This is a genomic window from Pseudomonas sp. TMB3-21 (genome assembly GCF_054898145.1).
Genome location: NZ_CM142718.1, coordinates 4175957 through 4233627, shown reverse-complemented (window position 1 = coordinate 4233627; position 57671 = coordinate 4175957). Strand labels below are relative to the sequence as shown.

The following is a 57671-nucleotide window of genomic DNA, read 5'->3' as shown; positions in this document are numbered from 1 at the left end:
CGAAGAACATCACCACCATCACCAGACCATCGATCAGGTCGCCGACCTTCTTGGCGAAACCGACAATATGAATCTGGACGTTAGGGTTCTGCGCTTCGAACTTGTTGCGGATCTTGTCTTCGAGTTCGTGGGAGAACTTGCGGTAATCCAGCGCCAGCAACTTGCCCTGATCCTGCGGGTCCGGGTAGGACTCCAGCAACGGAATGTCGACAATGCTCGACTTGAAGTCGTTGGCCACCAGACGTCCGACCTGACCGGACTTGAGTACGTTGTTGCGCAACAGATCCAGGCTTTCCTGCGAACCGTTGTAGCTCTGCGGAATCACTTCGCCACCGGCAAAGCCCTCCTCCGTCACCTCGGTCCAGCGCACGCTCGGGCTCCATAGCGACTTGAGGCCTGAGCGGTCAACGCCGGAAATGTAGAACACCTCGTCGTTGATCTGACGCAGGGTCTCCATGTATTCCTTGGAGAAGATATCGCCGTCGGTGGCTTCCACCGAAATGCGCACGGTGTTGCCCAGGTTCGCCAGATCGTTGCGATGCTCCATCATCTTCTGAATGAAAGGATGCTCGAGCGGGATCATTTTTTCGAAACTGGTGGACGGCCGGATCAGCGTGGCCTGCCAGAACAGGAAAATGCTGACCAGCAGGCAGATCACGATCACTGCCGGGCGGTTGTTGAAAATCAGGCGTTCGAGGAACGTCGCCTTGTCCTGGTGATGGCTTGTCATGGATGTCATAGCTCCGCCCTTCTTATTATTTGCCCAGCTCGGCGCCGGTTGGCGAAGTGGCGCGAACGCCGCCCTGTCCTGCCAGTATCAGATTGCCGTTGCCCGCCGCAGTGACTGCCGAAACGGAAATGCGATCCGGTCGGTTGAACACGCTGAAGGTCTGGCCGTCGTCGTTGCTGCGCACCACGCTGCCACCGTTGCCTACGATCACGATGGAACCGTCATCAAGCAGCGTAGCCCCGGACAGGCCGAACTCCAGCGCGCCGCGCGTGGCTTTCAACTCGACCGGCTCCCAGGTAGTGCCGAAATCGGTGGACCGGTACAGGTTGCCGCGCAGGCCGTACGCCAGCATCGTGTTGGCCTGGGCGGTGCCGATCACGCCGAAAAGCGAGCCTTCATAGGGGCCTTCCAGCTTTTCCCAGGTCTCGCCCCAATCGGCGGAGCGGAACATGCTGCCTTGTTCGCCGACAATGAACAGCCCGGCATCCTTCACCGCCGCGATGGCGTTGAGGTGAAACTGATCTTCGTTGTCGAGCCGATCGCTGACGTCTTCCCAGTGTTTGCCGCCATCGGTGGTGGCCATCAACGCACCGTAAGCGCCCACGGCAAAGCCGCTGTTGACGTCCTGAAACCAGACGTCGAGCAGCGGCGATTCGCGTGTCAGTTCTTCGAATTGCTTGGTCCAGGTGGTGCCGCCGTCCTCGGTGGCGAGGATCTGGGCATCGTGGCCGACGGCCCAGCCGTGCTTGTCATCGACAAAAAACACCGCTGTCAGCAACTGCCGGGTCGGCACTTTGGCTTGTGTCCAGGTTTTGCCCTGGTCATCGGAATACAGAATGTGCCCACGATCGCCGACAGCGATCAGACGAGCGCCTGCATGCACGACGTCGAGCATCAGGCTTTTGCTGGCTTTGGCAGACTCAATGGAATAAACAACATCAGATGCCGGCGCCGCGGCGGCCAGCACAGGAGCCGACAACACGGCACAGCCCAACAGCGAGAGCGCTGTAGCCAGCAACGCGAATCTGCGTAGCGCCGGCGGGCGGCAGGTACCCACACCCATGACAGGCTCACTCATAGACCTTCCCCCATTATTATTGTTAGGTCGTTCAACCTTTCAGGGCGCCGCAAGGGGTGCTCGCGGTGATCGACAGGTTAAGAGCATAATCCTGAAACCCGCAATCCAGAGCCCCTTCGGAAGCTGGCTTATCCTATCGGGGTTTGGAAAGGTCTGACAATCGACGCCGCGTTATCTTTTGTTAACCTGGGTGTTGGACGGGTTGGCTGAATGTTTGGGTATCAGGTGGGGTGATTGTGACTCGGTTGCGAAGGCGGTGTGTCAGGCAACCATTCAGCTACGGCTGTCCCCGATCAGTTGTAGGAGCAAGCTTGCTCGCGATGGCGGTATGTCAGGCAACCATTCAGCTACGGCTGTCCCCGATCAGTTGTAGGAGCAAGCTTGCTCGCGATGGCGGTATGTCAGGCAACCATTCAGCTACGGCTGTCCCCGATCAGTTGTAGGAGCAAGCTTGCTCGCGATGGCGGTATGTCAGGCAACCATTCAGCTACGGCTGTCCCCGATCAGTTGTAGGAGCAAGCTTGCTCGCGATGGCGGTATGTCAGGCAACCATTCAGCTACGGCTGTCCCCGATCAGTTGTAGGAGCAAGCTTGCTCGCGATGGCGGTATGTCAGGCAACCATTCAGCTACGGCTGTCCCCGATCAGTTGTAGGAGCAAGCTTGCTCGCGATGGCGGTATGTCGGGCGACTTGGATTTTGACGGTGTACATATCCGTTGCTGCGGTTAGGGCTGCTATTGGTTCCGCCCTTACGGCGGGTTACTTGGAAATGCGCCAAGTAACCAAGCGCCTGCGCCCCTGACGTACGGTGGCTCGCTAAGGCTCGCCATGCCCTCGCTCCGGTCCTGCTCCGTGGGCCCGCTGCCATCGGCCATCCATGACCGGCGGCAGCTAACCCGGCATCCTTGCCGGGTTGCCCACTGCGCAGAACCTGCGCTCGGCCTTCCGACGGGGCAGATCAAGATCAAGATCTGAAGCAAAGCAAAGCAAAGCAGATCACAGATTTCGTCTGCAAGACCCATTCAGCCCGACGCGCCACGGGAGCTGTAGCAGCTGGCGCAGCCTGCGTCCGGCTGCGCAGTTGTCGTTGTCGTTGTCGATTCTGAGCAGGCGGCTAACTATCACACCGCACCGCCCGATTTTACGACTGTTGCACAGCCGGACGCAGGCTGCGCCAGCTGCTACAGAGTGTTGTGTTGCTTCGCGGATTTGGTGAACCCCTGGCGAGCCAGCTCGGCTATAAGGCCGCCTCGGCGCGCTGTGGCTGTTAGCGCACCGTCGGGAGGCTGAGCGCAGGTTCTGCGCAGTGGGTAACCCGGCATGGATGCCGGGTTAGGCGCGCACGGCCAAGGATGGCCGATCGCGCCGGGCCCTCGGAGCAGGACCGGAGCGAAGGCATGGCGAGCCTAGGCGAGCTACCGGACGTCAGGGGCAAGAGCCTTTGGTTACTTGGGGCTCTTCCAAGTGACTCGCCGTAAGGGCGAAACAAATAGCAGCCCTCATCGCAGCAATGGATATGTACACCCACAAAAACTATCCGCGCAAGACATCGCTATCGCTGGCAAGCCAGCTCCTACAGGGAGTCGAGTACATCCGAAAGCATCGGGCCGCGCCGCAGACCGCTTTCGCGAGCAAGCTTCGCTCCTACAGGGCCGTACCTGCAGAAGCAAAGCCAGCCTCAAGCCAGGCTCTTGCTGACCACCTCAAACACATCACTCGACAAGTTGCCCGAAGCAAGAATCCGCTCCAGCTCGCCTTTCATCAATGCCTGTCGCTTGTCGTCATATTTGCGCCAGCGAGTCAGCGGCGCCAATTGCCGTGAAGCAATCTGCGGATTGAAGCCGTTCAACTCAATCACCAGATCCGCCAGGAAGCGATACCCCGAACCATCCGGCGCATGGAAGTTGATCAGGTTCTGCCCGGCAAACGCACCAACGAGCGCCCGCACCTTATTCGGGTTTTTCATAGTGAAAGCAGGATGCTGCATCAACTGACGCACCCGCTCCAGCCCACCCGGCAGCGGACTGCCAGCCTGTACGCTGAACCACTGATCCATGACCAGCGGGTTGTCCTTGAAGTGTTCAGCAAAGGTCGCCAATGCCGTAGCCTTCTGCTCTTCAAACGGCGAATTCACCAACACCGCCAACGCCGTCAGGCGCTCGGTCATGTTGTCGCTGGACTCGAACTGTTCAAGCGTCGCCGCCAACACTTCGGCCTTCTCGCTGAGCATCAGGTACGACAGCGCAATGTTCTGCAACGCGCGGCGAGCGAAGTGCTCGGCTTCTGCAACGTACGGCGTCTTCTTCGACAGATCGCGGTTGGCCTGGTAACGCAGCCACAGCGGTTCGAACAGATTGTTCGCCAGTTGCTTGCGAGCAAATTCCCGGGCGATGTGGATAGCCTCAACGTCAGCCACTTCGCTGATTTCTGTCAGATACGCCTCGCCTGGCAGCGATAGCATTTCCGCGACCATCGCCTGATCCAGCGTTTCATCCGTCAGCACGCTGTGTAACGCAGTGATCAGGCGCTGATCCAGCACCAACGCTTCACCGTTCTGATGATCCGCAATCAACTCTTGCAGGACTTGCACCGACAGTTGCTGACCAGCGTCCCAACGGTTGAAACCGTCGCTGTCGTGTTGCATCAGGAACATCAGTTGATCGCGGGTGTACGGGAAACTCAGTTTCACCGGCGCGGAGAAACCGCGCAGCAGCGACGGCAACGGCTGTTGGTCGATGTCGACGAAAGTGAACGTCTGCTCGGCTTCGGTCACCGAAATCACTCGCGACGTGCCTTGCGCGCTGGCCTCACCAACCAAACGCAGTGCAATTTCGTCACCATTACCATTCAGCAGCCCCAATTCCACAGGAATCACGAACGGCAGTTTTTCAACTTTGTCAGGGGTTTCCGGGCAGCTCTGGCGGAACGTCAGGCTGTAGGTTTTCGCGGCAGCGTCGTAGGAATCACTGACCGCCAACCGTGGCGTACCGGCCTGGCTGTACCAGCGCTTGAACTGGGTCAGGTCGACGCCATTGGCATCTTCCATGGCTTTGATGAAATCGTCGCACGTCACGGCCTGGCCATCGTGGCGTTCGAAGTACAGGTCGCTGCCTTTGCGAAAGCCTTCGGCGCCGAGCAAGGTGTGGATCATGCCCACCACTTCCGAACCCTTTTCGTACACGGTGAGGGTGTAGAAGTTGGCGATTTCGATGAAGCTGTCCGGGCGCACTGCGTGGGCCATCGGGCCGGCGTCTTCGGCAAACTGGTGCGTGCGCAGGTACGCCACGTCCTGAATGCGCTTGACCGTCGCCGAGTTCATGTCGGCCGAGAATCCGGAGTCGCGGAACACCGTGAAGCCTTCTTTCAGCGACAACTGAAACCAGTCGCGGCAGGTCACGCGGTTGCCCGACCAGTTGTGAAAGTACTCGTGAGCGACAATCGCCTCGACCCGCTGATGCGCGGCGTCGGTGGCTGTTTCGGCGCGAGCGAGCACGGCGCTGGAGTTGAAGATGTTGAGGCCCTTGTTCTCCATCGCGCCCATGTTGAAGTCATTCACTGCGACGATCATGAAGATGTCCAGATCGTACTCGCGACCGTAGACCTCTTCGTCCCAACGCATGGACTTCTTCAAGCTGTTCATGGCGTGCTGGCATTTGTCGATGTTTTCCGGCTCGACATAAATGCGCAGCGCCACGGTGCGATCGGTCATGGTGGTGAACGTGTCTTCGACGCACCACAAGTCACCGGCCACCAGCGCGAACAGATAAGCGGGTTTCTTGAACGGGTCTTCCCACGTCGCCCAGTGCCGGCCGTCTTCGCCGGGGCCGCTGGCAATCGGGTTGCCGTTGGACAAGAGCACCGGGTAGCTGTGCTGTTCGGCGACCACAGTGGTGGTGAACGTGCTCATCACGTCCGGGCGGTCGAGGTAATAGGTGATCTTGCGGAAGCCTTCGGCCTCGCACTGGGTGCAGAACATCGTGCCGGATTTGTACAGGCCTTCCAGCGCGGTATTGGTTTCCGGATGAATTTTGACGCTGGTGTCGACCGTGAAGGTTTCGCTGGTCGGCTGCAGGGTCAGATGGTTCTCGCTTACCTGGTAGTCGGCTTCGCTCAGCTCACGGTCAGCCAGCGTCACCGACAACAACTCCAGTTGCTGACCATCCAGCACCAGCGGCGGCAGGCCTGGGCCACGTTCGGGGTTGCGGCGCATCACCAGTTGCGCATGGACCAGGCTGTGGTCCTCGTACAACTCGAAGGTCAGGTGCGTCTCGTCGATCAGGTACTCGGGCGCCTGATAGTCCTTCAGGTAAATCATCTTCGGTTGTTCGGTGCGCATGCTGGAGTCCTTACTGATGCACGGCGAGCTGATAAGCCGTGTACTTACGAATATTGATCACGCCGGTGTCGAAAATCAGATATTGCCCTTTGATTCCCAACAGCGTGCCTTCGGCGATCGGATTCTTGTCCAGGTTGAAACTGACGATCTTGGCCGGGTACTGCTCGACCGGGTAGCGGATTTCAATCGGTTCCACGTCGGCAATAGTCTGAATGGCCTGTAGACCGAATCGTTCCTGCAAACCTTGCAAACCTTGCGCGCAGCTTTCGAACAGCTGATCACGCACTTGTGCCAGATCCACCGACACCGCTTCGCCCTTGAGTAAAGCACGCCAGTTGGTTTTGTCGGCTACCTGACTGCGGAACAGGTCTTCGACGAAGCCCGATTGCTGACGGGTCGAGACGCGCATGATCGGCAAAGCCTGGCGCGCGCCCTGATCGATCCAGCGAGTCGGCAGCTGAGTGGCGCGGGTGATGCCGACTTTTACCCCTGAGGAATTCGACAGATAAACCACATGATCGGTCATGCAGAACGTCGTGCCCCACTCCGGATCACGGCAGGTACCGGCCTCGAAGTGGCAGCGTTCGGGGCTCATGATGCACAGATCGCACTGCGCCAGTTTGGTCATGCACGGGTAGCAGTAACCCTGGCTGAAACTGGTTTTGGTCTTGCGTCCACAATGGGAACAATGGATCGCTCCCAGAAACTCGAGACGTATCGTGCTGCCGATCAACGGATTGACCGGCACCTCGGTCTCGCCCAGACGAAACGCGTACTGCACATGCGGCCCGTCAAGGCGCGCCGACATTTTGCTGATTGCACCGCGGCCAATCTCGATCAATGGATGGCATCCGACTTGAACAGAATGTTGGGCACGCTGATCGACTTCGAACTGCATTCCTGCGGGCCCATGTAACCGGTGCGTTCTTCCTCGGGCAGGTTCTGGATTTCCCAGGCGATCATCGCTTGCAGCGAGAGTTCGCGTTGCTCGGCCGTCAGCTTGTTGCCGTCGGACCATTTACCGATCTCCACCGCCAGTTTCAGGCTCTGGTAGATATCGGGTGTGATGTTGTTGATCATTTCGTTGAAAGAGGACATTCGGTCTCCGCGCTCTCTTGTTTCACACGTAACAGTTTTAGACGGCCAGTTTACGGCGGTTGTACAAGCCGCCCAACAAACCGGTCAGGCATCCGACGAGCAACCCGCTCACGTGGGCCGCGTTGGCGATTTCACCGAAGCCGATCAATGAGATCACCCCGGACAGGCACACCAGCAACCACACCAGCATCATCACCAGCACGCCACGCGGCAGGCGATAAGCCGGGTTCGGCGCCAGCACCTGGAAGATCCAGCAATGCCCGAGCAAGCCATACAGCACACCGGACAGGCCGCCGAACAGGGTCGGCCCGCTGAAAACGAACTGGGCATAGTTGGACGCCACGGCGAACAGCAACGTCAGGCCGATCAGGTTGATGCTGCCCTGCCGCGACTCGATGCGCCGCCCCAGCTCCCAGTACCACATGCCGTTCATGGCCAGGTGGAGGATGCCGAAGTGGATCAGCATCGGTGTCACCAGTCGCCACCACTGCCCCGCCGCCAGGCTGTCGGCCAACGGAACGAAGTGGATGTACTCGCCGACAATGCGAAAATCGAGAAAGGTCAGCCAGCGCATGGTTTCGAGGTTTTCGCCGAGCAGCGTCACCGCGCCGACGATCAGGCTGAAGATCAGCACCAGCGCGGTGGCCTTGGCATGGCGTAGTTGCTCGACAAACCCAGGCCGCTTGGCCGTCTGCGCCGCCGGGATGTCCATGTGCTGATCGGGGTCGCCTGCCGGGAACCGTTCATATAATGAACGCACGTCTGCACTGATGTTGGCCGGCACCCACAGCACTTGTTCGCCCTTCTCTTCGCTGACCCGATGCGGCACTTGCATGCGTTGCAGCAATTTGACGAAGCCGCTGAGATCCACATTCAGCGGCAAGCGCAACACGGCGACGGCACTCATTGCAGCATCTCCGGGCGCTCGACGTCGACCCAGACAAATTTGTCCGGTTCGAGCCGGGTTTCCTGATCGAGGCGGTAGGCACACAGCTTGCCGTACAACACTGCGCTGTAATCCAGGCAGGCCAGATTCGGACGGATCGGTGCCGGTTTGCCACTGCGCCAGTAATGGCCGACGAACAGCAACGGCTCATCGGCGCCGTAGCGCAACAGGGTATTTTTTTCGTTGGACGACAGCGGCGTCAGGGCCACCGGTTCGGGCAATGCGTCTGGCTGGAACACGATGTCTCCGTAAGTTTGCGGGTCGTCTTCCCAGAATTTGGTGCGGAAAAACGACCGGGTCAGGCCGTCGCCACTGATCATGGTCAGCCCGTCGGGCAAACGCATGTCGGTACCGCGCAACAGTCGATCGAATACCGTGCAGGCGAAGCTGCCGGGGATTGCCGACGCTTGCAGGAAAGCTTCGTCGACGCAGCCGCTGGGGAACAGCGCACGCAGCGGCTCGATCAGTCCGGCATCCCAACAGGCATGCACCACACGGAATCGCCCGGCATCGACGAACAAAGGCATCTGGTAGAACCATTCCTGAAAGTCATGCCAATCGCCCGGATGGCCTTCGAACTGCTTCAGGGTTTCCCCCAGCAGACGCGCATGACGCGGGGTGTGCTCGCGCACAAACTGCTTGCCACTGCCCGGCGGCGCGGGAGTGCTCCAGCCGAGCGCGTTGAATTCGTGATTGCCCATGATGCACAGGGCCTGCCCGGCCTCGACCATGTCGTGGACGATGTGCAGCGCTTCGCGAATGCGCGGGCCGCGGTCGATGATGTCACCGACGAACACCGCCATGCGCGACGGATGCCGCCAGACGCCACCATGCTTGTGATAACCGAGCCGGTCGAGCAAGTGCTCTAGGGTCAGAGCGCAACCGTGCACGTCACCGATCAGGTCGTAGCTACGCGCGGGATCGAGCATCAGTCGCCTCCACCGCCCAACTTGCTGCCCCAGCCGAGTTTGGTTCGGCAGACTTCATAGTAGTTGTGGTCGAGCGGGTGAATCAGGCGCAGTTTCTGCGCTTTCTTGCTGACAGTAATGGTGTCGCCCGGCGCGCAGGTGAAGTGGTTCTGCCCGTCACAGGAAACTTGCGGATAGATCTGCATATCTTTGGACACGACGATTTTCAGCTCACTGTTGCCATCGACCACGATCGGCCTGCCCGACAAGGTATGGGGGTACATCGGCACAATCACAATAGCGTCGAGCTTGGGATGCATGATCGGGCCACCCGCCGACAAGGCGTAAGCGGTCGACCCGGTGGGCGTCGCGACAATCAGGCCGTCGGCCTTCTGACTGCAGACGAACTGGCCGTCGATGTACAGTTCGAACTCGATCATCCGCGTCGATTTGCCGGGGTGCAGCACCACGTCGTTCAGCGCATCGCCCTGACCGATGGCCTCGGCGTGACGGCGGACTTCGGCCTGCAGCAGGAAGCGATTTTCCACCAGATAATGGCCGTCGAGCACTTCGGCGACTTTGACTTCCAGCTCGTCCGGGCGAATGTCCGTAAGAAAGCCAAGGCTGCCACGGTTGATGCCCAGCACCGGAATATTGTGTCGCGCCAGAGCGCGCGCAGCGCCGAGCAGGCTGCCGTCGCCGCCGACGACAATCACCATGTCACAGACTTCACCGAGCATCTTCCGCGACGAGGTTTGCAAGCCATGGCCCGGCAGGACTTCAGCGATGGTGTCTTCGAGGATCACGTGCAGGTGACGATCGAGCAGAAAGCGTTTCAGTCGGCGGACGGTATCCAGCACCTGCGAACTGCCCAGGCGACCGATGATGCCGATATTACGAAATTGCTCCATGGGGCTCCTAGAGTCAGGGTCTGCGACGGCGAGAAACACGATTATGGGCGAAAGCGCGGGATAGACAAAATCCTTTCAGCCCCGCAGGTCCACTCAGGTTTGAGGCTATGCTCGCAAGATGATCCTATTTCCCGATTTGCTGCAGTTACCCCACCAGTTGCGCCACCCGGAAGTGCGCGACCTGGCGTGGGTCATCCTCGCGCCGCCGATGCTCGCGGTCACGCCGTGGCCGCAGCGCCATCCGCTGGCCGGCAGCGACTGGGTGCAGGCGCCCGAACAGCTTGAGCGATGGCTGCGGCAACTGGATCACGACAGTTACGACTTGCTGCACTGGCTGGCCCAGGCACGAACCCGACGCCTGGGTCTGTATTACGAACGGCTGTGGCAGTATGCGGTGAGGCACGCGCCGGGCATCGAGCTGATCGCCGCCAACCTGCCGATCCGGCGCGCAGGCCACACGCTGGGCGAGCTGGACATGCTGCTGCGTGACCGCGACGGCGTGCATCATCTGGAATTGGCGATCAAGCTTTACCTCGGCCCGCAAGGTGGCGATGGGCAGGACACCGCGCAGTGGCTGGGCCCGGGCTGTCATGATCGGCTGGATCGCAAACTGGCGCACTTGAGCCAGCATCAACTGCCGATCTCTGCGCGCCCGGAAAGCCGCGAAGTGCTGGCGGCGCTGGATATTCAGCAGTTCAGTGCGCATCTGTGGCTGGGTGGCTATTTGTTGTACCCGTGGCCGGGACAGGCGCAAGCCCCGACGGGTGCCCATCCGCAGCATTTGCGCGGCAGTTGGTTGCATCAGAAGGATTGGCCGGACTTTGTCGCGCAACGTCCGCCAGGCCGCTGGCAACCCCTGCCCCGCCACGCCTGGCTGGCACCGGCGCATTATCCGGCGGATCAGACCTGGAGCGCCGAACAGTTGAACGCCTGGCTAACGGCGCTGGAACCACTGGCCCCCGCACAGTTGCTGGTGCGTCTGGTCGAGAATGGTGATGGCGACTGGGAGGAAGCAGAGCGGCTTTTTCTAGTGGCCGATCTCTGGCCGAATGTGCCGGGAAATGGCTGAGTTTTGTGCCGCCAGGACGGGCCTCTTCGCGAGCGAGCCCGCTCCCACACTGGAATTACGGCGTTCCCAATTCCCTGTGGGAGCGGGCTTGCTCGCGAATGAGGCCAACCCGATTTTCAGACAGACAACCGCACCGCCAGCGCCGCCAACGTCAACAGCAATACCGGCACGGTCAGCACGATCCCGACCTTGAAATAATATCCCCAGCCAATCCGGATACCCTTGCGCTGCAACACGTGCAGCCATAACAACGTCGCCAGACTGCCGATCGGGGTAATCTTCGGCCCCAGGTCGCTGCCAATCACGTTGGCGTAAATCATCGCTTCTTTGATCACCCCGGTCGCCTGGCTCGCTTCGATAGACAGCAAGCCGACCAACACCGTCGGCATGTTGTTCATCATCGATGACAGCAACGCCGTCAACACCCCGGTGCCCATTGCAGCGCCCCAAATCCCATACCCGGCGAAAGCATTCAGCCAACCCGCCAGATAATCGGTGAGCCCGGCATTGCGCAAGCCGTAAACCACCAGGTACATGCCCAGCGAGAAAATCACGATTTGCCAGGGCGCTTCCTTTATCACCTTACGGGTGGAAATCTTGTGACCGCGCGCGGCAATCGCCAGCAGCAGCGCCGCGCACACCGCCGAAATTGCGCTGATCGGAATACCCAACGGTTCCAGCGCGAAGCAGCCAATCAGCAAAATCGCCAGCACCGCCCAACCGGCAAAAAACGTCGCCTTGTCATGAATGGCACTGGCCGGATGCTCAAGCTGCTCAGGGTCGTACGCTTTGGGAATATCGCGGCGGAAGAACCACATCAGCATGCCCAGCGTGGCCGCGACGCTGACAAAGTTGACGGGCACCATCACCGCTGCATAACGATTGAAGCCGATGTTGAAAAAATCGGCCGAGACGATGTTCACCAGGTTCGACACCACCAGCGGCAGGCTCGCCGTGTCGGCAATGAAGCCGGCGCCCATGACGAACGCCAATGTCGCTGCCGGGGAAAACCGCAACGCCAGCAGCATCGAAATCACAATCGGCGTGAGGATCAATGCCGCGCCGTCATTGGCAAACAGCGCCGACACCAGCGCGCCGAGCAGGACCATGAAGGCGAACAGCTTGCGCCCACTACCGCGCCCCCAACGCGCCACGTGCAACGCCGCCCAAGCAAAAAAACCTGCCTCGTCCAGCAACAGGCTGATGATGATCAGCGCGATAAACGTACCGGTAGCGTTCCAAATGATCTGCCACACCAGCGGAATATCACTGAGGTGAACGACGCCGGAAATCAGCGCAAGCACCGCGCCCAATGCCGCGCTCCAGCCAACTCCAAGGCCCTTGGGTTGCCAGATCACCAAGGTGATGGTCAGCAGGAAAATCAACGACGCAATAAGCATGCAATGCAGCCTTGAAGGAATGGGGAATCGACACCCGCGAACGATCCGGAAGACGGTTCGGGCAGAATCAGGTGAGAACATATGGAATTTCGTATATCCAGTAAAGCGCTATCTTGTGGACACGCGGACCGTGTAGCAGCTGCCGAGCCTGCTGGGCTGCGTCGGGCGCAACGTCGTTCATTATTTGAAAAATGTCGGCAGGCACAGCGCAGCAGCCGAATCACGACTGCTGCGCAGCCGGACGCAGCCTCGCAGGTTCGGCAGCTGCTACAGGGTTTACGGTGGCTTGAGGTGTCAGATCTTTTTGTGTTGCTCGACCCACTTGGCGTAGCCGTCGATGAATTTCTGCAGGAAAGGCCTGACCGTTTCGGACAGTTGACCCGCTTCATCGAAAGCCGTACCTGCCCCACCCAGATAAGCTTCCGGCTGTTGCATCATTGGCACATCGAGAAACACCATAGACTGGCGCAAATGATGATTCGCCCCGAAACCGCCAATGGCGCCTGGCGAAACGCTAATCACCGCCCCAGGCTTGCCACTGAAGCAGCTCTGGCCGTAGGGCCGCGAGCCGACGTCAATCGCGTTCTTCAACGGCGCCGGCACCGAACGGTTGTATTCCGGGGTGACGAACAGCAACGCGTCGGATGAGCTCACTTGTTGTCGGAAAGTGCTGTAGGCTGCCGGCGGAGAAGCACCATCGATGTCTTCGTTATAGAGCGGCAGATCACCGATTTCGACGATGTTGAGTTTGAGATGGGCGGGTGCGAGGTCAGCAAGGGCCAAAGCGACTTTGCGATTGATCGATTCCTTTCTCAAGCTGCCAACTACAACGGCGATCGTATAAACGTTGCTCATGTAAGTGTTCTCGACTGTCCGATGGAAAGAGCCTGTAGTTATAGATGACGTTCCAAGCAGGGGGCGAGTGATAAATGCGTCCCCCTGACTATTTTTTTCCGGTAAGAAAACTTACCTCGCCCATGCACGGTCTACAGATCCGCAAATTGAGTGATTTATCTCCAGAGGTTCTAAGCAGATGGCAGCAGTACTCGTCGGTCAGTTCCATGCAAGAGACGCGGAAGGCCGTGTTTATTCCGTTCACGAGTTCCAGGAGTCTACTCCGTCGGCAGGCGACCTGGCCGGCTCGGCGCCTGTCACCACATACAAGCTGGCGATTGGCGACCGGCTCAACAAACTCGACGACAACGAATTTGTGCTGGTGCAATCAGGTATCACCCTCACTCGCGAACCCGAAACGAACGTGGCCTCATAACCCGCGGTTATGAGCAGAAGTCATATGCGCGGACTTGAGTTAGGATTCAGCCACTGACTCCCTTACCTGCCGAACATGGACTTCACGCATGCGTTTACGCCACATTGAAGTGATCCAGGCGCTGCTGCAGACCGGTCACCTGGGCACCGCCGCTGAATGGCTGCAATTGCCGGTGGCCGACGTCGAGCATCTGCTGCACGACGCCGAGAGTCAGTTGGGTTTCATGCTTTTTTCCAGCGTGCGCGGCCGGTTGCAGGCTACGCGCGAGGCACGGGACCTGCAGGGCGAAATCGCTCATCTGTACGCCGCACTCGAGCCAATCCAACGCCTGGCCGCAAGCCTCAAGCATTACCATGCGCCGCCCCTCCGAATCCTTTGCACGCCAGCGCTTGCGCAACAGTTATTGCCGCAAAGCATTGCAGCTCTGCGCCGACGTTTTCCCGATGCCCCCTGTACGCTGCTGAGCGAAGCAACCTGCGACATCGTCCGCAGTCTTCTGCTTCGCGAAAGCGACGTGGGGCTGAGCCTGCACGATCCACAGCATGTCGATATTGATTGCCAGCAGATTGCCCAAGGCAAGCTGCAGTTGCTGGCGCCGCACGGCTGGCTGCAACCAAAGCAGAAATACATTGCCCTGCAGGACCTCGCCGGCCAGGCGATGGTCGGCCTAGAGGGTCATGACCCGCTAAGCCCGGCGTTCGACAACAAATTGCAAATGCTCCGACCTGCCCCGGTGATCCATATCCGGGTGCAGACGCATCAGATGATGCGCAGCATGGTCGAGGCCGGCGAGGGCCTGGCAATCGTTGACCCGTTCACCGCGCTCGGCGCCAAATCCGCCGGCCTTGATGCCTGCCCGTTGGTACCTGCGGTGCCGATCTGTCTGTATGCGCTGACACTGAAAAATGCCGAGCCCACGCCCGCCGCTCAGGCGCTGCTGGACATCGTCAAGGAACAAGCCGCGGCGATTTTATCGAGCTGAGCGTACTTTCCAGCGGATTATCAAACAGTCGGTACCAGAACAGCGCCATTTCTGCGGTATTTGGATCAATGCCGCGATAGCGCAAATGATCCACGCCGCCAATCACATAACCGCAGCGTTCGTAGAGTCGACAGGCGCCAAGGTTATTGTTCTGGGTCTCCAGCATGATGCCCGGTAACTTTTTCTTGCGACTCCAGAACTGCGCGACGTCCAGCAATGCCTTGGCCACGCCGTGCCGACGCGCCGGCGCATGCACCGCGAGCTCGTCGATATGGGCAAAGCCGTTCCAGTTGGTGCTGATCACCAGATGGCCTACCGGCTCGTCATCCAGGTAGGCCATGAAAATCGCGCTATCGACGGCATCGCGAAAACTGCCAAACTCTTCGGGGTCGATGCCGTAGCACTTGCGGTAGGGGGTAATCGGCGTCACCGGCCATTGATCGACGGGTTTACCCACTTCGGCTGCGCCATAGGCGGCGACGTCGAAACTGAAATCACTGCCCCAGACATATGCCGCGAAACCGTCATCGGCAACGCGCACGGACAGCCCTGGGTATTTCGGATTCATCACCGGTTGCATACTGGGAAAGGTCCTCACTCCTTGATGCAATCGACGGTGTAAAGCCGCCCATTGCCCTCGTCTTCACGCTGCAAGCCGTGCACATCGGCGACAAAGCCCGGGAAGCTGCTGTCAAATGTTCGGGCAAACGCCAGGTAATCATTGATCGAACGGGTTGACTGGGTGAAACGTTCGCCGGGCATGATCAACGGGATCCCCGGCGGATACGGCACCAGCATGACAGCGGCAATCCGGCCCTCCAATGCATCGATCGGCACCGCTTCGACCTCGCCGCGCACCAGGTGATCATAGGCGTCAGCAGGCTTCATGGCGATCTCCGGCAAAACGGTGTACATGCGCTTGAGATTCCTGGCGGTGGTATTGCTGCGATAACAGTCGTGCAACTGATCGCACAGGTCGCGCAGGCCCATGTCGCGATAACGCGCGACATCCTGTTGAGCCACGCAGGGCAGGCAAATGGAAAGACTGACATTGGCGTCATAGCTGCGTTTGAACTCCAGCAACTCGGTCAACAACGTGCTCCATTTGCCTTTGGTGATGCCCATCGAGAACAACACCAGAAACGAATACAGGCCGGTCTTTTCGACGACCAGCCCGCGCTCCCAGAGAAATTTGCTGACCACCGCTGCAGGTATGCCCCGCTCGCTCAGCGCACCGCCGGCTGTCAAACCGGGCATCACCAGCGTGACCCTGATCGGATCGAGCAGCACATAGTCATCGGTCACGCCGGTAAAACCGTGCCAATCGGCGTCGGGTTGCAGCAACCAGTCTACCGTCGATACCCGTTCGATGCCTTCAACCGAGGGTGGCTGCCAGATGGAAAACCACCAGTCATCGGCGGCGATGTGCTGACGCAGGTTAGCCAGCGCGCGACGAAAACTCAGAGCCTCGTCGAACATTTCCTGCAGCAGCGAATGCCCGGCAGGGCCTTCCATCATGGCCGATGCGACGTCCAGCGAGGCAATGATGCTGTACTGCGGCGAAGTGGAAATGTGCATCATGAAAGCTTCGTTGAAACGGTCGCGGTCGAGCGGCCGCGCGCCACCATCCTGTACATGAATCATCGAAGCCTGGCTGAACGCCGCGAGCAATTTGTGAGTGGAATGGGTGGTAAACACCATCGGGCTATCTTCGCTGCGTGAAGTGCCCATGCCGTAACGTCCGGCAAAAAATTCGTGAAACGCCGCGTAGGCGTACCAGGCCTCGTCGAAGTGCAGGACCTCTACGCTGTTGCCGAGACTTTGCTTGATCAGCTCGGCGTTATAGCAGAGGCCGTCATAGGTCGAGTTGGTGACCACGGCAAGCTTGACCTTGGGCTCTCGGCCCTTGGTCAACGGACTGGCGTCGATCTTGGCCTGGATCGATTCTCGGCTGAACTCGCTGAGCGGTATCGGCCCGATGATCCCCAGCTCGTTGCGCTCAGGGCACAAGTACAGAGGAATCGCGCCGGTCATGATGATCGAGTGCAACACCGATTTATGGCAGTTGCGATCGACCAGCACCAGGTCATCACGGGCGACCATCGCATGCCAGACAATCTTGTTGGCGGTCGAGGTGCCATTGATCACGAAGAAGGTGTGATCCGCGCCAAAATTACGCGCCGCGCGGGCTTCCGCTTCGGCCAGCGGACCGGTGTGATCGAGCAGCGACCCGAGCTCGGGCACCGACACTGACAAGTCCGAGCGCAGGGTGTTTTCTCCAAAAAACTGGTGAAAGGCCTGCCCCACCGGACTTTTGTGATACGCCACACCGCCGCCGTGCCCGGGCGTGTGCCATGAATAATTGGAATCAGCGGTGTGCTGGACCAATGCCTTGAAGAACGGCGGAAGTAAACCGTCGAGGTATTTGCGTGCTGCCCGGGCTACCTGCCGCGCGAGAAACGGCACCGTATCTTCGAACAGATAAAGGATGCCGCGCAGCTGATTGAGCTCATCCATGGCGTCGGCGGGCGCGTTTTCGAGGGTGACCTGCTCGCCGAGGGCAAAAATCGGCAAGTCTGGCGCACGCACACGTGCCAGGCCAATCAGGTCGGCCATGTTCTGCAGCAGGTGGGAATTGGCGCTCGGGTCTTCGGCGGCGATCAACATGCACGAGAGGCCGTGATGCGTCGAGGCAACCAGACGCCCCTCGGTGTAATCGACCGCCGAGACGATGCTGAAACCTTCCTGCTCCAGCTCGCGAGCAATCCCGCGCACGCGATCACCGGCGACAGTGTCTGCCTTGATGTCGCGATGGACGATCAGCACCGGGAATTTCAAGTCTTTGTACATAAGCTCAGTGTCCTGAGGGGCAGACCGAGACCTGCCAATTGACTCAGGGTAGAGGGTTGGAGCGGATGTGGCGAGGGGGGAATGCCCCAAGGTGGAACACTGGTGACCCCTGATGCTGCAAGTTCGACCACCTGTAGCTGCTGCCGCAGGCTGCGTCGGCGGTCAGCAAGATGGCCGGGAAAATCAATTGAACAACCGGCTCCGCCGGACGCAGCCTGCGGCAGCTGCTACAGAGTCTCAGGCCTGAGCTTTGGCCTCGGCCAGTTGCTGCCACAGCGAAGGCGCACCCGCCGCTTTGGCGATGGCTTCCAGGCGCGCTACGTGCTGCGCCAGATCATCGTCGTTGGCGGCGATGATTCGGGTTGGCTGACGATTGGCAGGCAGCCGGCGGATTTCGGTGGCCGAGTTGTCCGAGCCCTCGCCTGAACCATTGCCATCGGAGGCATTGCCCGCCAGAGACAGGCTGGTCTGGCCACCGGTCATGGTCAGGTAAACGTCGGCGAGAATCTCGGAGTCGAGCAAGGCGCCGTGCAGTTCACGCCCGGAGTTGTCGACGCCATAGCGTTTGCACAACGCGTCGAGGCTGTTGCGCTGCCCTGGGTGACGTTCCCGGGCCATCATCAAGGTGTCGAGAATCGAGCAGTGTTGCGTGATGTCCGCCCGATCGTGCTGACCCATCAGGGCGAATTCGTTGTTGATGAAGCCAATGTCGAACGCCGCATTATGGATGATCAGTTGCGCACCCTTGATGAATTCGAAGAACTCATCGGCCACTTCGGTGAAACGCGGTTTACCCACCAGGAATTCGTTGGTGATGCCGTGCACGCCGATGGCGCCCTCGTCACTTTCGCGATCCGGCTGCAGGTAAACGTGGAAGTGGCGGCCGGTCAGGCGCCGGCCAATCAGCTCGACACAACCGATTTCGATAATCCGGTGGCCGTCAGTCACCGGCATGCCAGTGGTTTCGGTATCGAGTACAACGGATCTGGTGGCCATCAGTGCTCAGCTCTCAACGGTTCAATCGTGCAAAAGCGCGGATGTTATCACGCTCGCAAGGGGCTTTCAGGTACACCGTGCTGGCGATTGGCCGCAGCGCGGTGCATCAGCGGTCTCAAATCAGGCCTGCTTGTACCCGCGAACCTCATCAACGCCACGATTGGCCAACTGATCAGCGCGTTCGTTACCGTGATGGCCGATGTGTCCCCGTACCCATTTCCAGGTGACATTGTGGCGATTGACCTGTTCATCGAGAAGTTTCCACAGATCGGCATTTTTCACCGGTTCTTTCGCGGCAGTCTTCCAGCCGCGCTTCTTCCAGTTGTCCATCCACTCATTGATGCCTTTCATCACGTACTGCGAGTCTGTGACCAGCAACACGTCGCACGAACGCTTGAGTTCTTCCAGGCCACGGATAGCGCCCATCAACTCCATGCGGTTATTGGTGGTGTTGGCTTCGCCGCCCCAGAGTTCCTTTTCGACACCCTTGCACACCAGCAGCGCGCCCCAGCCGCCCGGGCCGGGATTGCCTTTGCAGGCGCCGTCGGTGAAAAGTTCTACGCTATCGCTCATGCCAATCTATCCAGAAAATGCCGTGGCTCGCCGATCTGCGATCAACGATGCCCGAGGCCGGGGCGAACCCGGCCGGAAGTAAAAGAGGTGTTACGGTTCGATATTGCGGCGATTGACCTTGGCCATCGGCAAGGGAATCAGCTTGCCCATCGGCTCGCGGCGCTCCTGGCGCAGGGGGCGCAGGCCCACCACGATCTTGCGCGCCACCAACAGATAAAAGCCGCCGCCCGACAGCTGCCAGTCCCCGGCCTTGCGCTCCCAACCGGCGAGACGAGCCTGCCAGGATGGGGATGCAAGCGGCGGACGATAGCACCCGAAGCGGCGTTTCTCCAGCGCGAAACCCAGCAGGTTCAGCCAGTCCCCGACCCGTGAAGGTGAAATGCAACGGGCCTTGCGCAAGCCATCATTGGCGAACGCATGGCGCAGCCCCCACGTGCTCCATGGGTTGATGCCAATGATCAGCAGATGCCCGCCGGGGCGCACGCTGCTCGCCGCTTCACGCAACAAACCGTGGGGCGACAGGCAGAAATCCAGGCCATGTTGCAGCACCACAACGTCGGCGGCATGCTCGCTCAATGGCCAGGCCTGCTCTTCGCAAACGATCTCGACCCCCGGCAACGGTGCGCCGAGCCGCACATTGCGCTGCACCTGCGGCGCCGGCGGTGGTGTCTGCGCCGAAGGCCCGTAGTGCACCAGATAGCCACCGAAGAAGCGCCCAAGCTCGTCTTCGAGCATGCGCCGTTCTTCGTCCAGCAAAAATTGCCCGATCGGCCCCGACAACCATTCACGGGCCGCACTGATCAAGGCCAGCCAGTCAGGATCGGCCTGAGCGAACGCTTTATCAGTCATTGCATTCTCCAACGCGCCAGGAAGTTCTAAGATGCGCCATTGTTTTCCGCTTGGCGAATCCGACGATGATACAGATCACAGCCCTCTGCGCCTTCTCCGACAACTACATCTGGTTGTTACAAGATACTGACGCCCGCCGCTGCGCCGTGGTCGATCCGGGCGATGCCGCGCCGGTGCAGGCCTGGTTGTCAGCCCATCCGGACTGGGTGTTGAGCGATATTCTGATCACTCATCACCACCATGACCATGTCGGCGGTGTGCAGGCATTGAAAAATGCGACAGACGCAAAGGTCTACGGCCCTGCCCGTGAAACCATCCCGGCGCGGGAAGTGGCGCTGGCCGACAACGACCGTATCACCGTCCTGGGGCTGGACTTCGATGTCATCGACGTTCCAGGCCACACCTCCGGCCACATCGCTTTTTATCATCAAGGCATGCTGTTCTGTGGCGACACGCTGTTCGCCGCCGGTTGCGGGCGCCTGTTCGAGGGCACGCCTGAGCAGATGCATTCCTCGCTGACCCGTCTGGCGTCGCTGCCCGAAAACACCCAGGTGTATTGCGCGCATGAGTACACCCTGAGCAATCTGCGCTTCGCCGCCGCGGTTGAACCGGGTAATCGGGATGTCGCCGATCGGCTCGCCGACGTTATCCAGAAACGCGCAGCCGGCACCATCACGCTGCCATCGAATCTGGCCCTGGAAAAACTCACCAATCCGTTTCTGCGGACAGGCGAAACATCCGTTAAAGAAAAACTGGACGAACGGGCTGGGGCCGCCAACCGGTCGCCAAGTGCAGTTTTTGCGGCCCTGAGGGCGTGGAAAGATACGTTCTAAAGGGCCTGCCGGTGGGTACGAAAAATCTGAATGGTTGACCGCAAGGGGTGCACTTTCTAGAATCGCCCGACATTTTTGCCCGGAACTTACTTCCAGCCAATGTCGTCATCTATTCGTAAGTCCATTCATTCAGACGCATTGACCCGCCTGGCTCAAGCCATCGCGGTGGCCGTGTCCGCCACGTTGGCGGGCTGTTCCAGCCATGTGCCGCAGACCGAAGTGACGCACACTCCGAATATCGCGGCACGCGCCAAACAGAAGCCCATCTGGCTCACCGAAAAGCCTGTTCCGCAAATTCCCCAGGACGTCTGGGAGCGCATGCGACAGGGTTTCCAGTTGCAGGACAACGTCGGCGTCAACCCACGCGTCGAGCAGCAGCGCCTGTGGTTCGCGAGCAACCCCTCCTACCTGGAATCGGCTGGCGAACGCGGCAGCCTCTACATTCATTACATCGTCGAGCGCCTCGAAGAGCGCAACATGCCGCTGGAACTGGCCCTGCTGCCCGTGATTGAAAGCTCCTACAACCCGATGGCCTATTCGCGCGCCCATGCAGTGGGTTTGTGGCAATTCATTCCGTCCACCGGCCGTTATTTCAATCTGCGGCAGACACGTTTTTATGATGGCCGCCGCGACATCACCGCGTCGACCACTGCGGCAATGGATTATCTGACCCGCCTGCACGACATGTTCAACGGTGACTGGCTGTTGGCGCTTGCAGCCTACAACGCTGGCGAGGGCACGGTAAGCCGCGCCATCGAGCGCAACGAAAAACTGGGGCTGCCGACCGATTACTGGAACCTGCCACTGCCGGCCGAAACCCAGGCCTACGTGCCCAAGTTGCTTGCATTGTCGCAGGTGGTGCTGGCACCGGAAGCCTATGGCGTGAACCTCAGCCCGATCGCCAATGAGCCTTACTTCCAGGTGGTCGAGATCAACCAGCGCATGGACCTGTCCAAGGTTGCGGCGGTGGCTAACATCGATGAAGACGAGCTGTTCCAGCTCAATCCGGCGTTCAAACAGCGCACCACCATCGACGGTCCTCAGCATTTGCTGGTGCCGACATCGAAAGCGCAACTGCTGACTGCCAGCCTGTCGACCATGCGACCGGACGAATTGATCAGCCAGAAGCCGCTAAAACCGGTCTTCGAGGGTGTTGATCGCAACGAGATTGCCAGCCTCAAACGCGCCTATCGGGTCAAACGCGGCGACAACCTGGGCACAATCGCCAAGGCCAACAAGGTTGACGTCAAGGACCTGCAGCGCTGGAACAAGACGTCTGGCAAAAACCTCAAGGTTGGCCAGACGCTGGTCATGCAGGACACCTCGAAACGTGGCTCCGGACGGGTTAATACCGTCGTGGCGGCAAACAGCAAGTCCGCCGGCAAGTCCAGCAAAAAGGCGCAGACTCAGTACAAGGTCAAGCAAGGCGACTCGTTGTACATGGTGGCCAAGCGTTTCAATGTGGAAATGCAGCACCTCAAGCGCTGGAACCCTCGGGTTGGCCAAGCGCTGAAGCCGGGACAGATGCTGACGGTGTCCTCGCCGCATTAAAAGGAGCCCCTGACGTTCAGGGGCTTTTTTTGCCTGCGATTCGAGGTCCGCTGAAATCTCGCGGTTGCAGAGATTCCAGTGGCGAGCAAGACCTTCACAAATACTGTGTTCTCCGGGCGATCGCGTCCGCAATTAACAACGCATTAATTCAGTGTCTTTTTCCTGCCCATACAAGCTGTTACTGTACGGTCCACTTAGCCCAAGCCGCCTGGATCGAACCTCTGACTTGAAGCGTCCTCTCCTTCTCTGCCTGATCAGCCTGGCCTTGAGCTCTCCCGCAAGCGCGACGATCAGCGAAAGCCACGGTTATGCGCAGTTCGGCACGCTCAAGTACCCGGCCAGATTTACCCACTTCGATTGGGTCAACCCGCAAGCGCCCAAGGGCGGAACATTGCGGGTGATGGCGTTTGGCACCTTCGATACGCTCAACCCCTACACATTCAAGGGCACCAGCCCGGTCGGCACGGCCAATTTCCTGCAGTACGGCATCAACGAGCTGAATGAGCCGCTGATGGTTGGCACCGGCCAGTACGCGCCCTCCGGCGATGAACCGACGTCCAGCTACGGGCTGATCGCGCGTTCGGTGGAATATGCCGAAGACCGCAGCTGGGTGGTGTTCAATCTGCGCCCCGAGGCGCGGTTTCACGATGGCATTGCGATCACTGCGTACGACGTGGCGTTTTCCTACCGCCTGTTGCTCAAGGAAGGTCACCCGCAGTACCGCACCAATCTGCAGGAAGTGTTGCGGGTCGATGTGCTCAACCCGCACCGCATCCGTTTTGTTTTCAAGCGCGCCGGTAATCCGTTGCTGATCCTGCGTTTGGGCGAGTTGCCGGTATTGCCGCAGCATTACTGGAAAAATCGCGACTTCAAGGCCACGACCTTTGAAGCACCACTGGGCAGCGGGCCGTATCGTATTGCCTCGGTCAGCCCCGGACGGCAGCTGGTGTTCGAACGGGTCAAGGATTACTGGGGCAAAGACCTGCCGGTCAATCGCGGCAAATACAATGTCAACCGCATGGAAGTGGAATTCTATCGTGACAGCGACGTCGCGTTCGAAGCCTTCAAGGCCGGCGAATTTGATATCTACATCGAGCATCAGGCGAAAAACTGGCAGAACGGCTACAACTTTCCGGCAGCGCGTCGCGGCGATGTGATCAAAGCGCAGATCCCGCACCAGATCCCGACGCAAACCCAAGGCCTGTTCATGAACAGCCGGCGCGCGACCTTCGCCGACCAGAAGGTCCGTGAAGCGCTGGGGCTGATGTTCGATTTCGAATGGACCAACCGCACGCTGTTCAGCGGCGCCTATAAACGAGCGCTGAGTTACTACCCCAATAGCGAATTCTCGGCGACCGGGCTGCCGGTCGGGCATGAATGGCTGATGCTCACACCGTTTCGCGAGCAACTTCCCGTCAAGCTGCTGACCGAACCGTTCAGCCTGCCGCAGACCGATGGCCGTGGCATCCCGCGGGAAACCATGCGCAAGAGCCTGAACCTGCTCGCCGAGGCTGGCTGGAAGCTCAATGGCCAACGGGTCGAGAACGCCAACGGTCAGCCGCTGCGCCTGGAAATTCTGCTGGTCAATCCCAATCTTGAACGCATCCTTCAGCCCTACGTCGAGAACCTCGCCAGCATCGGCATCGACGCACGGCTGCGCACGGTGGACCGCGCCCAGTACAAACAACGCCTGGATCAATTCGATTTCGACATGGTCCTGTTAACGCTCAACCAGACGCTCAGCCCGGGTCTGGAACAGTGGCAGTACTTTCACTCCAGCCAGGTCGGGATCAAGGGCAGTAAAAATTACGCCGGCATCGCCAACCCGGTGGTCGACCATTTGCTCGAACAACTGCTAGCGGCGCAAACACGCGACCAGCAAGTCGCCGCCGGCAAAGCGCTGGATCGAGTCCTGCTGTGGCAGCACTACATCATTCCCAACTGGTACCTCAATTATCACCGTCTGGCTTACCGCAACCGGTTCGCCTTCATCACCACGCCGCCCTATACCCTGGGCCTGAGCGCGTGGTGGTTGAAATCTTCGGAGAAAGATCGATGAAACCTGTACGCGCCCTGCTCTTGCAGGCCAGTGGCCTGTTATTCGCCGGGCTGGCCTGCGCCGCCCCACAACATGCGCTGACCTTGTACGACGAGCCACCGAAATACCCAGCCGACTTCAAGCACTTCGACTTCGTCAACCCGGACGCGCCCAAGGGCGGCACATTCCGCCAGGCCGGTTCCGGTGGCTTCGACAGCCTCAACCCGTTCATCAGCAAAGGCGTGCCGGCCGATGACATCAGCCTGATCTACGACACTCTCGCCAAACAGAGCCTGGACGAACCGTTTACCGAGTACGGACTGGTCGCGGGCAAGATCGAGAAGGCTCCTGACAACAGTTGGGTGCGCTTCTACCTTCGCCCGGAAGCACGCTTTCACGACGGCCACCCGATCCACGCCGAAGACGTGCAGTTCAGTTTCGACATGCTGACCAAGGAAGGCGCGCCGCTGTATCGCGGCTACTACGCCGATGTCGCCGAAGTCATCGCGGAAACCCCGAACACCGTGCTGTTCAAGTTCAAGCACAGCAATAACCGCGAATTGCCGCTGATCCTCGGTCAGTTGCCGGTGCTGCCCAAGCACTGGTGGGCCACCCGCGACTTCAACAAGGGCAATCTGGAAATGCCGTTGGGCAGCGGCCCTTACAAAGTCAGTGAAGTGAAGGCCGGACGCTCGATTCGTTACGAGCGGGTCAAGGATTACTGGGGCAAAGACCTGCCGGTCAATCGCGGTTTCTACAATTTCGACGTGATGTTGACCGACTATTACCGCGACAACACGGTCGCGCTGGAAGCACTCAAGGCCGGGCAATTCGATTACTGGCTGGAAATGACCGCCAAAAGCTGGGCCAACGCTTACAACGTTCCGGCCGTCACCGAAGGTCGCCTGATCAAGGAACAAATCCCCAACGGCAACCCGACCGGCATGCAGGGTTTTGTGTTCAATCTGCGTCGTCCGGTGTTCCAGGATATACGCGTGCGTCAGGCGATGACCCTGTTGCTGGATTTCGAGTGGACCAACAAACAACTGTTCAACGGCGCCTATGCGCGCACCCGCAGTTATTTCGAGAACAGTGAGATGGCGGCGACCGGTCTGCCGGATGCCGATCAACTGGCGATCCTCGACCCGTTTCGCGGCAAAATCCCTGACCAGGTGTTTAATGAGGCCTTCGAGAACCCGGTCACCGACGGCAGCGGCATGATTCGCACCCAGCAGCGCAAGGCCTACCAACTGCTGCAGGAGGCCGGCTGGCGCATCGTTGACGACAAGATGGTCGACGCCACGGGCAAACCGGTGAGCATCGAGTTTCTGCTCGCCCAGACCGAATTCGAGCGGGTGCTGCTGCCGTTCAAACGCAACCTGAGTGATCTGGGGATCGAGCTGGTGATCCGCCGGGTCGACGTTTCGCAGTACATCAACCGCGTGCGTTCGCGGGACTTCGACATGGTGGTCGGCGGCTTCCCGCAATCAAGTTCGCCCGGCAACGAGCAGCGCGAGTTCTGGATGTCTACGGCGGCGGACAAGCCTGGCAGCCGCAACTCGATGGGTCTGAAAGATCCGGTGGTCGATCAACTGGTTGAGCAACTGATCAACGCCGATTCGCGCAAAAGCCTGGTGGCCCACGCGCGCGCGCTGGACCGCGTGCTGCAATGGGGCTATTACGTGATCCCCAACTGGCACATCAAGACCTGGCGCGTGGCGTACTGGAATCACATCGGCCATCCGAAGGTCCCGCCCAAGTATGACGTGGGCATCAATACCTGGTGGATCAAGCCGGACGCGAAACCGGCGGTAGAAGTCGAAACCCAACTGCAAGCCGACCCTGCGGGCACGGAGTAATCAGATGCTGGCGTATATTTTTCGGCGACTGCTGCTGATCATCCCGACCTTGTTCGGCATTTTGCTGATCAACTTTGTGATCATCCAGGCTGCCCCCGGTGGTCCGGTGGAACAGATGATCGCCAAGCTTGAAGGTTTCGAAGGCGCGACCAGCCGGATTGCCGGGGGCGGTGCCGAAGTGTCGGTGGCCGGCTCGGCTTATCGCGGGGCGCAGGGGCTGGACCCGGCGCTGGTGAAAGAAATCGAGCACATGTACGGCTTCGACAAATCGGCGCCGGAACGCTTGTGGATCATGATCAAGAACTACGCCACGCTGGATTTTGGCGACAGTTTTTTCCGCGACGCCAAGGTCATTGACCTGATCAAGGAAAAGATGCCGGTGTCGATCTCGCTCGGGTTGTGGAGCACGCTGATCATGTACCTGGTGTCGATCCCGCTGGGGATCGCCAAGGCCACGCGACACGGCAGCCATTTTGACGTCTGGACCAGTTCGCTGATCATTGTCGGCTACGCAATCCCGGCGTTCCTGTTCGCCATTTTGCTGATCGTGGTGTTTGCCGGCGGCAGCTATTTCGACTGGTTCCCGTTGCGCGGCCTGACCTCCAACAATTTCGATGAACTGACCATGGGCGGCAAGATCCTCGATTATTTCTGGCACTTGGCCCTGCCGGTCACCGCGCTGGTGATCGGCAACTTCGCGACCATGACTTTGCTGACCAAAAACAGCTTCCTCGATGAAATCAACAAACAGTACGTGGTCACGGCCAAGGCCAAGGGCCTGACCAATCACCGCGTGCTCTACGGCCACGTGTTTCGCAACGCCATGTTGCTGGTAATTGCCGGGTTCCCGTCGGCGTTCATCGGCATTTTCTTCACCGGCTCGCTGCTGGTGGAAGTGATCTTCTCCCTTGATGGCCTCGGCCTGATGAGCTTTGAAGCGGCGATCAACCGCGATTACCCGGTGGTGTTCGGCACGCTGTTCATCTTCACGTTGCTGGGCTTGATCGTGAAGTTGATCGGCGACCTCACCTACACTTTTGTCGATCCGCGGATCGACTTCGAAAGCCGGGAGCATTGAGATGAACCTGTCCCCACTCAATCGCCGCCGTTTCGAACTGTTCAAGGCCAACAAGCGTGGCTGGTGGTCGTTATGGCTGTTCCTCGTGCTGTTCGGCTTGAGCCTCGGCGCCGAATTGATCGCCAACGACAAACCGCTCGCGGTGCACTACGAAGACGGCTGGTATTTCCCCGCACTCAAGCGCTACCCGGAAACCGCGTTCGGCGGCGAATTCCCGCTGGAGGCCAACTACAAGAGTCCGTACATCCGCGAACTGCTCAAGGCCAAAGATGCCTGGGTGCTCTGGGCACCGATTCCCTACAGTTACCAAAGTATCAATTACGACCTGAAAGTCCCGGCCCCCGCTCCGCCTTCGGCAGACAACCTGCTCGGCACCGACGACCAGGGCCGCGACGTGCTCGCCCGGGTGATCTACGGCTTCCGCATTTCGGTGCTGTTCGCCCTGACGCTGACCATTCTCAGTTCGATCATTGGCGTGATTGCCGGCGCGTTGCAGGGCTTTTATGGCGGCTGGGTCGATCTCGCGGGGCAGCGGTTTCTGGAGATCTGGTCCGGGTTGCCGGTGCTGTATCTGCTGATCATTCTGGCCAGCTTCGTGCAGCCGAACTTCTGGTGGCTGCTGGGGATCATGCTGCTGTTCTCGTGGATGAGCCTGGTCGACGTGGTGCGGGCCGAGTTCCTGCGCGGGCGCAACCTCGAATACGTGCGCGCGGCCCGGGCGCTGGGGATGCAGAATGGTGCGATCATGTTCCGCCATATCCTGCCCAACGCGATGGTCTCGACCATGACGTTCATGCCGTTCATTCTGACCGGCGCCATCGGCACGCTGACCGCCCTGGACTTCCTTGGCTTTGGTTTGCCGCCCGGCGCGCCGTCACTGGGCGAATTGGTAGCGCAGGGCAAATCCAACCTGCAAGCGCCGTGGCTGGGCATGAGCGCGTTTGCGGTGCTGGCATTGATGTTGAGTTTGCTGGTGTTCATCGGCGAGTCCGCTCGCGATGCTTTCGACCCGAGGAAGTGAAATGAATCAGGACAATCTGATCGAAGTGCGCGACCTGTCCGTCGAATTTATCGTCGGCGAACGCTGTCAGCGCGTGGTCGAAGGCATCAGTTTCGACATCAAGCGCGGCGAAACCCTGGCGCTGGTGGGCGAAAGCGGTTCCGGCAAATCGGTGACGGCGCATTCCATCCTGCGGCTGCTGCCCTACCCGCTCGCGCGGCATCCGTCCGGGACCATTCACTATTCCGGCAAGGACCTGCTGAGCCTGAAAGAGAAAACCATACGGCACATTCGCGGCAACCGGATCGCGATGATTTTCCAGGAGCCGATGACCTCGCTCAATCCGCTGCACTCGATCGAAAAGCAGATCAACGAAGTGCTGGGGATTCACAAAGGTCTGGTCGGCAAAGTCGCGACCAGACGCACGCTGGAACTGCTGGAAATGGTCGGCATTCCCGAGCCGCACAAACGCCTCAAGGCCCTGCCCCATGAATTGTCCGGCGGCCAGCGCCAGCGGGTGATGATCGCCATGGCCCTGGCCAACGAGCCAGAGTTGCTGATTGCCGACGAGCCCACCACTGCGCTGGACGTGACCGTTCAGCTGAAAATCCTCGAATTGCTCAAGGAATTGCAGGCCCGTCTGGGCATGTCACTGTTGCTGATCAGTCACGATTTGAACCTGGTGCGAAGAATTGCGCATCGCGTATGTGTCATGCAGCGCGGTTGCATCGTCGAACAGGCATCGTGCGAAGAGTTGTTCCGCACGCCGCAGCATCCGTACACTCGGGAACTGCTGGCAGCGGAGCCCAGCGGCAAGCCGGCGACCAATGAAATAGGCCCGCCATTGCTGCAGGTCGAGGACCTGAAAGTCTGGTTCCCGATCAAGAAAGGCCTGCTGAAAAAGACCGTCGATCACATCAAAGCGGTCGACGGCATCAACTTCAGCCTGCCGCAGGGCCAGACATTGGGGATCGTTGGCGAAAGCGGATCCGGCAAGTCGACGCTCGGTCTGGCGATTTTGCGGCTGATCGGCAGCAAAGGTGTCATCCGTTTTGAGGGCAAGCAGCTAGACTGCCTGACGCAGCAACAGGTTCGTCCGCTGCGCCGGGAAATGCAGGTGGTGTTTCAGGACCCTTTCGGCAGCCTGAGCCCGCGCATGTGTGTCAGCCAGATTGTGGGTGAAGGCCTGCGGATCCATAAGATGGGCACCGAGGCGGAACAGGAACAAGCGATTATTGCGGCACTCAAGGAGGTAGGCCTAGACCCGGACACCCGGAACCGCTACCCCCACGAATTTTCCGGCGGGCAGCGGCAGCGTATCGCCATTGCCCGGGCCCTGGTGCTCAAACCGGCGCTGATTCTGCTGGACGAGCCAACTTCGGCGCTCGACCGGACAGTGCAGCGGCAAGTGGTGGAGCTGCTGCGTTCACTGCAAAGCAAGTACAACCTGACGTATCTGTTTATCAGCCATGACCTGGCTGTCGTCAAGGCGCTGAGCCACCAGCTGATGGTGGTCAAGCATGGCCAAGTGGTCGAACAGGGAGACGCGCAAAGTATTTTTGCCGCCCCCCAACATCCGTATACACAGCAGTTGCTGGAAGCCGCTTTCCTGGCACCAGCCACTGCGCAATAACCTGAAAGAGAGGAGCAACACATGGGTTTTCTCGCCGGTAAGCGCGTACTGATCGTCGGTGTCGCCAGCAAGCTGTCCATCGCATCCGGCATCGCTGCCGCCATGCATCGCGAGGGCGCTGAGCTTGCCTTCACTTATCAGAACGACAAACTGAAAGGTCGTGTTGAAGAATTCGCACAAGGCTGGGGCTCGAACCCTGAGCTGTGCTTCCCGTGCGACGTGGCCAGCGATGAAGAAATCGCCAAGGTCTTCGAAGCCCTGAGCAAGAAGTGGGACGGCCTGGATTGCATCGTGCACTCCGTTGGCTTCGCCCCGGGCGACCAGCTGGACGGCGACTTCACCGAAGCCACCACCCGCGAAGGTTTCCGCATCGCTCACGACATCAGCGCCTACAGCTTTGTGGCCCTGGCCAAGGCCGGTCGCGAAATGATGAAAGGCCGCAATGGCAGCCTGCTGACCCTGTCGTATCTGGGTGCCGAGCGCACCATGCCGAATTACAACGTGATGGGCATGGCCAAGGCTTCGCTGGAAGCTGGCGTACGTTATCTCGCTGGCTCCCTGGGCCCGGACGGTACCCGCGTCAACTGTGTATCGGCTGGCCCGATCCGCACCCTCGCCGCTTCCGGCATCAAGAACTTCCGCAAGATGCTCGCTGCCAACGAAGCGCAAACCCCGCTGCGTCGCAACGTCACCATCGACGAAGTCGGCAACGCCGGCGCCTTCCTGTGCTCGGACCTGGCGTCCGGCATCAGCGGTGAAATCATGTACGTGGACGGTGGCTTCAACACCACGGCCATGGGCAGCCTCGAAGAGTAAGGTTTGACGTGACACAAAAAACCGCCGGTTTCGGCGGTTTTTTTTCGTCTGGACATTGGTGATCGACATGTCTCGGCGCGATGCCTTAACTATGTACCGCCAACGCGGCCTCGCCTCGCTCGACAATGACTGACAGCAACAATCTGCTGTGTCATTGGAGATTCACATGAGCGAAACGTTAGAGACGCCGTCGCCCGACCGGCACAACCAGGCAATGATCGACGCGATAACCGCCGAGCTATCGGCGGTCCCCGTCGCCAATCAGGACGCCAACCCGCCGCGCACGCTCACCATTGCTCGGGACAGTCTGCTGCATGACTGGATCGAAATTTACTGGGCAGCACTCGAGCGCACGGAATTTCTCGACTGGGCCAGCACTTACGACATCGACTTCGACACGTTCAACATCAAGGGCGACACCCTGGAAGCTTCAACGCTGAGGGACGGAGTGCACGTCACCCAGGTATTCACGCTGGAAGACGCATCCGGATGGTGGAAAGTTGCGCCGATCATTCAGGCCATTGCGCAGAAAATTGATCCTGCCGGGCACGGGCTGCCGCATGTGGGCGGCAAATCCAAGAATCCGCTTCACGCATTTCCCCGCCGAATTGTCCTGGCGTTTTATGGTTACCCCGAACCCGAAAACCGATTGCAGGCCAAGGTCATTGCAGCGGAACTGAAGGACAGCGGATTCGCCCCCATCGGGGACACCGGCCACACCACGTCCGCACTGGTCGGCGAGCGAGCGTCGCAACTGGAAGACTACCTCACCATTGCGCGAGAACTGGAGCTGGGGCTCGACACATTTGACGCCGAAGATACCCCGTTTGACTCGACCGAGCTCGGCCGAAAGCGCGTAAGCCTCACGTCCGGTTCGCTGTTGGCATCGACGCTTGAAGCGGGCGCAACTGCCTTGCAAGTGCTGATCGGCACTGACGAATTTCTGGAACTGGCGAATCTGTCCTCTCCCCATACAACCTGTGATTACTCTGCTCAGGTGCAGAAATTCTTTTTCACCCTGAGCGATGGTTCCGTCGTCGAACGTCCGCAGCGATTGTTCATCACCGGTTTACCGGCCGAAGCCTTGACGCTGCTCATACAGCTTGCCGGGAAGACCGACACCATCATTTCAAGCGATAAAAAACTGCGTCTTGATCAGGTGATGGAGTGTTACGGGCTCAGTGTCTCTGCTGAAGCCTCTGGCGTAGAAGCGCTGGTAAGCCGCTTGCGCAAGCACACTTGGTCCGACTTGCCTTACGTCAGTGAATTCATCCAGAGCAGAGGCCCGGTCCGCAGCTTCACCCTCGCATTCGGGCAAGTGGAGGATTACCGCCACATCAGCAGACGACTGGAGGTTCTGAGCAACAAATGGGAAGACCAGGATCCGATCAGTCTTGCGGAATTCAGTAAGCCAGATCCGAGATCACCGCTTGGCATAAACATCGACGCCGGCAAGCAGCAACTGTTGGATTTCAGGTCTCGCGCTGACTTTCAGCGCTTGTTGAAAAGCAAGGGACTGGCCGCCGATAGCAGGCTTCTGCTGACCACCGGTGGGCACGTTGGCGCACCTGGTAAAAATGAAAAGTGGGCAGAACTTACCGAAGATGTAGAGGCAGACAGTGCATTGAAAGCCGCAAGGGATCGGTTACGACCTGTGGCCGAACGGGTTGGCGGATCCCTGCGTACCAATGGTCAGGTCAGCCTCGCCGAAATGCTTCGTGCCTACAGGATTTTGCAACCGGTGAAAGCGGCTTCAGCGCGAATCATCGCGCAGTGGCTCAAACCCATGCAGCTCTTGCGGCCAGGCTTTATGGATCACTGGCATCTGCTCGGCAAGCCTGGCGAACTGGGTAAATTGACCGATGCGCAGCGCAAAATCGTGATTGATACAACCACGGTTTTTCTCGCACAGGTTGAAGTGCCGTTGCTTGATTATCTGTGCGAAGGGGTTATTTCCGAATCGACTCCAGCGATACTTGGCATCAAAGCGGATTTCCTGATCAGCCAGATATTGATCTCCGCTCGCGCGCATGAGTTGGGCAATCAACTCTTGCTCAACCTGTTTCCGGATGATGGGAACGCTACAGAATCTCGAGCTCTTAACCGAGACCGCTTGGTATTGACTGCGCTGCTGCTGAGCTTCGACCCCCGTGCCGGTCAGCGCTCGGACACGGTCATCGATCAAAAACTTAATGACAGTTTTTTCTGGGGTGAATCTTACAGAGACGTTCGCCGATACATTGATGGCCAGTTCGCTCTGAGGTTTGTCAAACATAAGCCGTTGGCCACGCATTTGTTGTTGTCCGGTATCGCCCCCGAGTTTCTGATCAGGGATACTCCCGAAGCCCTTCGTTATATGAGTTCCTATGCATGGGTCAAACTCAAGCAAGTGGTGCTTTTCATCGAGGAAGGCATGCCGGGTATGTCTCGCCTGATGACTTATGCCGAATTGATGGCGTTGTCTGAACTTCCCGTTGTGTCCGCCGTACAGACTTTCCGCACGCAAGAAGTGCCGGCGAAACTCCCCTTGGACTGGGCGATCAGCAGAGGCTTGATCGAAGAGCGATCAGCTACTGGGCTGGTCACTGCTGGCAGCGAAGAGGCGCGAATGAAAAAGGCCGCCAGTGCTTTCGATGCGCATTGTCTGCAGCTGTTCCATGACTTGAATAAAGGCTTTTATGCGCCGGTTGAAACGCCGTATACGGTGGCCCTTGCCGACCTGAGGCGGGTGTTCAAGGACAACGTTTTTCTTGAGAGCAAAGTGTTGCGCTCGAACTCGGATAGCGTCCTTCGATCCGCAGATCCATCAACTGATCTGCAAACCCCGCAGAACAAATTCTCGCTGGTCGAACTGCACATGGCCAACGAACTCAAACCTGACATGAAGGGTTGGGAGTCGACCGTGTTGCACGTGAAGCTGTCGGAAATGACGTCGGCATTTGCGCGTCTCAAACCTGTGTCTGGCGAGTTTGCAAAGGCACTTGAAGCCCGGCTGAAACTGATGAAAAGCGCATTTGCAGCGCTGATCAAAGAGCATTTCAGTCAACTGCCGATCGTGCAACGACTCGATCTGGAGTGGAACCGGTTCGAACTGTTCGCCCTTCATCCTGTGCCGTCACGCAGGATCAGCCTCTCAGGGGAGGACATACCGAACGGCCCATTTGCGATGATTTTGTCGTGCTCCGGCAGTTTTCCTCGTATCTATGAAATTTTTATGCGTGATGGAACGGTCCGTCTGCGCCGGGATATCGACCATTCGATATTGGTGCCTGCGACCGACAGCGATGTGCCGCGTCAATTGCCTTTTGATGCCGATGCCTACCTGAAGGGGGCAAAGCCTGAAGCACTGGCTAGCTGTCGCGGCATTGTCAAGCAGCTGCACATTGAGGGGACGCCGCTGACGGAAGATGCCCATCAGGCGATTCCAGCGACGTTCACATCGGCGCGAATCAATGCAATCGCCGCAACGGCGGTGAAGCAACTCTTTGATGCTTTTGAGCCTTCGGCCGTACGTCGTGCCCAGGGTGCTATCAAGATTGAGGATGTGGCGAACAGTCATGCAACGTGGCAGGAATTTTTCCGCTCGCTGACGCCGCCCGGAGTGTAGCGTCCGCCGGCTCCTACGGGGTTTTGTGGCGTGGCGACACTCGGAGTATGTCTTCAACCCTGTAGGAGCCTGGTTTGCCAGCGATGGCGTCTTCAACATCGCCATCGCCAGCAAGCCGACGAAGTTTCAACATCATTGCAATCAGATGCCCGCCACCGGGCACGGGCCACCGGCGTCGGCCCAGAGTTTGAACTGTGCGACGAAAATGTCGTGCGGCACTGGCACCGTTGCCCTGCCCTCGCCCGGGTTCCAGCCCCACAGCACCAGTTTGTCCTCGCTGACGTGTTTGAGCATGGCGACGAAATCACGGTCGCCGTTCTCGGAGCGGTCCTTGATCATCGCGCAGAGCTTGTCGGCCGGCAGACCGATCCAGGCCATTTTGTGCGCCGCTGGCGGCAGGCTCCAATGGGGTGCGCCGGGCGGTGTATGGGGGCCGTAAGTGGCTGGCGGATTGCTTTCGGCATGGCACGTCGTGCAAGGCAAACCGGCCGCGCCTTTGCCATCCAGACCACGCACCACGTTCATTGCATGGGGAATGCCTTCATCGAACTGCAGCGGCGAATCCCCGGGAATGTGACAGTTCTGGCAACGCGGACTCTGCAAGACTTTTTGCACGGTCTCGAAAGCCTTGACTGCAGCCTTGTCATCCGCAAACAAATCGGTCGCGTAAGTGGTCAGACCGACCATGACCACTGCGCCAAGTACAAGATGTCGTTTCATTTCAGACCCCCGACAGTTGCAAGGGCAATTCGCGCAGACGCTGTCCGGTCAGCGCGAAAACCGCGTTGGCCACCGCCGGCGCTGTCGGTGGCACGCCAGCCTCACCGACGCCGCCGGGTTTGTCGCTGCTTTCGACAATATGCACCTCGACCCGCGGCATTTCACTTAGCCGCAACACTTGGTAGTCATGGTAATTGGATTGTTCTACCTGCCCGTCCTTGAACGTCAGTTTGCTGTGCAAGGTAAATCCGAGGCCGAAGGCGATGGCCGACTCCATCTGCGCAGCAATGCTCAGCGGGTTGACCGCGATGCCGCAGTCCACCGCGCACACCACCCGGTGCACACGAATACCCAGATTTTCCTGAGACACTTCGGCGACCTGCGCCACGTAACTGCCAAACGATTCGTGCACCGCGACACCGAGCGCATGGCCATCGGGTAAAGGCGCCTGCCAGTTGGCTTTTTCCACGGCGAGGTTGAGCACGCCCAGATGCCGCGGATGCTCCTTGAGCAACGTCCGTCGATACTCCACGGGGTCCTTGCCAGCCGCTTCGGCCAGTTCATCGATCAGCGATTCCATGACAAACGCGGTGTGGGTGTGCCCGACCGAGCGCAGCCACAATACCGTGATCCCGGTGTTCGGCGAGTGCAAGTCGACTTGATGGTTAGCCAGTTTCGCCACATAGGGGCTGTCGGCCACGCCTTCGACCGACGTTTTGTCGACACCGTCCTTGACCATACTGGCCTCCAGCATGGTGCCGGCCATGATTGATTGCCCGACCAGCACATGCTTCCAGGCAATCGGTACCCCGCTCGCATCCAGGCCGACGCGGGCCTGATGCACGAAAGCCGAGCGGTAATAGCCACCGCGGATATCGTCCTCGCGCGCCCACACGGTTTTGACCGGCACGCCGGCCGCCTTCGCCACCTCCACCGCCTCGGCGACGAAGTCTGAAGTCGGGTTGGCGCGACGGCCAAAGCCGCCGCCGAGGAACTCGGTATGAATCTCGACCTGTTCGGGTTTGAGCCCGGTGATCTTGCCGGCGATCATCTGGTCAAGCGTTTGAAATTGCGTGCCGGTCCATATCTCGCATTTGTTCTGGGTTATTTTCACCGTGCAATTGAGCGGTTCCATCGGCGCATGGGCCAGGTATGGCACGCTGTATTCGACGTCGACGGATTTAGCGGCTTTGCCCAACGCCTGCTCGACATCGCCGGCTTTAGCAGCAGAAGTACCGGCAGTGCTCGCCAGTTTGCGAAAGCGCTCCAGCAGTTTCTGGCTGTCGAGCCCGGCGTTGGCGCCCTGGTCCCAGTCGATTTTCAGCGCATCGCGGCCCAGCTTCGCGGCCCAGTAATGGTCGGCGATCACCGCCACACCGGTCGGCACTTGCACAACTTTGTGCACGCCCGGAATCGACAACGCATCAGCCCCTTCGAATGATTTGACGGTGCCGCCGAGCACCGGCGAGCGGGCGACCAGGGCGGTCATCAGCCCGTCAAATTGCACGTCGATACCGAATTTGGCCCGACCGGTAATTTTCTCAGGGGTGTCCAGGCGCTTGGTGGGCTTGCCAATGAGCTTCCAGTCCTTGGCCTCCTTCAAGGTGATCGACGCCGGATCCGGAACCGGCAGTTTGCCGGCGTCATCCGCCAACTCGCCATAGGTGGCGCGCTGTTCGCCGGCGATGACCACCCCCGACTCGGTGCGCACGCTCGACGCTGCCACATTGAAACGCTTGGCGGCAGCGTCGATCAACATCAGGCGCGCGGCCGCACCGGCCTGCCGGTAACGATCGAATTCCATCCACGTGGACGTCGAGCCGCCAGTAATCTGCATCCCGCCAAATCCGGCCATGCCATAGTCTGCTGCCGAGGCGGGAGAATGTTCGACGCGGATCTTCGACCAATCGGCATCGAGCTCCTCGGCGATCAGCATGGTCAGGCCGGTCCAGATGCCCTGACCCATTTCCGAGTGGCCCAGCAGCACGGTGACGCTGTTGTCGTTGCCGATCCGCAAGAACGCATTCGGAGCGAACACGTCGCCCTGATTTTCGGCCCCCCTGGCAAACCGGTGCGCGCCGGGCAACACAAACGCGACGACCAGGCCACCGCCGAGCAGCGCGCTGCCCTTGAGAAAGCCACGGCGAGATAACGGATTGATGCTGTTCATCGCTGAGCCTCTGCGTTATCAACCGATGTCGGCGGCGCGTTTGATCGCTGCACGAATGCGTGGATAGGTGCCGCAGCGGCAAATGTTGCCGGAGAGTGCCTGATCGATGTCGCTGTCGGTCGGTTTGGGAATCTTCGCCAGCAACGCGGCCGCCGACATGATCTGCCCGGACTGACAGTAGCCACACTGGACCACATCAAGTTCAGCCCAGGCTTGCTGCACCGGATGCGAACCATCGACGGACAGGCCTTCGATGGTGAGGATTTTCTGTCCATGGGCGACCGCTGTGGCGGGCGTGATGCACGCGCGCAATGGCGCACCGTCGACATGCACGGTGCAGGCGCCGCACTGCGCCATCCCGCACCCGAACTTAGTCCCGGTGAGGTGCGCAACATCGCGCAGTACCCAGAGCAGCGGCATGTCCGCCGCGACATCCAGTTCCTGGTCCTGGCCATTGATGTTGAGGGTCAGCATTGCGAAGTTCCTCAGACGCAAGGTGTTCTGAAGGGCGTCGCTGTGACGATCAACCGCCTACGCGCGCCTCGGGTTATCCCTACAGCTAAGCGCAAAATCCCGGGCAAGACCGGTTCATCGACCACCGGTCACCTTCAAATCGCACACTCCCCCCGTAGCAGCTGCCGAGCTCCGCGAGGCTGCTGCTACAGAACGGGATGCTGCGCTGGAACCCGAGGCTTAAGGCGGAGGCTGTCGGGATTTTTCCGATCAGCGAATTTGTCGGTGCTGATCGTGGGGAATACACTCCCGAGCAAGCCCGCCGAGAGCTGTACTGATGAAGCATCTATCTGGAAAAAATGCCGACACAGCGCCCCGCTTCTGGCGCGACGACGCCCTGCCCTTCATCGAAGCCCGTGCCATCGCCGACGGCCGCGAAGTCTGTTACACCCGGCATTCCCATGCGCACTTTTCCATCGGCGCAATCACGGCCGGGCGCAGCACTTATGTGCATGAGCAAATGGACTGTGAGGTCAGCACCGGCACGGTCGTATTGATGAATCCAGGCGACGTGCACGCCTGCAATCCGATCGACTATCAGCCCTGGTCATACGTGATGCTGTATGTGGAAACGCCGTGGCTCAGTGACTTGCAGCACCAGCTCGGGTTCAGCCAGGACCAGGCGTTTCGCCGGTTTGCCGTGACTCACACTACCGATCGAAGCCTTTTTGATGGATTGAAAAATCTGTACACGGTGCTGACCGACACCGACCAGGACATCCTCTGCAAACACAGCGCAGCGGTGGAATATTTCACCGAGGTGCAGCAATGCCTCAACCCCGGCGAGCAACCGCTGCGCGAAGCCAATTCCAGGCTGGAACGCGCAGCCGAATACATTCGTGAAAACTGCACGCAGATGCTCAAGCTCGAAGATATCTGCGAGGCGGCGCAACTGTCGCCGTCGTATCTGATACGCGCCTTCAAACAGCATTTCGGTATGACGCCTCACGCGTTTCTGATCAACCGACGCATTCAGTTCGCCCAGGAACAATTGCGTCGAGGCAAATTGATAGCCGATGTCGCCCTGGAAGCCGGTTTTTCCGATCAGGCACACTTCCAGCGAGTGTTCAAACAGCACTTGGCGGCGACGCCGGGGCAGTATCAGCGTCAAGCCATCTAAACAATCGAGGCAACTTCGCGATTTAATCTGCGCGACATGCATTGTTACCCTGCCAATCCTGAAAACTAACAAACCGACACACACAACTTAAACCCTCATCGCGAACTTGCACTACTCTGCGCACTATCAAAAAAGATGAACGCTAACTTTACTCGCACTCACCAAAAAACATGGATGTTTTCAAATGCAAACCATACCTGGCATAAAAATAAACTCTGAGAATGAACAGCAACTAGTAGAAATCCGAACCGCGCTCATCCACGTGATGAATAACGAATCGCTTCTGCACAATCTGGCTCATACACTGGACAGCATGGGCGGCAACGCCGTGGCCGGCTCCAGCCTCGATCAGGCGCAGCGGGCGGGATCGACTTGTCTGGCACGGCTGACAGCCGAACTTCCAGCAGCGAAAACCGGCAATTACTACCTCGTGCCGGAAGTAGCAACGCTGCTGGCGTTCGAAGTGGAAACCGACTCAGACGATTCCGGCAGCCCTTCTTCGACCGGGATCAACAGTTTCAGCAGAAGAATCGGTATGGCGTCGGCCGTTAAGAACGCTGTGCAGGAGATGACAGCCGATCTGCAGCTACTCGCCGATATGGCCAAACTTAGCGGAGGGTCGATCAGTTCCAACGGTCGCATTACAATTGGGCAATGGCTACGCTTTCACGGGCTGTCAGTACCCTCGAACAAAGCGCAATTGCAACAGTTGATAGATGTTCTGGGCTTCGCCGGTCTGCCTGCTGGCCCGGCGCTGGACAACTACTGGCAACTTCTCGACACACCCGATGAATCACCTTTCAATCTAACCGACAACACTCGGTCAATCCTGACTGAGCAATCCCGGTTACTGCGAGACGATGCGCCGTCTCTGCTTTTCAAGTTCGGCGTCAATGTTGCTTGGGAAGTCACCGGGAAGCTCCCGACCAGCCTCGACTATCGGATGCAGAGGCTGCTGTCGTTCGCCCGCCGGGCATCGACATCGGCGCAGCCCTACCTTAATGCCTTGGGCTGGTTTACCGACGGCAACGCCGAACAACCTTCCCAAGCCTTCATCGATCAGCTATTGATCGCCGCGATGCTGCTGGAACTCGACCCGGAACTCGACAATGCCAATACCGCTTTCGCCGGATTCGACTTGTATGCAAAACGCTTCCTGCTGCGCAATCCTGAAGCCGTTCGACTTGAACTGGAGCAACACCTTGTCGACACATTCCAGCTACAGCCAGTCATTGCGCCGGTCGTAGCACATTGGGTGCTGGCGGGGATGGCACCGCAGTTCCTCGTGCGCGATCTGCCGCCGGAGTTAACTGTCGGCACGCCGGCCTGGGTGATCCTTTGCCAAGCGGTAAACCTGGTGGAGAGCATCACGCCCGGCGTGTCACGAGCGATGAGCTATGAGCATCTCATCGGGTTCACCCTGATTCCCGGTCTGGTGCCGCAGCTTGAGCCGTTACAGGCGGCCGGCGCGCTTGATCCGGTGGTCACATGGGCGTTGATGAATGGGCTGATCGCTGCCGATGCGGACGGCAGCCTGAGTGATGCAGCTGTCAGCGACGCCATCGAAGAATACGATCGATATGTACTGGCGCTGACCCAGGCAATCAGCGAGGCCGACACACCGGTACCGAGTCGCCGAGCGATTGCATTGGCGGAACTCACCCGACGGGTGCCGGGCTGCAATCCTGCAGAGTTGCTAGCCAAGTTTTACGGCAATGACGGCTGGATCCAACCCAGCGTATCGATCCTCGACCTGTACATGGGCGGTGAACTTGCCAAGGGTTCTTGGGGACGTACAAGAGGAATGGATGTTTATCAGCAGTTCCCTGCGCTAAAGCAATTAACCCCCGCCGACGTGTTATATGGGGACGCCATCCAGGCGCATCACGCCAAACTGACCACTGCACTCTCGACAAACATCAAACATGCTCTGGCGCATATGGAGGAAAGCGAGCGCGCATTCCTCGAGACATCGCGGCTGGCGATCTATCAGCTCAGCGAAGAGCGTCCCGATACTTACACTGACACGGTGTTCAGTCTGGCTTCACTGACCAAACCAATCCTGCGCCCTCACATACCGGTCAAAAAAGTTGCACGCCCGGGTCGCTATGGCGTAGTTATCTGTGCAGTGAAAGGCCCATGGATTCGCTGCTACGAGCTCTTTCCATTACAGATGACGGCCCGTTTCAGTGCGGCCCTTGACGAGCAATTTACCTTTCGGTTGCTGCACTCCACAGGAGCACTGGTTGAACGAAAACTGATTCACGATGCGCCTGTAGACATGCTCGCTTACACAGCGAATCTTCTCCCCCGCCCGAATGTGACTGCGTCGGTGGTGTTCACCAAAATCGGTGAGTTCGAGGCATCGGAAGAGGCACCAGGCTTTACGTCGCCAGTGCGCACTTTTCAGTCGGGACGAGTGAGCGCTATCGCGAACCTGATTGCTCGGGAAAATCCATTCCTGACGAGAGAAGAGTTGAGCCAGATTGGGCTGAATCAAACAGATCGAGAGAAGGAGCTCGAGACGATATCCAAAGTCTTTACCGTGATTCTCAACCTGCTCATTCCCTTCAAGGAGTGCATCGAAGAACTCTCTTCCGGTGTGGAATCACGACAGAAAAACGCCATCGGTGGCTGCATTACGGAAGCCGCATTGATCGCCCTGTCTCTGGTTGCTGCGCCTTTCAAAGTGGTTGCTGCGGTTACTAAAGGTGCCACCCTGGCCGCAAAACTGTTCGCTGCTTCCCGCGTTGCCGCGCATGCCGTGATTGCACTGCTCAATCCACTGGACGGTGTGCCCGGCGTGTTGAAAGGCGGTGCGAAACTGGTCGGCCGTCGCTTGGCGAAGTTGCACGCGACTTCGCTTCCGGACCTCGCGCGGGCGCAACTGCTCCGGCTGACCGGCGCCAACAGTTACGATTTGCTCAAGGCCGTTAAACATTCCGGCTCGGCACCCGAGCTGCGCATGTCACTTGACGCGGTAGACCACGGTCGGGCGCTGTTCAAAAATGATCGCATCAGCACCGCCGAAGACGTGCTGAAACATCTCTATGCGCCTGACAAAACACTGCTCAAAAATATTCCCGAACGCGAGCTCGAGCATTTGATGCAGAACTCATTGGCCGATATTGCGCTCAACTCGGACAGCGCCCGGCAACTGGGCAACGTCGTCGATCCCACAGTCGTGGAGCAACTCATACGCCGACACGCGCAGACTTATTACCTGGACAACCTGCGCCAGTTTCCTGAGGCCACAGAATTGGCTGATGTACTGAGCAGCACCATGAAGGTGGAATACAACAACCTGACGGCCATGCGGGCGCACCAAACGGACTTGCTCACCAGGGATCTGGGCAAAATGCCTTATCACGGCATCGCTGATGAAATCCGATTCAACTCCACCGGCCTTACCGAGAATACGGATCGCGCAACGGCGTGGATTCTCAGCGCATCGAACTCGCAGAACGAATCGGCAGCCATTCGCGCTGTGCTTCAGGAGTTCAGCGCGAGCAACAGGGCCCTGACCGACCCGGCGACCTACAAAGAACTGCATCGCCGGCTCGCCCCGCAGGCAACAGACAGTTACCGCAGCCCTCGCGCGGAAGTTCGCTACCCATCGAATATCACCGGCGCCGCGATGCTGGAGAAGCACCTGGCAGGCATTGATGCCGCGCATGAACACTTCGGTAAACACCTGATCGGCTCTTTCCTCGGCTATCACGCGTTCTCCGACGGCAATGGCCGACTCGCCCGCGCTGCCTATGCGATTACGGAGCTGAGAAAAGGCCGTTTCAACGCACTGGACCGGGCGACAGAAAATCTTTTGAGCGGTTTGAGCTGACCGCCGTCAGCGCCGGGATCAGGATAAAACCAGATACCCGGCGCTGAGGGCCAACAACAACGCCATCAACCGGTTGAACCAGCGCAGGTGACGGGCATTGGTCAAGTACTCCCTGAGGAATGTCCCGGCATAAGCCCAGCACGCGACCGACAGATAACAGATCACCAGGTACACCGCCGCAAACTGCCACACCAGTCGCGTGTCACCATCCGCGACGAACGCGCCCATGCCGGCGACGCATGCCAGCCAGGCTTTCGGGTTGAGCCATTGCATGACGGCGCCGTGGAGCATCGAGGGCGCTGTACTGGCCTGCTTGCTTTCCAGCTCACCGTTGTCCGCCGCCAGTTTCCAGGCCATGAACAGCAGAAAAGCGACACCCGCCACCTGCACCACTTTGGTCAAGGCCGGCCACATTGCCAATACCTCGTGCAGACCCAGCCCCATCAACACCAGTAGCGCAACAAAACCCAGAGTCGCCCCTGCCACGTGTCGCTGACTGGCACGAAATCCGTACTGCGCGCCAGAACTCAACGCGACTATATTCACCGGCCCTGGCGTAATCGACGCCACCAACGCAAACGCCGCCATCGACACCATTACACTCATCACACACCCGCTTTATTGCGTTGAACAAGGCCCCAATGTAGCGACCTGTCCGGCGCGGGTATTGAACAAAACTCCCCAACACCCTGATATTTCGTAGCAGCTGCCGAAGGCTGCGTCGGCGGTCTACCGGTTGGCCGGTGATGACCCATTGAAACCGGCTTCGCCGGACGCAGGCTGCGCCAGCTGCTACACGACCTGCGGTGCACCGAACCCTGTAGCAGCTGCCGAAGGCTGCGTCCGGGGACGAAGTCCTCGCCGGACGGTGATCAACCTTAGCCATAGGCCCCAACAATCCGCTTCACCGCAATCAGCGCCTTGCGCAACGAAGCCATATCCACGGACCCCAACGCCAACCGGATCGCATGCGGGACATTGGCTGCGGTAGAGAACGGCTCAGCCGTAGAAACGGCTATATGCTCCTGCATCAGCGCCACAGCGATCTGGTCGGCTCGAGCGTCTTCGCCCAAAGGCAGCCATAAAAAATACGAAGCCGGATGACTGACGTAGTGCAACCCCGTCAATACCTCCCTGGCGAGCGCTTGCCGAGCGTGCGCATCGGCACGCTTTTGCGCCTCCAGTGTGTGCACGGTGCCATCGTCGAGCCAGGCGCAGGCAATCGCGGTCATGACGCCGGGCGTGTTCCAGGTGGTGGCGCGGATCGTGCGCTCCAGTGCCGGCACGCGGTCTATTGGCGCAGCGACGAAGCCAACGCGCAACCCCGTGGCGACATTCTTCGATAACCCGGACACGTATACCGTCCGCTCCGGTGCCAACTGCGCCAGCGGAGGTGGCGGGTCCTCGGCAAGAAACGCGTATGCGCCGTCCTCGATGATCAACAAGTCGTGCTGGCGGGCGATCGAGACCAGTCGATCTCGCCATGCGGCACTTTGCACCCAGCCGAGCGGATTGTGCAGCGTCGGCATGCTGTAAACGGCCCGCACCGGTCGACGCCGACAAAGGCTTTCAAGCGCATCGAGATCAGGCCCGGTGTCGCTGGCCGGGATAGGCACGAGCTCCAGATGCAGCGCTTGCGCCAGCACTTTGAACCCCGAATAGGTCAATGCGTCTGCCGCCACCACATCACCCGGTTTGAGCAACGCCATCATCGTCACGGCCAAGCCATGTTGCGCGCCGCTGACGATCAGCACCTGCTCGGCCTGCACCTGCAAACCGCGTGTGCGCAGATGATTGGCGACTGACATTCGCTCATGCGGACGCCCGGCGTGGGGCTGATAGCGCAAGTGCGCTTCAAGGTCGCCGGACAGCGCGAGTTGACGCAAGCCATGGCGCAGCAGGTCAGCCTGCCCCGGCAGTGAAGGGTAATTGAAATTGAGATCCAGCACGCCCGCCGCCACATCGGGCTGGTCGACGCCGTGATTGGGCAGCAGCAACGTTTCACGCACAAAGGTGCCCCGCCCGGCTTCACCGCTGACCAGTCCCATGGCTTCCAGCTCGGCATACACGCGGCTGGCGGTGACAAGGGCCAACTTTTCCTTGGCGGCCAGTTCCCGGTGAGTGGGCAGACGAGTACCAGGCGCCAGTCGCCCAGACCGGATGTCGGCGGCGTACACATCAACCAGCGATTTGTAACGGGAGCGCGGCATGTCGAGATGTATCCATGACAATTTTTTGATTGTCTTGATAATCGGTCATACGATGCGCCCAAGGCAACCCGCCTATCAATCTCCCTCAAGTGAGCGCGCCATGGAACGAGCATCCCACCTGGATAACCAGACCCGCGAAAAGACCTCCAGCGGCTGGATCAACGGCTTGATCGGGGTGCTGATCTTCAGTGGTTCGCTCCCGGCCACGCGGGTGGCGGTGCTGGAGTTCGATCCGGTGTTTCTCACCGTCGCGCGGGCAACCATTGCCGGCGTTCTGGCGCTGTGTCTGTTGGGGCTGTTCAAGGAGCGGCGCCCTGCCCGCGATCAATGGCTACCGCTGCTGATTGTCGCGCTCGGCGTGGTGGTTGGCTTTCCACTGCTGACCGCGCTGGCGCTGCAGTACGTAACCTCCGCGCACTCGATCGTCTTCGTCGGCCTGCTGCCTCTGGCAACCGCCGCGTTCGGCGTTTTGCGCGGCGGCGAGCGACCTCGCCCGGTGTTCTGGGTATTTTCGATTCTGGGCAGTCTGCTGGTGTGCGGTTATGCCCTGTCGCAAGGCATGACGGCCTCACCTGCCGGCGACATTCTGATGCTGTTGGCTATCCTGGCGTGCGGGCTCGGTTACGCCGAGGGCGCAAAGCTGTCCAGAACACTCGGCGGCTGGCAGGTGATTTGCTGGGCGCTGGTGCTGTCGCTGCCGGTAATGGCGATACTCACCGCTGTGCTCACGCCGGCGTCGTTCAGCGGAATCAGCACGCCAGCGTGGCTGAGTCTGGGGTACGTCTCACTGTTCAGCATGCTGATCGGGTTCGTGTTCTGGTATCGCGGCCTGGCGCAAGGCGGGATCGCCGCGGTCGGCCAACTGCAGTTGCTGCAGCCCTTCTTCGGTCTGGCGCTGGCGGCCACATTGCTGCACGAGCCAGTGAGCATGGGGATGCTGGTGGTGACGCTGGCGGTGATTCTGTGTGTGGCAGGCGCGAAGAAATTCGCCAGGTAATCGACTGTACCGCGCTTGACGTTTTCCACTGTATGGGTCGAACAGCAAGGCGGCTGTGGTAAAAATCATGCTCGCGTCATTGGAGCCGATCATGGACCTCGCCACCCTCAGTTTTTTCCTCCCGGCCTGTTTCGCCCTGAACATGGCGCCCGGCCCGAACAACCTGTTATCGGTCAGCAACTCGACCCGCTACGGCTATCGCATCGCGTGCATCGCGGGGATGGGCCGCCTGCTGGCATTTGCTGGCATGATCGCTCTCGCGTCTGCGGGATTAGCAGTGGTGTTACAGACCTCGGAATTGCTGTTCTATGGGATCAAGATTGGCGGCGCGGCGTACCTGTTTTATCTCGCCTGGCAATTGTGGCGCGCGGATACCGGCACTGACGCCAGCATTCCGGGCGCGCCGGCGGGATTGATGACGCTGGCTCGACAGGAGTTTCTGGTCGCTGCGGGCAATCCGAAAGCCATCCTCATTTTCACTGCGTTTCTGCCGCAGTTCGTCGATCCGAATCAGGCAGTGGCGCCGCAATTTGCCGTGCTGGGCGCACTGTTCCTGGTGCTGGAATGGATTGCCATAGGTGCCTACGCCTACATGGGCCTGCACATGCGCCGCTGGTTCGCCAAGCCTCGGGGCAAACGGATCTTCAACCGCTGCTGCGCGGGTCTGCTCTCAGCGGCGGCGTCGATGTTGCTGCTCGCCCGCCGTGCTTGAATGCCTTGCTTGCCCGCGAAGAAAATTGCCTGTCGATTTTCCGGTGGAGCACTCCGGCAACGCGACTTATGCTCAATCCATGAACCTACAAAACGCTGCACTGCCGCCACACGCCGAGATGATTCGCGCCATGCTCGAACGGGACACCGCCTACGAGGGGGTGTTCTTTACGGCGGTGAAAACCACGGGCATCTTCTGTCGTCCCAGTTGCACGGCGCGCAAGCCCAAGCCGGAAAATGTCGAGTTCTTCGCCCATGCCGATGACTGCCTGTCAGCCGGTTATCGCGCCTGCCTGCGCTGCAAACCGCTGGATGCTGCGGCCATTGCGCCGGACTGGGTGCAGACCCTGCTGAGCGCAGTGGATGCCGATCCCGAGGTGCGCTGGAGCGATGCGCAGTTGCTCGCCGAAGGCGTCGAGCCGCTGAAACTTCGGCGCTGGTTCAAGCAGCATTTCGGCATGACCTTCCACGCCTGGCTGCGTACCCGACGCCTCGGCATGGCGCTGGGCGGGATAAAACAGGGCCATTCGATTGACCACGCGGCGTTCGATTCCGGTTATGAATCCTTGAGTGGTTTTCGCGATGCGTTTCAGAAATCCTTCCACATCACTCCCGGTCGCGCCGCCAGCAGCGAGCCGTTGCTGTTTAGCCGACTCACCACGCCGCTGGGGCCGATGATCGCCATGGCCGAACGGCGCGGTTTAGTGTTGCTGGAGTTCCTCGATCGGCCGGCACTCACGCGTGAAGTCGAAGCGCTGCAACAGCGCTACGGTTACGCGGTGGCACCCGGTCACAACGAGCACTTGCGCCAGATAGAGACAGAGCTGGCGCAGTATTTCGCCGGCAAACTCAGTGAATTCAAGGTCGCCCTGCACCTGCCAGGCAGCGACTTCGCGCAGCAAGTCTGGGCGCAGCTGGCGAGGATTCCTTACGGGCAGACCAGCACCTACGGCGCCATCGCCGCGACATTGGGCAAGCCGGGTGCCAGTCGTGCTGTCGGCCTGGCCAATGGGCATAACCGGGTGTCGATCGTCGTGCCCTGCCACCGGGTGATCGGTGCGGATGGTTCGCTGACGGGTTATGGTGGTGGACAACCGCGCAAGGCGTTTTTACTCAGGCTTGAGAAGGCTGCGGTGCAGATTGGGCAGGCAGTTAAAACGCCTTCGCGAGCAAGCTTTGCTCCCACAGGAGACTTGTTCTGAGCTGGCTTGCAGATTCCACCCTTACGTCAGGAGCCAGGTTTGTCCGTAAATCCGTATTTGTCTGCCAGTGAATTCCTGTCGTGCATCGACGACGACTGGCGTCGCCACATCGCCGCCATTGGCCCGTGCCTGCATCAACCGCATCCGGCTCGCGATCCCTATGAGTCGCTGGTGCGAGCCATTGCGTATCAGCAACTGCACGCCAAGGCTGGTGATGCGATTATCGGGCGACTGGTGGCGCTGTTTCCTGCGCATCCTTTTCCGCGACCGGAACAGATTCTCGCCAGCGGATTTGAGCAACTGCGTGGCTGCGGGTTTTCCGCGAGCAAGATTGCGACCATTCAAGGTATCGCTCAGGCAACCCTCGACGGCGTGGTACCGGATTACCCGACGGCGCTGGCCATGGATGATGAGGCGTTAATCGAGCGACTGACCAGCCTGCGCGGCGTCGGTCGCTGGACCGTGGAGATGTTGCTGATCTACAGCCTGGAGCGCCCGGACATCCTGCCGGCGGATGATTTCGGCGTGCGCGAGGGTTTTCGGCGTTTGAAGGGGCTGGAAAATCAGCCGGGCAGAAAGCAGATGATCGAGACCGGATTGGCGTGGAGCCCTTATCGGACGGTGGCCGCTTGGTATTTGTGGCGGGTGCCGGCGCGGTAGACCGCGGTTTCGTTCATCGCCGGCAAGCCGGCTCCTAAGGTTCAGTCGTACCAAGATCAGCCCCCCGCGAACGTGTAGTAGCAAGCTCGCTCGCGATGACGTCGGCACCTCCGCCGCCTATCTACTAGGCTAAACCCAACCCCTCATCCCGGCCGAGGTCCCCATGCATCTCGAAGGCTCCTGCCACTGCGGCGCCGTTTCATTCAGCCTGACCAGCGCCCACCCCTACCCTTACCAGCCCTGCTACTGCTCGATCTGCCGCAAAACCCAGGGCGGGGGTGGTTATGCGATCAACATCGCTGGCGATGCGACCAGCATGAAGGTGCGCGGCCGCAAACACATCTCGATCTACCATGCGCGGCTCAAGGATGATGGCGACAAACGCGCCCACCGCAGCACTGCCGAACGGCATTTCTGTTCGGTGTGCGGTTCGGGATTGTGGGTGTTCAGCCCCGAGTGGCCTGAGCTGATTCACCCGTTCGCCTCGGCCATCGATACGGCGCTGCCGCTGCCGCCGCAACACACACATGTGATGCTCGGCTCGAAAGCGCCGTGGGTGGACGTTCATGTGCAACGCGGTGATCAACAGTGTGATCGCTGGCCGGATGAGTCCATTGCCGACTGGCATCAACGGCTGGGTCTGGAGCGTTGAAGCAATAACTCTCAACTGGATGCAGTCTGGTGGCCGGATGCACGTTGGCCGGCCACACCCTGCGCTGATCAGCCGGCATTCACGAAAATCCCCGCGGCCCATCACCCTCCCTGATCGATAACGACTTCCGGCGATCTTGGGCGCATGTTGATACCTCAACTGGAGGGATTCGATATGCTCGACACACTCAAACAGATCAACTCAACTTCAGCGTTCAATCGTTGGGCAAATTTTGACGTCACTCACGCCGAGCGTGGCGAAGTCGAACTGAGCCTGGTTTTTCGTCCCGCCGACATGGCGCAATACGCAGGTTTTTTGCACGCCGGCCTGATCGGCGCGCTACTCGATACCGCCTGTGGTTTCGCGGCGGGGACGGTAGCCGGTAATGTGTTGGCTTCACATTTTTCAGTCAATTGTCTCGCCCCGGCCGTCGGCGAAGTATTCGTTGCACGAGGGCACGTGGTGAAGGCAGGCAAGAAACAGGTATTTGCCCGCGCCGAGCTGTTCGCGCAAACGGGTGACCAACTGAAACTGGTGGCCACCGGGGATGCGATTCTGGTGCCAGTAGACGCAGGCTGAGGGCCCGGTCGGTTAAGCTGCCGCAGCCATCGGCACGCCGCTGTGAAAGCGAAATTCCACGTCCGGCGATTCGATCAGATCCTGTTCAGCGGCGCGCACTTTGTCGATTACCTGAGCGATGTCCCTGGCGTCACCGTACTGGTAGGCCAGTTTCAGGTAACCCTGGAAATGCCGGGCTTCACTTTTCAGCAGGCCGAAGTAGAACTTGCCGAGTTCTTCGTCCAGATGCGGCACCAAGGCTTCGAAACGTTCGCAACTGCGCGCTTCGATGAAGGCACCGACCACCAGCGTATCCACCAGTTTCACCGGTTCGTGGCTGCGCACCACTTTGCGCAGGCCCGAGGCGTAACGCCCGGCAGACAACTGGCGCAGTTCGACCTTGCGCTTTTTCATCAGGCGCATGACCTGCTCGTGGTGCACCAGTTCTTCCCGGGCCAGGCGCGACATCAGATTGATCAGGTCAACGTGGCCGTGGTACTTGGCAATCAGGCTCAACGCGGTGCTGGCGGCCTTGAATTCGCAGTTCTTGTGGTCAATCAGCAAGGTTTCCTGATCGGCCAAGGCGGCCTGAACCCAGCCATCCGGGGTACGGCAGCCGAGGAACTCGTGGATTTCGGGAAGGATCATGGCGCTCACGGCAAAAGGTCTGATACGGAGGGCGGCGATTATACCGGCCTGTCGCCAGACCACCAGCCGCGACCGTTGATATGCATCAAGTCCCGGATGCGCGCCCAGCAACTATAGTTGTGCAACGCCGCATTTTTTCCTCCTGGAGATCCCGACCATGCAAGCCATTCGCAGCATTCTGGTGGTCATTGAACCTGAACATTCGGAAAGCCTTGCACTTAAACGCGCCAAATTGATTGCCGGTGTCACTCAGGCCCATTTACATCTGTTGGTCTGCGACCGCAAGCATGATCACGGCGCGATGCTCAGCGTGCTGAAGGCCGGCCTGCAGGAGGATGGTTACAGCGTCACCACCGAGCAAGCCTGGAATGAAAGCCTGCATGAAACCATCGTCGATGTGCAGCAGGCCGAAGGCTGCGGGCTGGTGGTCAAGCAGCATTTTCCCGATTCATCGCTGAAAAAAGCCTTGCTGACCCCGGCCGACTGGAAACTGCTGCGCTATTGCCCGACGCCGATATTGCTGGTCAAGACATCCAGACCGTGGACGGGCGGCGTTATTCTTGCGGCCATTGATGTCGGCAATATTGACGGAGAACACCGCACGCTGCATGCGACGATTATTGATCACGGCTATGACATCGCCAGCCTGGCCAAAGCGCACCTGCACGTGATCAGTGCGCATCCTTCACCGATGCTGTCGGCAACCGATCCGACCCTGCAGCTCAGTGAGACCATCGCCGCCCGCTATCGCGAGGAGTGCAAGGCGTTTCAGGCGGAATTCGACATTGATGATGATCACTTGCACATCGCCGAAGGTCCGGCGGATGTGTTGATCCCCTTCACCGCGCACAAGTTGGGGGCGGCGGTGACGGTCATTGGCACCGTGGCGCGGTCCGGATTGTCCGGGGCGTTGATTGGTAATACGGCGGAAGTGGTGCTGGATGCGCTGGAGAGTGATGTGCTGGTGTTGAAACCGGACACCATCATGGATCATCTGGAGGAGATTGTGGCGCAGCATTGAGAGGTGCCGAGCGTTTGTGGCGAGGGAGCTTGCTCCCGCTCGACTGCGCAGCGGTCGCCGCTTCGATCAATACAATATGCCTGACAGCTTGTGTTGATCCATGAGAGCCGCTTCGCGGCCCAGCGGGAGCAAGCTCCCTCGCCACAGGTTAAATGTTCAACCGCCGAAGGCGTCCTTGAGAAACCCGGGCGCGATATACCGCTGGTAATGCGCCTCGGAGAGCAAAAAGAACTCCCGATCAATCGCATCGCGCAGTTCCGGCAAATTCCAGTCGCGAAATTCCGGCATCAGCACCATGCCGTACGCCTCCAGATTATTGATCACTCGCGCACCGCGGGCGATCAACTGATAAGCCCAGCAATATTCCGACTGATGGGGCACAAAGCGAATTTTGCGCTGTTCCAGCTGCAGGCGCAGGCGCTGGGGGTCAAAAACTTCGAGTTTGCTGGCCATCACCTGGGACAACAATTGCTCCAGACGCAACCACACTGCGCGCTTTTCCTCCTCGTTGTAACCATTCCAGCTGATCACTTCGTGGTGGAAACGCTTGCAGCCGCGGCAGACCAGGTCACCGTAAACAGTGGAGCAAAGGCCGACGCAGGGGGTTTTGATGGTCTGATTGGGCATAAGTAGGGACAGCACGAAAAGCAGAACAGGTCGGCATGTTAGCCCTTTGTCCAGCATTGATCACCCACCAAAGTCCAATAGCCCCTCACTTACCTTTAAATTTTTTTTGCCGTAGAATCAGCCAGCCTTTTAAGGCGCCAATGTCCGTTTGAAGCTGTTTTCAAAGCGTCACGAGCACAGTCGTTCCTTCAGAGCGGTGTTGGCGAGGGATTTTTCCAGCGGGGACAAATCCAGCGCCAACCCTCATCAGCTCCCCGTTCTGCAGGCGTAAAACTTTGAAAGCAGCTTCTGTAAGGAATTGTCGGTAATTCTGGCTAAGTGGCCCACAACGCCATGCAGCGCATGAGTACGGCAATTTCGGGATGAGCGTCCCGGACACCCATTTGGGACCACTGATGAGGGTAATAACTGTGCTTGAAGCCTACCGCAAACATATCGAAGAGCGTGCAGCACTGGGTATCGTTCCCCAGCCGCTAAACGCCGAACAAACTGCAGGCCTGGTCGAGCTGCTGAAGAATCCTCCGGCTGGCGAAGAAGCTTTCCTCGTTGACCTGATCACCAATCGCATTCCACCTGGCGTGGACGAAGCGGCCTATGTAAAAGCCGGTTTCCTGTCTGCACTCGCCAAAGGCGAAGCCACCTCCCCGTTGATCGACAAGAAACGCGCGGTTGAACTGCTCGGCACCATGCAGGGCGGCTACAACATCGTGACCCTGGTTGACCTGCTCGACAGCGAAGAACTGGCTGCCGTGGCTGCTGCTCAGCTCAAGCACACCCTGCTGATGTTCGACGCGTTCCATGATGTCGCTGAAAAAGCCCGCAACGGCAACGAACACGCCAAGGGCGTGGTCCAGTCCTGGGCTGACGGCGAGTGGTTCCGCAATCGCCCTGTTCTGGCTGACAAGATCAGCCTGCGGGTATTCAAGGTCACCGGCGAAACCAACACCGACGACCTGTCCCCTGCTCCGGACGCCTGGTCCCGCCCGGACATCCCGCTGCACGCTCTCGCCATGCTGAAAATGGCCCGTGAAGGCATCGTGCCGGACGAGCAAGGCAAAACCGGCCCGATGAAGCAGATCGAAGAAATGCGCGGTCAAGGCTTCCCGATCGCCTACGTCGGTGACGTGGTCGGTACCGGTTCGTCGCGTAAATCCGCGACCAACTCGGTGCTGTGGTTCTTCGGCGACGACGTTCCAAACGTGCCGAACAAGCGTGCCGGCGGTTTCTGCTTCGGCAGCAAGATCGCTCCGATCTTCTACAACACCATGGAAGATGCCGGCGCACTGCCGATCGAATTCGACGTTACCAACATGAACATGGGCGATGTGATCGACCTGTACCCGCATGCTGGCAAAGTCTGCAAACACGGCACTGACGAAGTCCTGACCACCTTCGAAATGAAGACCCCGGTGCTGTTGGACGAAGTCCGCGCTGGCGGCCGTATTCCGCTGATCATCGGTCGCGGTCTGACCGACAAGGCGCGTGCCGAGCTGGGCCTGGGCCCAACCGATCTGTTCAAGCTGCCTGAAGCTCCTGTCGACACCGGCAAAGGCTACACCCTGGCGCAGAAAATGGTCGGCAAGGCTTGCGGTCTACCGGAAGGCAAAGGTGTGCGTCCTGGCACCTACTGCGAACCGAAGATGACCACCGTCGGCTCCCAGGACACCACCGGTCCAATGACCCGTGATGAACTGAAAGACCTGGCGTGCCTGGGCTTCTCGACCGATCTGGTGATGCAGTCCTTCTGCCACACCGCGGCCTATCCAAAGCCGATCGATGTGACCACCCACCACACGCTGCCTGACTTCATCATGACCCGCGGCGGCGTTTCCCTGCGTCCGGGCGACGGCATCATCCACAGCTGGCTGAACCGCATGCTGCTGCCGGATACCGTCGGTACCGGTGGTGACTCCCACACCCGTTTCCCGATGGGCATTTCGTTCCCGGCCGGTTCTGGCCTGGTCGCGTTCGCCGCCGCCACCGGCGTCATGCCGCTGGACATGCCGGAATCGATCCTGGTGCGTTTCAAAGGCAAAATGCAACCGGGCGTCACCCTGCGTGACCTGGTTCACGCCATTCCTTACTTCGCGATTCAGGCTGGCCTGCTGACCGTTGAGAAGAAAAGCAAGAAGAACGCCTTCTCCGGCCGCATTCTGGAAATCGAAGGTCTGGACAACCTGAGCATCGAACAAGCCTTCGAGCTGTCCGACGCCTCGGCTGAACGTTCGGCTGCCGGTTGCACCATCAAGCTGTCGAAAGAGTCGATCACCGAGTACCTGAACTCCAACATCACCCTGCTGCGCTGGATGATTGGCGAAGGCTACGGCGATCCACGCACTCTGGAACGTCGCGCCCAAGCGATGGAAGCCTGGGTTGCCAACCCTGAGCTGATGGTTGCCGATGCTGACGCGGAATACGCCGAAGTCATCGAAATCGACCTGGCCGACATCAAAGAGCCTGTGCTCTGCGCGCCGAACGATCCGGACGACGCCCGTCTGCTGTCCAGCGTTGCTGGCGAAAAGATCGACGAAGTGTTCATCGGTTCGTGCATGACCAACATCGGTCACTTCCGCGCTGCCGGTAAACTGCTGGATCAGGTCAAGGGTCAGCTGCCGACTCGTCTGTGGCTGTCGCCGCCGACCAAGATGGACGCGCACCAGTTGACCGAAGAAGGCTACTACGGCATCTACGGCAAGGCTGGCGCGCGCATGGAAATGCCGGGCTGCTCGCTGTGCATGGGCAACCAGGCACGTGTAGAGCCGAACTCGACCGTTGTGTCGACATCGACCCGTAACTTCCCGAACCGCTTGGGTGACGGCGCCAACGTTTACCTGGCTTCGGCCGAGTTGGCGTCGGTGGCTTCCATCCTGGGTCGCTTGCCGACTGTTGAGGAATACATGGAATACGCGGGCAAGATCGACAGCATGGCGGCTGATGTTTACCGCTACCTGTCGTTCGACCAGATCGCCGAGTTCCGTGAGGCGGCGGCGAACGCCAATATTCCGGTGGTTCAAGCCTAAAGTTTTACAGCAATAAAAAACGCCGCCCATCGCGAGATGAGCGGCGTTTTTTTTGGCTTTGATATGAAACAACAGGTCCCGCAGTTTTCAGGCCTTACGACAACATGTCCTGCATCAACTCTTGCAACACATTCAAATCAAACGGCTTACCCAAAATCGGCGCCTTGCGCGTAATCGGGCTGTCCGTTTCACGAATTTCCTGCGGATACCCACTGATGAAAATCACCTTCAACTCCGGCCGCAATTTCACTGCAGGCTCGGCAATCTGCACCCCGGAAATCCCGCCCGGCAGGCGAAAGTCAGTGATCATCATGTCCAGGTGCGGTTTGCTCGCGAGAATCTCGAACGCCTGCTCGCCGTTTTCCGCCTTCAACACCCGGTAACCCTCACCCGACAAATAGGCAGAAAGCACCATCAGGATGGAGGGGTCATCTTCGACGATCAGTACGACGTCTTGCGCATCTTCACTCATGGGAAGCCTTTGTTCGGTCAATAGCTGCTGATACGACCGTGGGGTCGATCAGAGGTTGCGTTTATCTGGCTGTTTTCCTACAGCGGCAGACAAACACGAAACAACGCGCCTTCGCCAATCCGGCTCTCGACAGTGATGGAACCGCCATGGGCGGTCACAATCTGTTCCGAGATAAACAGCCCCAGGCCCAATCCGGCAACGGCATGCTTGGCCGTCACGCGTTCGAACTGCTGGAAGATACGCTTCTGGTTTTCCTCACTGATGCCGATCCCCAGATCACGCACTTCCACGCGCGCCTCAGCGCCCTCACTGTACACCTTGACACTGATCGGACTCTTGGCGCCGTAGCGCAAAGCGTTGGTGATCAAGTTAGAGATCACCTGTTCGATACGAAATTCATCCCAGTTGCCAATCACCGGATGTTCGGCGTCCAAAGTGACCGAAGACTCGGCGGCGTCGATCTGCGGAGCGAAATTCTCCAGCAGGCCGCGCACCAGCGTCGACAAGTCAAACCGCGAAGGCCGGATCGACAGTTTGCCGGTGCGAATGCGGGACACATCAAGCATGTCCTCGATCAGACGGATCAGACTTTTGATCTGGCGTTCGTCGCGGTCAACCATCGCGTGCATCTTGTCCAGGGCGAACGCTGCAGCGTTATCACGCGCCAGGTGCATCTTGCGCAGCTGGGTCTCCAGAATCAGGCCATTGAGCGGCGTGCGCACTTCATGGGCAACAATCGACATGAAGTCATCACGCATGCGCACCGCCTGCTCGAGCTCCAGCTGAGTGCTCTGCAACTTCAGCAACAACGCCTCCTGCTCCCGACGGCTGCGCTCCAGGGCTTCGACCTGTTGCTTCATGGCCTTGCTCTGGCGGAACAGATCGACGAACACGTTGACCTTGCTCTTCACCGCGTGGATATCCAGCGGCTTGTGGAGGAAATCGACAGCGCCGCTTTCGTAGCCCTTGAACGCGTAGTTGAGTTCACGGCCCGCCGCACTGACGAATACGATAGGGATGTTCCTGGTCTTCTCCGTGCCGCGCATCAGTTCAGCGAGCTCGAAGCCGTTCATGCCCGGCATCTGCACATCGAGGATGGCCATGGCGAACTCGTGCTGCAGCAGCAGCGACAGTGCCTCATCCGCAGACAAGGCCTTATAGACGATGCGATCTTCGCGCTTGATCAGCGCTTCTAGTGCCAGCAAGTTTTCCGGCAGATCGTCGACGATCAACAGTTTGGCCTGGATGTTACTTAGCATGCGATTCGTTCCAGCTCGACAAGCAGACGGCCGATGCCGCTTATGGGGAGAATGTGGTCTGGCTGGTGCGTAGCCAGCGCCGCCAGGGGCATGGTCGCCACCTGAGCATCTTGCGGGTCTTGCACGATCGTCAAACCGCCACGTTGTTGAACATGGGCCATGCCGGCTGCGCCATCACGATTGGCGCCGGTCAATAACACGGCGGCCAATGCCGGACCGAAAACATCGGCAGCCGATGCGAAGAGGTAATCGATGGCGGGCCGTGAATAATGTACGCGGTCTTCAAGGCTCAATGAAAAGGAACGGTCCTGCTCCACCGACAGATGATAACCGGGCCCGGCGAAATACAGCGTGCCAGCTTCGATTGGCGTTTTGTCGTGCGCCTCCAGCACAGGCATCGCTACCCGGCGCTCGAACACCTCTGCCAAATGACTGCGTCGCTCATCAGGCAAATGCAGGACGACAACAATCGGTAATACGAAACCTGCGCGCAGCGGGCCGAGTATGGTCAGCAATGCCTCCACGCCACCCGCAGAGGCGCCAATCACGATAGCCTCGATACGAGGCAATTGCGCTTCACTGCTCATGATTTCCGGTAGATCCGTTCTTGTTTCACCAAGGGCTCGAACTGCTTGGCGAACGCGGAAAAATCCGTGGTTTCCTTGCTGCCCAATACCAGAAATCCACGATGGCAGAGCGATTCATGGAACAACCCAAACGCTCGATCCTGCAATTTTTTATTGAAATAAATCAACACGTTACGACATGAAATTAATTGAGTTTCTGAAAAGACGCTATCCGTCGCCAGGCTGTGATCTGCAAACGTCACGTTCTCGCACAGCGTCTTGTCAAAAATCGC

Annotated in this window: 48 protein-coding genes (2 of these 48 running past the window's edge); 22 read left to right on the top strand and 26 right to left on the bottom strand. The window is 59.2% G+C overall.

What is annotated here, in order from left to right; all coding sequences use genetic code 11:
- From ACYZTS_RS19400 to ACYZTS_RS19365, 8 genes are all read right to left on the bottom strand, one after another.
- Window positions 1–730, bottom strand: partial view of an efflux RND transporter permease subunit gene (locus tag ACYZTS_RS19400; protein WP_028621141.1) — the 5' portion only. Its footprint begins 1646 nt before the window's first position; only the first 730 of its 2376 coding nucleotides appear in the window; it begins with the start codon at window positions 728–730; its stop codon lies off the left edge, out of view.
- Window positions 731–755: 25 nt separating this feature from the next.
- Window positions 756–1808: a WD40/YVTN/BNR-like repeat-containing protein gene (locus ACYZTS_RS19395; protein WP_461991341.1), complete on the bottom strand. Its 1053-nt coding sequence runs from the start codon at window positions 1806–1808 to the stop codon at window positions 756–758.
- Window positions 1809–3486: 1678 nt separating this feature from the next.
- Complete coding sequence (gene pepN / locus ACYZTS_RS19390) at window positions 3487–6144, bottom strand: aminopeptidase N (RefSeq protein WP_461991339.1); 2658 nt, start codon at window positions 6142–6144, stop codon at window positions 3487–3489.
- Between the two features lie 10 nt (window positions 6145–6154).
- A complete protein-coding gene (locus ACYZTS_RS19385) occupies window positions 6155–6985 on the bottom strand; it encodes a DUF2797 domain-containing protein (RefSeq protein ID WP_461991337.1) in 831 nt (276 codons plus the stop codon).
- Window positions 6982–7242 (bottom strand): YeaC family protein, encoded by a 261-nt coding sequence (locus ACYZTS_RS19380; protein ID WP_028621137.1) that lies wholly within the window; start codon window positions 7240–7242, stop codon window positions 6982–6984. The genes ACYZTS_RS19385 and ACYZTS_RS19380 overlap by 4 nt, the downstream gene beginning before the upstream one ends.
- Before the next feature lie 37 nt (window positions 7243–7279).
- Complete coding sequence (locus ACYZTS_RS19375; RefSeq protein ID WP_461991334.1) at window positions 7280–8149, bottom strand: rhomboid family intramembrane serine protease; 870 nt, start codon at window positions 8147–8149, stop codon at window positions 7280–7282.
- On the bottom strand, window positions 8146–9117 hold the full coding sequence (locus ACYZTS_RS19370; RefSeq protein ID WP_461991332.1) for a metallophosphoesterase: 972 nt from the start codon (window positions 9115–9117) through the stop codon (window positions 8146–8148). Before ACYZTS_RS19370 ends, ACYZTS_RS19375 begins: the two co-directional genes overlap by 4 nt.
- Window positions 9117–10007: an NAD(+) kinase gene (locus tag ACYZTS_RS19365; RefSeq protein ID WP_007988608.1), complete on the bottom strand. Its 891-nt coding sequence runs from the start codon at window positions 10005–10007 to the stop codon at window positions 9117–9119. Before ACYZTS_RS19365 ends, ACYZTS_RS19370 begins: the two co-directional genes overlap by 1 nt.
- Window positions 10008–10125: 118 nt before the next feature.
- On the opposite strand from ACYZTS_RS19365, the gene ACYZTS_RS19360 reads away from it, so the two are divergent.
- On the top strand, window positions 10126–11076 hold the full coding sequence (locus ACYZTS_RS19360) for a DUF1853 family protein (protein ID WP_028621134.1): 951 nt from the start codon (window positions 10126–10128) through the stop codon (window positions 11074–11076).
- Between the two features lie 116 nt (window positions 11077–11192).
- Here ACYZTS_RS19360 and ACYZTS_RS19355 read toward each other — a convergent pair whose 3' ends face one another.
- Together ACYZTS_RS19355 and ACYZTS_RS19350 are read right to left on the bottom strand one after the other, a co-directional pair.
- On the bottom strand, window positions 11193–12476 hold the full coding sequence (locus ACYZTS_RS19355; RefSeq protein WP_461991330.1) for an arsenic transporter: 1284 nt from the start codon (window positions 12474–12476) through the stop codon (window positions 11193–11195).
- A 294-nt stretch (window positions 12477–12770) separates the two neighbouring features.
- The gene (locus ACYZTS_RS19350) at window positions 12771–13331 is read right to left on the bottom strand and encodes an NADPH-dependent FMN reductase (protein WP_028621132.1); all 561 of its coding nucleotides are present in this window, start codon (window positions 13329–13331) and stop codon (window positions 12771–12773) included.
- A gap of 178 nt (window positions 13332–13509) precedes the next feature.
- On the opposite strand from ACYZTS_RS19350, the gene ACYZTS_RS19345 reads away from it, so the two are divergent.
- Both ACYZTS_RS19345 and ACYZTS_RS19340 read left to right on the top strand, forming a co-directional pair.
- The gene (locus ACYZTS_RS19345) at window positions 13510–13746 is read left to right on the top strand and encodes a hypothetical protein (protein ID WP_461991328.1); all 237 of its coding nucleotides are present in this window, start codon (window positions 13510–13512) and stop codon (window positions 13744–13746) included.
- Window positions 13747–13834: 88 nt separating this feature from the next.
- On the top strand, window positions 13835–14728 hold the full coding sequence (locus ACYZTS_RS19340; protein WP_461991326.1) for a LysR substrate-binding domain-containing protein: 894 nt from the start codon (window positions 13835–13837) through the stop codon (window positions 14726–14728).
- Here ACYZTS_RS19340 and ACYZTS_RS19335 read toward each other — a convergent pair.
- The 5 genes from ACYZTS_RS19335 to ACYZTS_RS19315 form a co-directional block, all read right to left on the bottom strand.
- Entirely contained in the window at window positions 14694–15308 is a 615-nt protein-coding gene (locus ACYZTS_RS19335; RefSeq protein WP_028621129.1) for a GNAT family N-acetyltransferase, read from the bottom strand. The genes ACYZTS_RS19340 and ACYZTS_RS19335 overlap by 35 nt on opposite strands.
- A 14-nt stretch (window positions 15309–15322) precedes the next feature.
- Window positions 15323–17578, bottom strand: coding sequence for an Orn/Lys/Arg family decarboxylase (locus ACYZTS_RS19330; RefSeq protein WP_461991325.1), 2256 nt, complete (start codon window positions 17576–17578; stop codon window positions 15323–15325).
- 237 nt (window positions 17579–17815) lie between these two features.
- Window positions 17816–18574: a DNA polymerase III subunit epsilon gene (gene dnaQ, locus ACYZTS_RS19325; protein ID WP_461991323.1), complete on the bottom strand. Its 759-nt coding sequence runs from the start codon at window positions 18572–18574 to the stop codon at window positions 17816–17818.
- A 120-nt stretch (window positions 18575–18694) separates the two neighbouring features.
- Window positions 18695–19147 (bottom strand): ribonuclease HI, encoded by a 453-nt coding sequence (gene rnhA, locus ACYZTS_RS19320; protein WP_008028618.1) that lies wholly within the window; start codon window positions 19145–19147, stop codon window positions 18695–18697.
- A 90-nt stretch (window positions 19148–19237) separates the two neighbouring features.
- Entirely contained in the window at window positions 19238–19996 is a 759-nt protein-coding gene (locus ACYZTS_RS19315; protein ID WP_461991321.1) for a class I SAM-dependent methyltransferase, read from the bottom strand.
- 65 nt (window positions 19997–20061) lie between these two features.
- On the opposite strand from ACYZTS_RS19315, the gene gloB reads away from it, so the two are divergent.
- The 9 genes from gloB (at window position 20062) to ACYZTS_RS19270 (ending at window position 34411) form a co-directional block, all read left to right on the top strand.
- Window positions 20062–20829 (top strand): hydroxyacylglutathione hydrolase, encoded by a 768-nt coding sequence (gene gloB, locus ACYZTS_RS19310; protein WP_461991319.1) that lies wholly within the window; start codon window positions 20062–20064, stop codon window positions 20827–20829.
- 99 nt (window positions 20830–20928) lie between these two features.
- Window positions 20929–22380, top strand: a complete 1452-nt coding sequence (locus tag ACYZTS_RS19305) for a transglycosylase SLT domain-containing protein (protein ID WP_028621124.1) — start codon at window positions 20929–20931, stop codon at window positions 22378–22380.
- A 226-nt stretch (window positions 22381–22606) separates the two neighbouring features.
- Window positions 22607–24439 carry an extracellular solute-binding protein gene (locus ACYZTS_RS19300; RefSeq protein ID WP_461991317.1) on the top strand — a complete coding sequence of 611 codons (1833 nt, stop codon included), beginning with the start codon at window positions 22607–22609 and terminating at the stop codon, window positions 24437–24439.
- A complete protein-coding gene (locus tag ACYZTS_RS19295; protein ID WP_461991315.1) occupies window positions 24436–26277 on the top strand; it encodes an extracellular solute-binding protein in 1842 nt (613 codons plus the stop codon). Before ACYZTS_RS19300 ends, ACYZTS_RS19295 begins: the two co-directional genes overlap by 4 nt.
- Before the next feature lie 4 nt (window positions 26278–26281).
- On the top strand, window positions 26282–27355 hold the full coding sequence (locus ACYZTS_RS19290) for a microcin C ABC transporter permease YejB (RefSeq protein WP_028621121.1): 1074 nt from the start codon (window positions 26282–26284) through the stop codon (window positions 27353–27355).
- A 1-nt stretch (window position 27356) separates the two neighbouring features.
- Window positions 27357–28376 carry an ABC transporter permease gene (locus ACYZTS_RS19285; RefSeq protein ID WP_028621120.1) on the top strand — a complete coding sequence of 340 codons (1020 nt, stop codon included), beginning with the start codon at window positions 27357–27359 and terminating at the stop codon, window positions 28374–28376.
- Between the two features lies 1 nt (window position 28377).
- Window positions 28378–29988 carry an ABC transporter ATP-binding protein gene (locus ACYZTS_RS19280; protein WP_461991312.1) on the top strand — a complete coding sequence of 537 codons (1611 nt, stop codon included), beginning with the start codon at window positions 28378–28380 and terminating at the stop codon, window positions 29986–29988.
- 21 nt (window positions 29989–30009) lie between these two features.
- The gene (fabI, locus tag ACYZTS_RS19275; RefSeq protein WP_461991310.1) at window positions 30010–30804 is read left to right on the top strand and encodes an enoyl-ACP reductase FabI; all 795 of its coding nucleotides are present in this window, start codon (window positions 30010–30012) and stop codon (window positions 30802–30804) included.
- 154 nt (window positions 30805–30958) lie between these two features.
- Window positions 30959–34411 carry a hypothetical protein gene (locus tag ACYZTS_RS19270; protein WP_461991308.1) on the top strand — a complete coding sequence of 1151 codons (3453 nt, stop codon included), beginning with the start codon at window positions 30959–30961 and terminating at the stop codon, window positions 34409–34411.
- Window positions 34412–34552: 141 nt separating this feature from the next.
- On the opposite strand, the gene ACYZTS_RS19265 is transcribed toward ACYZTS_RS19270, so the two are convergent.
- The 3 genes from ACYZTS_RS19265 to ACYZTS_RS19255 are packed head-to-tail and all read right to left on the bottom strand — an operon-like array spanning window position 34553 to window position 37775.
- Window positions 34553–35131, bottom strand: a complete 579-nt coding sequence (locus ACYZTS_RS19265) for a hypothetical protein (RefSeq protein ID WP_461991307.1) — start codon at window positions 35129–35131, stop codon at window positions 34553–34555.
- Between the two features lies 1 nt (window position 35132).
- Window positions 35133–37301: a xanthine dehydrogenase family protein molybdopterin-binding subunit gene (locus ACYZTS_RS19260; RefSeq protein WP_461991306.1), complete on the bottom strand. Its 2169-nt coding sequence runs from the start codon at window positions 37299–37301 to the stop codon at window positions 35133–35135.
- A gap of 18 nt (window positions 37302–37319) precedes the next feature.
- The gene (locus ACYZTS_RS19255) at window positions 37320–37775 is read right to left on the bottom strand and encodes a (2Fe-2S)-binding protein (RefSeq protein ID WP_461991304.1); all 456 of its coding nucleotides are present in this window, start codon (window positions 37773–37775) and stop codon (window positions 37320–37322) included.
- Window positions 37776–38091: 316 nt separating this feature from the next.
- Here ACYZTS_RS19255 and ACYZTS_RS19250 point away from each other — a divergent pair, with 316 nt between their 5' ends.
- Both ACYZTS_RS19250 and ACYZTS_RS19245 read left to right on the top strand, forming a co-directional pair.
- On the top strand, window positions 38092–38934 hold the full coding sequence (locus ACYZTS_RS19250; protein WP_461991302.1) for an AraC family ligand binding domain-containing protein: 843 nt from the start codon (window positions 38092–38094) through the stop codon (window positions 38932–38934).
- A 184-nt stretch (window positions 38935–39118) separates the two neighbouring features.
- Entirely contained in the window at window positions 39119–42775 is a 3657-nt protein-coding gene (locus ACYZTS_RS19245) for a hypothetical protein (protein ID WP_461991300.1), read from the top strand.
- 18 nt (window positions 42776–42793) lie between these two features.
- Here the strand turns inward: ACYZTS_RS19245 and ACYZTS_RS19240 are convergent, their stop codons facing one another.
- On the bottom strand, window positions 42794–43381 hold the full coding sequence (locus ACYZTS_RS19240; protein WP_461991298.1) for a LysE family translocator: 588 nt from the start codon (window positions 43379–43381) through the stop codon (window positions 42794–42796).
- 272 nt (window positions 43382–43653) lie between these two features.
- The gene (locus ACYZTS_RS19235) at window positions 43654–44985 is read right to left on the bottom strand and encodes an aminotransferase-like domain-containing protein (protein ID WP_461991296.1); all 1332 of its coding nucleotides are present in this window, start codon (window positions 44983–44985) and stop codon (window positions 43654–43656) included.
- Window positions 44986–45085: 100 nt separating this feature from the next.
- On the opposite strand from ACYZTS_RS19235, the gene ACYZTS_RS19230 reads away from it, so the two are divergent.
- The 6 genes from ACYZTS_RS19230 (at window position 45086) to ACYZTS_RS19205 (ending at window position 49786) form a co-directional block, all read left to right on the top strand.
- The gene (locus tag ACYZTS_RS19230) at window positions 45086–45982 is read left to right on the top strand and encodes a DMT family transporter (protein WP_461991294.1); all 897 of its coding nucleotides are present in this window, start codon (window positions 45086–45088) and stop codon (window positions 45980–45982) included.
- 91 nt (window positions 45983–46073) lie between these two features.
- Window positions 46074–46694 carry a LysE family translocator gene (locus tag ACYZTS_RS19225; protein ID WP_028621149.1) on the top strand — a complete coding sequence of 207 codons (621 nt, stop codon included), beginning with the start codon at window positions 46074–46076 and terminating at the stop codon, window positions 46692–46694.
- A 79-nt stretch (window positions 46695–46773) separates the two neighbouring features.
- Window positions 46774–47895: a bifunctional transcriptional activator/DNA repair enzyme AdaA gene (locus tag ACYZTS_RS19220; RefSeq protein ID WP_050483084.1), complete on the top strand. Its 1122-nt coding sequence runs from the start codon at window positions 46774–46776 to the stop codon at window positions 47893–47895.
- A gap of 39 nt (window positions 47896–47934) precedes the next feature.
- Window positions 47935–48555, top strand: coding sequence for a DNA-3-methyladenine glycosylase family protein (locus ACYZTS_RS19215; protein ID WP_461991291.1), 621 nt, complete (start codon window positions 47935–47937; stop codon window positions 48553–48555).
- 163 nt (window positions 48556–48718) lie between these two features.
- Window positions 48719–49207: a GFA family protein gene (locus ACYZTS_RS19210; protein WP_461991289.1), complete on the top strand. Its 489-nt coding sequence runs from the start codon at window positions 48719–48721 to the stop codon at window positions 49205–49207.
- Window positions 49208–49381: 174 nt separating this feature from the next.
- The gene (locus ACYZTS_RS19205) at window positions 49382–49786 is read left to right on the top strand and encodes a PaaI family thioesterase (protein ID WP_461991287.1); all 405 of its coding nucleotides are present in this window, start codon (window positions 49382–49384) and stop codon (window positions 49784–49786) included.
- Window positions 49787–49798: 12 nt separating this feature from the next.
- On the opposite strand, the gene ACYZTS_RS19200 is transcribed toward ACYZTS_RS19205, so the two are convergent.
- Window positions 49799–50413: a MiaE family protein gene (locus ACYZTS_RS19200; protein ID WP_461991285.1), complete on the bottom strand. Its 615-nt coding sequence runs from the start codon at window positions 50411–50413 to the stop codon at window positions 49799–49801.
- A 157-nt stretch (window positions 50414–50570) separates the two neighbouring features.
- On the opposite strand from ACYZTS_RS19200, the gene ACYZTS_RS19195 reads away from it, so the two are divergent.
- Window positions 50571–51434: a universal stress protein gene (locus ACYZTS_RS19195; RefSeq protein ID WP_461991283.1), complete on the top strand. Its 864-nt coding sequence runs from the start codon at window positions 50571–50573 to the stop codon at window positions 51432–51434.
- A gap of 156 nt (window positions 51435–51590) precedes the next feature.
- Here the strand turns inward: ACYZTS_RS19195 and ACYZTS_RS19190 are convergent, their stop codons facing one another.
- Window positions 51591–52061, bottom strand: coding sequence for a DUF1289 domain-containing protein (locus ACYZTS_RS19190; RefSeq protein WP_461991281.1), 471 nt, complete (start codon window positions 52059–52061; stop codon window positions 51591–51593).
- 410 nt (window positions 52062–52471) lie between these two features.
- Here ACYZTS_RS19190 and acnB point away from each other — a divergent pair, with 410 nt between their 5' ends.
- On the top strand, window positions 52472–55081 hold the full coding sequence (gene acnB / locus ACYZTS_RS19185) for a bifunctional aconitate hydratase 2/2-methylisocitrate dehydratase (protein WP_461996483.1): 2610 nt from the start codon (window positions 52472–52474) through the stop codon (window positions 55079–55081).
- Between the two features lie 94 nt (window positions 55082–55175).
- On the opposite strand, the gene ACYZTS_RS19180 is transcribed toward acnB, so the two are convergent.
- The 4 genes from ACYZTS_RS19180 to ACYZTS_RS19165 all read right to left on the bottom strand — a co-directional run.
- On the bottom strand, window positions 55176–55553 hold the full coding sequence (locus ACYZTS_RS19180) for a response regulator (RefSeq protein WP_028620125.1): 378 nt from the start codon (window positions 55551–55553) through the stop codon (window positions 55176–55178).
- Window positions 55554–55630: 77 nt separating this feature from the next.
- Window positions 55631–56812 (bottom strand): hybrid sensor histidine kinase/response regulator, encoded by a 1182-nt coding sequence (locus ACYZTS_RS19175; RefSeq protein ID WP_461991278.1) that lies wholly within the window; start codon window positions 56810–56812, stop codon window positions 55631–55633.
- On the bottom strand, window positions 56806–57399 hold the full coding sequence (locus ACYZTS_RS19170) for a chemotaxis protein CheB (RefSeq protein ID WP_028620123.1): 594 nt from the start codon (window positions 57397–57399) through the stop codon (window positions 56806–56808). Before ACYZTS_RS19170 ends, ACYZTS_RS19175 begins: the two co-directional genes overlap by 7 nt.
- Window positions 57396–57671, bottom strand: partial view of a CheR family methyltransferase gene (locus tag ACYZTS_RS19165; protein ID WP_461991275.1) — the 3' end only. 558 nt of this gene lie beyond the right edge of the window; 276 of the gene's 834 nt are visible here — the last part of the coding sequence; the start codon falls outside the window, past its right edge; its stop codon occupies window positions 57396–57398. Before ACYZTS_RS19165 ends, ACYZTS_RS19170 begins: the two co-directional genes overlap by 4 nt.

Excerpts from the sequence above, each read along its gene's own strand:
- ACYZTS_RS19175 (WP_461991278.1), bottom strand. The coding sequence starts at position 56,812 with ATGCTAAGTAACATCCAGGCCAAACTGTTGATCGTCGACGATCTGCCG.
- ACYZTS_RS19230 (WP_461991294.1), top strand. The coding sequence starts at position 45,086 with ATGGAACGAGCATCCCACCTGGATAACCAGACCCGCGAAAAGACCTCC.
- ACYZTS_RS19345 (WP_461991328.1), top strand. The coding sequence starts at position 13,510 with ATGGCAGCAGTACTCGTCGGTCAGTTCCATGCAAGAGACGCGGAAGGC.
- ACYZTS_RS19295 (WP_461991315.1), top strand. The coding sequence starts at position 24,436 with ATGAAACCTGTACGCGCCCTGCTCTTGCAGGCCAGTGGCCTGTTATTC.
- ACYZTS_RS19250 (WP_461991302.1), top strand. The coding sequence starts at position 38,092 with ATGAAGCATCTATCTGGAAAAAATGCCGACACAGCGCCCCGCTTCTGG.
- ACYZTS_RS19340 (WP_461991326.1), top strand. The coding sequence starts at position 13,835 with ATGCGTTTACGCCACATTGAAGTGATCCAGGCGCTGCTGCAGACCGGT.
- ACYZTS_RS19225 (WP_028621149.1), top strand. The coding sequence starts at position 46,074 with ATGGACCTCGCCACCCTCAGTTTTTTCCTCCCGGCCTGTTTCGCCCTG.
- ACYZTS_RS19200 (WP_461991285.1), bottom strand. The coding sequence starts at position 50,413 with ATGATCCTTCCCGAAATCCACGAGTTCCTCGGCTGCCGTACCCCGGAT.
- ACYZTS_RS19235 (WP_461991296.1), bottom strand. The coding sequence starts at position 44,985 with ATGCCGCGCTCCCGTTACAAATCGCTGGTTGATGTGTACGCCGCCGAC.
- ACYZTS_RS19335 (WP_028621129.1), bottom strand. The coding sequence starts at position 15,308 with ATGCAACCGGTGATGAATCCGAAATACCCAGGGCTGTCCGTGCGCGTT.
- fabI (WP_461991310.1), top strand. The coding sequence starts at position 30,010 with ATGGGTTTTCTCGCCGGTAAGCGCGTACTGATCGTCGGTGTCGCCAGC.
- ACYZTS_RS19350 (WP_028621132.1), bottom strand. The coding sequence starts at position 13,331 with ATGAGCAACGTTTATACGATCGCCGTTGTAGTTGGCAGCTTGAGAAAG.
- ACYZTS_RS19290 (WP_028621121.1), top strand. The coding sequence starts at position 26,282 with ATGCTGGCGTATATTTTTCGGCGACTGCTGCTGATCATCCCGACCTTG.
- ACYZTS_RS19205 (WP_461991287.1), top strand. The coding sequence starts at position 49,382 with ATGCTCGACACACTCAAACAGATCAACTCAACTTCAGCGTTCAATCGT.
- ACYZTS_RS19195 (WP_461991283.1), top strand. The coding sequence starts at position 50,571 with ATGCAAGCCATTCGCAGCATTCTGGTGGTCATTGAACCTGAACATTCG.
- ACYZTS_RS19285 (WP_028621120.1), top strand. The coding sequence starts at position 27,357 with ATGAACCTGTCCCCACTCAATCGCCGCCGTTTCGAACTGTTCAAGGCC.
- ACYZTS_RS19370 (WP_461991332.1), bottom strand. The coding sequence starts at position 9,117 with ATGCTCGATCCCGCGCGTAGCTACGACCTGATCGGTGACGTGCACGGT.
- ACYZTS_RS19355 (WP_461991330.1), bottom strand. The coding sequence starts at position 12,476 with ATGCTTATTGCGTCGTTGATTTTCCTGCTGACCATCACCTTGGTGATC.
- ACYZTS_RS19305 (WP_028621124.1), top strand. The coding sequence starts at position 20,929 with ATGTCGTCATCTATTCGTAAGTCCATTCATTCAGACGCATTGACCCGC.
- ACYZTS_RS19395 (WP_461991341.1), bottom strand. The coding sequence starts at position 1,808 with ATGAGTGAGCCTGTCATGGGTGTGGGTACCTGCCGCCCGCCGGCGCTA.
- ACYZTS_RS19190 (WP_461991281.1), bottom strand. The coding sequence starts at position 52,061 with ATGCCCAATCAGACCATCAAAACCCCCTGCGTCGGCCTTTGCTCCACT.
- ACYZTS_RS19330 (WP_461991325.1), bottom strand. The coding sequence starts at position 17,578 with ATGTACAAAGACTTGAAATTCCCGGTGCTGATCGTCCATCGCGACATC.
- pepN (WP_461991339.1), bottom strand. The coding sequence starts at position 6,144 with ATGCGCACCGAACAACCGAAGATGATTTACCTGAAGGACTATCAGGCG.
- ACYZTS_RS19375 (WP_461991334.1), bottom strand. The coding sequence starts at position 8,149 with ATGAGTGCCGTCGCCGTGTTGCGCTTGCCGCTGAATGTGGATCTCAGC.
- ACYZTS_RS19365 (WP_007988608.1), bottom strand. The coding sequence starts at position 10,007 with ATGGAGCAATTTCGTAATATCGGCATCATCGGTCGCCTGGGCAGTTCG.
- ACYZTS_RS19220 (WP_050483084.1), top strand. The coding sequence starts at position 46,774 with ATGAACCTACAAAACGCTGCACTGCCGCCACACGCCGAGATGATTCGC.
- ACYZTS_RS19360 (WP_028621134.1), top strand. The coding sequence starts at position 10,126 with ATGATCCTATTTCCCGATTTGCTGCAGTTACCCCACCAGTTGCGCCAC.
- rnhA (WP_008028618.1), bottom strand. The coding sequence starts at position 19,147 with ATGAGCGATAGCGTAGAACTTTTCACCGACGGCGCCTGCAAAGGCAAT.
- ACYZTS_RS19210 (WP_461991289.1), top strand. The coding sequence starts at position 48,719 with ATGCATCTCGAAGGCTCCTGCCACTGCGGCGCCGTTTCATTCAGCCTG.
- ACYZTS_RS19255 (WP_461991304.1), bottom strand. The coding sequence starts at position 37,775 with ATGCTGACCCTCAACATCAATGGCCAGGACCAGGAACTGGATGTCGCG.
- ACYZTS_RS19240 (WP_461991298.1), bottom strand. The coding sequence starts at position 43,381 with ATGAGTGTAATGGTGTCGATGGCGGCGTTTGCGTTGGTGGCGTCGATT.
- dnaQ (WP_461991323.1), bottom strand. The coding sequence starts at position 18,574 with ATGGCCACCAGATCCGTTGTACTCGATACCGAAACCACTGGCATGCCG.
- ACYZTS_RS19170 (WP_028620123.1), bottom strand. The coding sequence starts at position 57,399 with ATGAGCAGTGAAGCGCAATTGCCTCGTATCGAGGCTATCGTGATTGGC.
- ACYZTS_RS19380 (WP_028621137.1), bottom strand. The coding sequence starts at position 7,242 with ATGTCCTCTTTCAACGAAATGATCAACAACATCACACCCGATATCTAC.
- gloB (WP_461991319.1), top strand. The coding sequence starts at position 20,062 with ATGATACAGATCACAGCCCTCTGCGCCTTCTCCGACAACTACATCTGG.
- ACYZTS_RS19280 (WP_461991312.1), top strand. The coding sequence starts at position 28,378 with ATGAATCAGGACAATCTGATCGAAGTGCGCGACCTGTCCGTCGAATTT.
- ACYZTS_RS19265 (WP_461991307.1), bottom strand. The coding sequence starts at position 35,131 with ATGAAACGACATCTTGTACTTGGCGCAGTGGTCATGGTCGGTCTGACC.
- ACYZTS_RS19245 (WP_461991300.1), top strand. The coding sequence starts at position 39,119 with ATGCAAACCATACCTGGCATAAAAATAAACTCTGAGAATGAACAGCAA.
- ACYZTS_RS19260 (WP_461991306.1), bottom strand. The coding sequence starts at position 37,301 with ATGAACAGCATCAATCCGTTATCTCGCCGTGGCTTTCTCAAGGGCAGC.
- ACYZTS_RS19315 (WP_461991321.1), bottom strand. The coding sequence starts at position 19,996 with ATGACTGATAAAGCGTTCGCTCAGGCCGATCCTGACTGGCTGGCCTTG.
- ACYZTS_RS19180 (WP_028620125.1), bottom strand. The coding sequence starts at position 55,553 with ATGAGTGAAGATGCGCAAGACGTCGTACTGATCGTCGAAGATGACCCC.